Origin of the sequence: Nocardia sp. NPDC057227, assembly GCF_042669725.1 — a bacterium.
Taxonomy (GTDB): domain Bacteria; phylum Actinomycetota; class Actinomycetes; order Mycobacteriales; family Mycobacteriaceae; genus Nocardia; species Nocardia asteroides_A.
The window spans coordinates 54,871-110,002 of sequence record NZ_JBHUXA010000017.1; the positions used below are offsets into that span (position 1 = coordinate 54,871).

General features: G+C 72.0%; 57 protein-coding genes (2 of these 57 running past the window's edge). 38 read left to right on the forward strand and 19 right to left on the reverse strand.

Features of this window, described 5'->3' with window-relative positions; all coding sequences use genetic code 11:
- From ACFUJ1_RS22735 to ACFUJ1_RS22775, 9 genes are all read left to right on the forward strand, one after another.
- Positions 1–63 carry the final stretch of a coniferyl-alcohol dehydrogenase gene (locus ACFUJ1_RS22735; RefSeq protein ID WP_378648570.1) on the forward strand. Its footprint begins 729 nt before the window's first position, so 63 of the gene's 792 nt are visible here — the last part of the coding sequence; the start codon falls outside the window, past its left edge; the stop codon is at positions 61–63.
- A 22-nt stretch (positions 64–85) separates the two neighbouring features.
- Positions 86–1,075: a cyclase family protein gene (locus ACFUJ1_RS22740; RefSeq protein ID WP_378648572.1), complete on the forward strand. Its 990-nt coding sequence runs from the start codon at positions 86–88 to the stop codon at positions 1,073–1,075.
- Positions 1,076–1,093: 18 nt separating this feature from the next.
- The gene (locus ACFUJ1_RS22745) at positions 1,094–1,699 is read left to right on the forward strand and encodes an NADPH-dependent FMN reductase (RefSeq protein WP_378648574.1); all 606 of its coding nucleotides are present in this window, start codon (positions 1,094–1,096) and stop codon (positions 1,697–1,699) included.
- Positions 1,696–2,550 carry an alpha/beta fold hydrolase gene (locus ACFUJ1_RS22750; protein ID WP_378648576.1) on the forward strand — a complete coding sequence of 285 codons (855 nt, stop codon included), beginning with the start codon at positions 1,696–1,698 and terminating at the stop codon, positions 2,548–2,550. The genes ACFUJ1_RS22745 and ACFUJ1_RS22750 overlap by 4 nt, the downstream gene beginning before the upstream one ends.
- Positions 2,547–3,365: an SDR family NAD(P)-dependent oxidoreductase gene (locus ACFUJ1_RS22755; protein ID WP_378648579.1), complete on the forward strand. Its 819-nt coding sequence runs from the start codon at positions 2,547–2,549 to the stop codon at positions 3,363–3,365. Before ACFUJ1_RS22750 ends, ACFUJ1_RS22755 begins: the two co-directional genes overlap by 4 nt.
- 19 nt (positions 3,366–3,384) lie before the next feature.
- Positions 3,385–3,579 (forward strand): ferredoxin, encoded by a 195-nt coding sequence (locus tag ACFUJ1_RS22760; RefSeq protein ID WP_233017386.1) that lies wholly within the window; start codon positions 3,385–3,387, stop codon positions 3,577–3,579.
- Between the two features lie 26 nt (positions 3,580–3,605).
- Positions 3,606–4,838 (forward strand): cytochrome P450, encoded by a 1,233-nt coding sequence (locus ACFUJ1_RS22765; RefSeq protein WP_378648581.1) that lies wholly within the window; start codon positions 3,606–3,608, stop codon positions 4,836–4,838.
- Between the two features lie 81 nt (positions 4,839–4,919).
- Entirely contained in the window at positions 4,920–5,570 is a 651-nt protein-coding gene (locus ACFUJ1_RS22770) for a TetR/AcrR family transcriptional regulator (protein WP_378648583.1), read from the forward strand.
- Between the two features lie 135 nt (positions 5,571–5,705).
- Positions 5,706–6,908, forward strand: coding sequence for a cytochrome P450 (locus tag ACFUJ1_RS22775; RefSeq protein ID WP_378648585.1), 1,203 nt, complete (start codon positions 5,706–5,708; stop codon positions 6,906–6,908).
- Here the strand turns inward: ACFUJ1_RS22775 and ACFUJ1_RS22780 are convergent.
- Both ACFUJ1_RS22780 and ACFUJ1_RS22785 read right to left on the reverse strand, forming a co-directional pair.
- The gene (locus ACFUJ1_RS22780) at positions 6,898–8,430 is read right to left on the reverse strand and encodes an alpha/beta hydrolase (protein WP_378648587.1); all 1,533 of its coding nucleotides are present in this window, start codon (positions 8,428–8,430) and stop codon (positions 6,898–6,900) included. The two genes, ACFUJ1_RS22775 and ACFUJ1_RS22780, sit on opposite strands and share 11 nt — an antisense overlap.
- Positions 8,423–9,154: a MerR family transcriptional regulator gene (locus ACFUJ1_RS22785; RefSeq protein WP_378648589.1), complete on the reverse strand. Its 732-nt coding sequence runs from the start codon at positions 9,152–9,154 to the stop codon at positions 8,423–8,425. The genes ACFUJ1_RS22780 and ACFUJ1_RS22785 overlap by 8 nt, the downstream gene beginning before the upstream one ends.
- A gap of 152 nt (positions 9,155–9,306) precedes the next feature.
- On the opposite strand from ACFUJ1_RS22785, the gene ACFUJ1_RS22790 reads away from it, so the two are divergent.
- Both ACFUJ1_RS22790 and ACFUJ1_RS22795 read left to right on the forward strand, forming a co-directional pair.
- Entirely contained in the window at positions 9,307–11,181 is a 1,875-nt protein-coding gene (locus ACFUJ1_RS22790) for a S9 family peptidase (protein WP_378648591.1), read from the forward strand.
- A 261-nt stretch (positions 11,182–11,442) separates the two neighbouring features.
- On the forward strand, positions 11,443–12,345 hold the full coding sequence (locus ACFUJ1_RS22795) for a hypothetical protein (protein ID WP_378648593.1): 903 nt from the start codon (positions 11,443–11,445) through the stop codon (positions 12,343–12,345).
- A 3-nt stretch (positions 12,346–12,348) separates the two neighbouring features.
- On the opposite strand, the gene ACFUJ1_RS22800 is transcribed toward ACFUJ1_RS22795, so the two are convergent.
- From ACFUJ1_RS22800 to ACFUJ1_RS22820, 5 genes are all read right to left on the reverse strand, one after another.
- On the reverse strand, positions 12,349–14,754 hold the full coding sequence (locus ACFUJ1_RS22800; RefSeq protein WP_378648595.1) for a CoA transferase: 2,406 nt from the start codon (positions 14,752–14,754) through the stop codon (positions 12,349–12,351).
- An 8-nt stretch (positions 14,755–14,762) separates the two neighbouring features.
- Positions 14,763–15,713 carry an enoyl-CoA hydratase/isomerase family protein gene (locus ACFUJ1_RS22805; protein WP_378648596.1) on the reverse strand — a complete coding sequence of 317 codons (951 nt, stop codon included), beginning with the start codon at positions 15,711–15,713 and terminating at the stop codon, positions 14,763–14,765.
- A gap of 82 nt (positions 15,714–15,795) precedes the next feature.
- Positions 15,796–16,920 (reverse strand): M24 family metallopeptidase, encoded by a 1,125-nt coding sequence (locus ACFUJ1_RS22810; protein ID WP_378648598.1) that lies wholly within the window; start codon positions 16,918–16,920, stop codon positions 15,796–15,798.
- Positions 16,910–18,148, reverse strand: coding sequence for a M24 family metallopeptidase (locus ACFUJ1_RS22815; RefSeq protein ID WP_378648600.1), 1,239 nt, complete (start codon positions 18,146–18,148; stop codon positions 16,910–16,912). Before ACFUJ1_RS22815 ends, ACFUJ1_RS22810 begins: the two co-directional genes overlap by 11 nt.
- Entirely contained in the window at positions 18,145–19,320 is a 1,176-nt protein-coding gene (locus ACFUJ1_RS22820) for an amidohydrolase family protein (protein ID WP_378648602.1), read from the reverse strand. The genes ACFUJ1_RS22815 and ACFUJ1_RS22820 overlap by 4 nt, the downstream gene beginning before the upstream one ends.
- Positions 19,321–19,552: 232 nt before the next feature.
- Between ACFUJ1_RS22820 and ACFUJ1_RS22825 the strand changes: the two genes are divergently transcribed.
- From ACFUJ1_RS22825 to ACFUJ1_RS22875, 11 genes are all read left to right on the forward strand, one after another.
- Entirely contained in the window at positions 19,553–20,239 is a 687-nt protein-coding gene (locus tag ACFUJ1_RS22825) for a TetR/AcrR family transcriptional regulator (RefSeq protein WP_378648604.1), read from the forward strand.
- A gap of 23 nt (positions 20,240–20,262) precedes the next feature.
- Complete coding sequence (locus tag ACFUJ1_RS22830; RefSeq protein WP_378648606.1) at positions 20,263–20,658, forward strand: hypothetical protein; 396 nt, start codon at positions 20,263–20,265, stop codon at positions 20,656–20,658.
- 173 nt (positions 20,659–20,831) lie between these two features.
- A complete protein-coding gene (locus ACFUJ1_RS22835; protein ID WP_378648608.1) occupies positions 20,832–22,310 on the forward strand; it encodes an aldehyde dehydrogenase family protein in 1,479 nt (492 codons plus the stop codon).
- 50 nt (positions 22,311–22,360) lie between these two features.
- On the forward strand, positions 22,361–23,101 hold the full coding sequence (locus ACFUJ1_RS22840; protein WP_233021256.1) for an ABC transporter permease: 741 nt from the start codon (positions 22,361–22,363) through the stop codon (positions 23,099–23,101).
- A gap of 19 nt (positions 23,102–23,120) precedes the next feature.
- Positions 23,121–23,960, forward strand: coding sequence for an MlaE family ABC transporter permease (locus ACFUJ1_RS22845; RefSeq protein ID WP_378648720.1), 840 nt, complete (start codon positions 23,121–23,123; stop codon positions 23,958–23,960).
- 8 nt (positions 23,961–23,968) lie between these two features.
- Positions 23,969–25,153, forward strand: coding sequence for an MCE family protein (locus ACFUJ1_RS22850; protein WP_378648610.1), 1,185 nt, complete (start codon positions 23,969–23,971; stop codon positions 25,151–25,153).
- A complete protein-coding gene (locus ACFUJ1_RS22855) occupies positions 25,150–26,172 on the forward strand; it encodes an MCE family protein (RefSeq protein WP_378648612.1) in 1,023 nt (340 codons plus the stop codon). Before ACFUJ1_RS22850 ends, ACFUJ1_RS22855 begins: the two co-directional genes overlap by 4 nt.
- Complete coding sequence (locus ACFUJ1_RS22860) at positions 26,172–27,206, forward strand: MCE family protein (protein ID WP_378648613.1); 1,035 nt, start codon at positions 26,172–26,174, stop codon at positions 27,204–27,206. The genes ACFUJ1_RS22855 and ACFUJ1_RS22860 overlap by 1 nt, the downstream gene beginning before the upstream one ends.
- Positions 27,203–28,441, forward strand: a complete 1,239-nt coding sequence (locus ACFUJ1_RS22865) for an MCE family protein (RefSeq protein WP_378648614.1) — start codon at positions 27,203–27,205, stop codon at positions 28,439–28,441. Before ACFUJ1_RS22860 ends, ACFUJ1_RS22865 begins: the two co-directional genes overlap by 4 nt.
- 6 nt (positions 28,442–28,447) lie before the next feature.
- Entirely contained in the window at positions 28,448–29,602 is a 1,155-nt protein-coding gene (locus ACFUJ1_RS22870; RefSeq protein WP_378648615.1) for an MCE family protein, read from the forward strand.
- Positions 29,603–31,006 (forward strand): MCE family protein, encoded by a 1,404-nt coding sequence (locus tag ACFUJ1_RS22875; RefSeq protein ID WP_378648616.1) that lies wholly within the window; start codon positions 29,603–29,605, stop codon positions 31,004–31,006.
- 51 nt (positions 31,007–31,057) lie between these two features.
- Here ACFUJ1_RS22875 and mftC read toward each other — a convergent pair whose 3' ends face one another.
- The 3 genes from mftC to mftA are packed head-to-tail and all read right to left on the reverse strand — an operon-like array spanning position 31,058 to position 32,599.
- Positions 31,058–32,239: a mycofactocin radical SAM maturase gene (gene mftC, locus ACFUJ1_RS22880; RefSeq protein ID WP_378648617.1), complete on the reverse strand. Its 1,182-nt coding sequence runs from the start codon at positions 32,237–32,239 to the stop codon at positions 31,058–31,060.
- The gene (gene mftB, locus ACFUJ1_RS22885) at positions 32,236–32,532 is read right to left on the reverse strand and encodes a mycofactocin biosynthesis chaperone MftB (protein WP_378611983.1); all 297 of its coding nucleotides are present in this window, start codon (positions 32,530–32,532) and stop codon (positions 32,236–32,238) included. The genes mftC and mftB overlap by 4 nt, the downstream gene beginning before the upstream one ends.
- Complete coding sequence (mftA, locus tag ACFUJ1_RS22890) at positions 32,510–32,599, reverse strand: mycofactocin precursor MftA (RefSeq protein WP_233017410.1); 90 nt, start codon at positions 32,597–32,599, stop codon at positions 32,510–32,512. Before mftA ends, mftB begins: the two co-directional genes overlap by 23 nt.
- A gap of 127 nt (positions 32,600–32,726) precedes the next feature.
- On the opposite strand from mftA, the gene ACFUJ1_RS22895 reads away from it, so the two are divergent.
- Positions 32,727–33,581: an acyl-CoA thioesterase gene (locus ACFUJ1_RS22895; RefSeq protein WP_378648618.1), complete on the forward strand. Its 855-nt coding sequence runs from the start codon at positions 32,727–32,729 to the stop codon at positions 33,579–33,581.
- Positions 33,582–33,594: 13 nt separating this feature from the next.
- Entirely contained in the window at positions 33,595–33,990 is a 396-nt protein-coding gene (locus ACFUJ1_RS22900) for a DUF427 domain-containing protein (protein WP_378648620.1), read from the forward strand.
- Between the two features lie 2 nt (positions 33,991–33,992).
- Here the strand turns inward: ACFUJ1_RS22900 and ACFUJ1_RS22905 are convergent, their stop codons facing one another.
- Entirely contained in the window at positions 33,993–34,919 is a 927-nt protein-coding gene (locus ACFUJ1_RS22905) for an LLM class flavin-dependent oxidoreductase (protein ID WP_378648622.1), read from the reverse strand.
- A 144-nt stretch (positions 34,920–35,063) separates the two neighbouring features.
- Here ACFUJ1_RS22905 and ACFUJ1_RS22910 point away from each other — a divergent pair, with 144 nt between their 5' ends.
- Positions 35,064–37,118: a nitrate- and nitrite sensing domain-containing protein gene (locus ACFUJ1_RS22910; protein ID WP_378648624.1), complete on the forward strand. Its 2,055-nt coding sequence runs from the start codon at positions 35,064–35,066 to the stop codon at positions 37,116–37,118.
- The gene (locus ACFUJ1_RS22915) at positions 37,115–37,492 is read left to right on the forward strand and encodes a DUF742 domain-containing protein (RefSeq protein ID WP_378648626.1); all 378 of its coding nucleotides are present in this window, start codon (positions 37,115–37,117) and stop codon (positions 37,490–37,492) included. Before ACFUJ1_RS22910 ends, ACFUJ1_RS22915 begins: the two co-directional genes overlap by 4 nt.
- On the opposite strand, the gene ACFUJ1_RS22920 is transcribed toward ACFUJ1_RS22915, so the two are convergent.
- Together ACFUJ1_RS22920 and ACFUJ1_RS22925 are read right to left on the reverse strand one after the other, a co-directional pair.
- A complete protein-coding gene (locus ACFUJ1_RS22920; RefSeq protein ID WP_378648628.1) occupies positions 37,489–39,444 on the reverse strand; it encodes an FAD-dependent oxidoreductase in 1,956 nt (651 codons plus the stop codon). The two genes, ACFUJ1_RS22915 and ACFUJ1_RS22920, sit on opposite strands and share 4 nt — an antisense overlap.
- A gap of 119 nt (positions 39,445–39,563) precedes the next feature.
- Entirely contained in the window at positions 39,564–40,295 is a 732-nt protein-coding gene (locus ACFUJ1_RS22925; RefSeq protein ID WP_378648630.1) for a hypothetical protein, read from the reverse strand.
- A gap of 116 nt (positions 40,296–40,411) precedes the next feature.
- On the opposite strand from ACFUJ1_RS22925, the gene ACFUJ1_RS22930 reads away from it, so the two are divergent.
- Together ACFUJ1_RS22930 and ACFUJ1_RS22935 are read left to right on the forward strand one after the other, a co-directional pair.
- Positions 40,412–41,128, forward strand: a complete 717-nt coding sequence (locus ACFUJ1_RS22930) for a FadR/GntR family transcriptional regulator (RefSeq protein WP_378648631.1) — start codon at positions 40,412–40,414, stop codon at positions 41,126–41,128.
- 2 nt (positions 41,129–41,130) lie between these two features.
- A complete protein-coding gene (locus ACFUJ1_RS22935) occupies positions 41,131–41,961 on the forward strand; it encodes a sterol desaturase family protein (RefSeq protein ID WP_378648633.1) in 831 nt (276 codons plus the stop codon).
- Here the strand turns inward: ACFUJ1_RS22935 and pip are convergent.
- Positions 41,955–42,899 carry a prolyl aminopeptidase gene (gene pip, locus ACFUJ1_RS22940; RefSeq protein ID WP_378648635.1) on the reverse strand — a complete coding sequence of 315 codons (945 nt, stop codon included), beginning with the start codon at positions 42,897–42,899 and terminating at the stop codon, positions 41,955–41,957. The two genes, ACFUJ1_RS22935 and pip, sit on opposite strands and share 7 nt — an antisense overlap.
- Positions 42,900–42,938: 39 nt before the next feature.
- Positions 42,939–44,558 carry a S8 family serine peptidase gene (locus tag ACFUJ1_RS22945; RefSeq protein ID WP_378648637.1) on the reverse strand — a complete coding sequence of 540 codons (1,620 nt, stop codon included), beginning with the start codon at positions 44,556–44,558 and terminating at the stop codon, positions 42,939–42,941.
- Between the two features lie 160 nt (positions 44,559–44,718).
- Here ACFUJ1_RS22945 and ACFUJ1_RS22950 point away from each other — a divergent pair, with 160 nt between their 5' ends.
- Positions 44,719–45,876, forward strand: coding sequence for a nucleotide disphospho-sugar-binding domain-containing protein (locus ACFUJ1_RS22950; protein WP_378648639.1), 1,158 nt, complete (start codon positions 44,719–44,721; stop codon positions 45,874–45,876).
- Here the strand turns inward: ACFUJ1_RS22950 and ACFUJ1_RS22955 are convergent.
- The 4 genes from ACFUJ1_RS22955 to ACFUJ1_RS22970 all read right to left on the reverse strand — a co-directional run bounded on the left by ACFUJ1_RS22955 (position 45,863) and on the right by ACFUJ1_RS22970 (position 48,236).
- A complete protein-coding gene (locus tag ACFUJ1_RS22955; RefSeq protein ID WP_378648641.1) occupies positions 45,863–46,267 on the reverse strand; it encodes a hypothetical protein in 405 nt (134 codons plus the stop codon). The genes ACFUJ1_RS22950 and ACFUJ1_RS22955 overlap by 14 nt on opposite strands.
- Before the next feature lie 21 nt (positions 46,268–46,288).
- Positions 46,289–46,747, reverse strand: a complete 459-nt coding sequence (locus ACFUJ1_RS22960; RefSeq protein ID WP_378648643.1) for a hypothetical protein — start codon at positions 46,745–46,747, stop codon at positions 46,289–46,291.
- A gap of 143 nt (positions 46,748–46,890) precedes the next feature.
- Positions 46,891–47,793 carry a pyridoxamine 5'-phosphate oxidase family protein gene (locus tag ACFUJ1_RS22965; RefSeq protein ID WP_378648645.1) on the reverse strand — a complete coding sequence of 301 codons (903 nt, stop codon included), beginning with the start codon at positions 47,791–47,793 and terminating at the stop codon, positions 46,891–46,893.
- Positions 47,793–48,236 (reverse strand): VOC family protein, encoded by a 444-nt coding sequence (locus ACFUJ1_RS22970; RefSeq protein ID WP_378648646.1) that lies wholly within the window; start codon positions 48,234–48,236, stop codon positions 47,793–47,795. The genes ACFUJ1_RS22965 and ACFUJ1_RS22970 overlap by 1 nt, the downstream gene beginning before the upstream one ends.
- 110 nt (positions 48,237–48,346) lie before the next feature.
- Between ACFUJ1_RS22970 and ACFUJ1_RS22975 the strand changes: the two genes are divergently transcribed.
- The 9 genes from ACFUJ1_RS22975 to ACFUJ1_RS23015 all read left to right on the forward strand — a co-directional run.
- Positions 48,347–48,865, forward strand: coding sequence for a CGNR zinc finger domain-containing protein (locus tag ACFUJ1_RS22975; RefSeq protein WP_378648647.1), 519 nt, complete (start codon positions 48,347–48,349; stop codon positions 48,863–48,865).
- A gap of 50 nt (positions 48,866–48,915) precedes the next feature.
- Positions 48,916–49,500 carry a biotin transporter BioY gene (locus ACFUJ1_RS22980; protein WP_378648648.1) on the forward strand — a complete coding sequence of 195 codons (585 nt, stop codon included), beginning with the start codon at positions 48,916–48,918 and terminating at the stop codon, positions 49,498–49,500.
- Complete coding sequence (locus ACFUJ1_RS22985) at positions 49,493–50,827, forward strand: class I adenylate-forming enzyme family protein (RefSeq protein WP_378648649.1); 1,335 nt, start codon at positions 49,493–49,495, stop codon at positions 50,825–50,827. Before ACFUJ1_RS22980 ends, ACFUJ1_RS22985 begins: the two co-directional genes overlap by 8 nt.
- A complete protein-coding gene (locus ACFUJ1_RS22990) occupies positions 50,824–51,936 on the forward strand; it encodes a thiolase family protein (RefSeq protein ID WP_378648650.1) in 1,113 nt (370 codons plus the stop codon). The genes ACFUJ1_RS22985 and ACFUJ1_RS22990 overlap by 4 nt, the downstream gene beginning before the upstream one ends.
- Positions 51,937–51,952: 16 nt before the next feature.
- The gene (locus ACFUJ1_RS22995) at positions 51,953–52,633 is read left to right on the forward strand and encodes an energy-coupling factor ABC transporter ATP-binding protein (protein WP_378648651.1); all 681 of its coding nucleotides are present in this window, start codon (positions 51,953–51,955) and stop codon (positions 52,631–52,633) included.
- Complete coding sequence (locus ACFUJ1_RS23000; protein WP_378648652.1) at positions 52,630–53,232, forward strand: energy-coupling factor transporter transmembrane component T family protein; 603 nt, start codon at positions 52,630–52,632, stop codon at positions 53,230–53,232. The genes ACFUJ1_RS22995 and ACFUJ1_RS23000 overlap by 4 nt, the downstream gene beginning before the upstream one ends.
- Complete coding sequence (locus ACFUJ1_RS23005; protein WP_378648653.1) at positions 53,225–54,634, forward strand: AMP-binding protein; 1,410 nt, start codon at positions 53,225–53,227, stop codon at positions 54,632–54,634. The genes ACFUJ1_RS23000 and ACFUJ1_RS23005 overlap by 8 nt, the downstream gene beginning before the upstream one ends.
- A 53-nt stretch (positions 54,635–54,687) precedes the next feature.
- Positions 54,688–54,834 (forward strand): DUF1059 domain-containing protein, encoded by a 147-nt coding sequence (locus tag ACFUJ1_RS23010; protein WP_233017430.1) that lies wholly within the window; start codon positions 54,688–54,690, stop codon positions 54,832–54,834.
- A gap of 122 nt (positions 54,835–54,956) precedes the next feature.
- Positions 54,957–55,132 carry the 5' end (the start) of a hypothetical protein gene (locus tag ACFUJ1_RS23015; RefSeq protein WP_378648654.1) on the forward strand. It continues 331 nt past the right edge of the window, so the window shows 176 of its 507 coding nt (coding positions 1–176); its start codon is at positions 54,957–54,959; the stop codon falls past the right edge of the window.

Consider the following 55,132-nt stretch of genomic DNA (forward strand, 5'->3'; position numbering starts at 1 on the left):
AGCTACGTGACCGGCCAGGTGATCTGGGTGGACGGCGGCAATGTCGCGGGACGTCTTGCATGAAAACCTCGGAAGGACAACGACAGTGGCAAGCTTGACCGATTTCCGGAAACTCGGCGACGAGGTTCGCAACTGGGGCCGGTGGGGCGCCGCCGACGAACTCGGCACGCTCAACTTCATCACCCCGGAGAAGGTGGCCCAGGCCGCGGGGCTGGTGCGGCACGGGAAGGTGTTCCCGCTCGGCGTGGATTTCGGCTCCTCCGGCCCGCAGGGCGCCTTCAAGTTCCGGCACAACCCGGTGCACGTCATGACCGTGGACGGCGGCGACGTCACCACGCTCACCGAGTACGGCCCGAAGTGGCTGCGCAACAGCGTCGGCGCCGAGGTCGCGGGGTTCTTCGCGGACAACCCGTTCCGCTTCAACGACGACATGATCGTCATGCCGCTGCAGGCCGCCACCCAGTGGGACGCGCTCTCGCACGTCTACTACGACGAGAAGCTCTACAACGGCTTCCCGGCCGCCTCGGTGACCAGCTTCGGCGCCTTCCACTGCGGCATCGACAAGGTGGACAGCAAGGGCATCACCAGCCGCGGCGTCCTGCTCGACCTGGTGAAGCACCGCGGCGCGGACACCTGGCTGCCCGGCGGCGAGCCGATCACCCCGGACGAGCTGGACGAGGTCGCCAAGCGGCAGGGCGTCGAGGTCGGCCGCGGTGACATCGTGCTGGTGCGCACCGGCTGGTGGGCCCGGTTCGAGGAGGCGGGCGACGGCGCCGAGCCCTACTCCGGGCTGGACTGGCGCTGCGCCAAGTGGCTGCACGAGCGCGAGGTCGCCGCGGTGGCCGCGGACAACCTCATGGTCGAGGACCCGGTCTCCGGCGTCGATGGCACCTTCCTCCCCATGCACATGCTGTGCCTGCGCGACATGGGGCTGATGTTCGGCGAGTACTGGGACCTGACCGCGCTCGCCGCGGACTGCGCCGCCGACGGCGTCTACGAGTTCCAGCTGGTCGCCCCGCCGCTGCGGGTGGTCGGCGCGGTCGGCTCCCCGCTGAATCCCATCGCCATCAAGTAGATGAAGGAGGTAGCGGCCATGACCGCGAGCACCACCCCGGTGACCACCGGAGCGCACCGCGCCGGCGGCCGCCCCTTCGTGGTCGGGATCGGCGGCACGCTGCGCGCCGGGTCGTCGACCGAGCGCGCGCTGCGGCACTGCCTGGCCGCGGTCGAGCGCAACGGCGGCGAGACCGCGCTCTTCGCCGGCCCCGACATCGACCTGCCCATGTACAGCCCGCACGACCCCGCGCGCACCGCCGAGGCGGCCGCGCTGGTGACGGCGCTGCGCCGGGCCGACGCGGTGGTGATCGCCTCGCCCGGCTACCACGGTGGCGTCTCCGGCCTGGTCAAGAACGCGCTCGACTACATCGAGGACCTGCGCGGCGACCCGGTCGCCTACCTGGACAACAAGCCACTCGGCTGCATCACCTGCGCCTACGGCTGGCAGGCCGCGGTCGGCACGCTCGGGCAGCTGCGGGTGATCGGGCACGCGCTGCGCGCCTGGCCGACCCCGCTCGGCGTCGCCATCAACTCCGCCGAGCCGGTCTGGGATGCCGCGGGCGAGCTGGTCGACGAGACGGTGCGCGGCCAGCTCGAGCTGCTCGCCACCCAGGTGCTCGCCTTCGCGGGGAGCCGCGCGTGATCGCCGAGCGCAGGACCCTGCTGGTGGACGGCGCGCACACCAGCTACCTGGAGGCGGGCGCCGGTGAGCCGGTGGTGCTGCTGCACGGCGGCGAGTTCGGCGCGGGCGCCGAGGTGGGCTGGGAGTTCACCGTGAACGCGCTGGCCAGGCGGTACCGGGTGCTCGCCCCGGACATGCTCGGCTTCGGCGAGTCCGCCAAGGTGGTCGACTTCACCGACGGCCGCGGGCTGCGGATCCGGCACATCGCGCGCTTCCTCGCGCTGCTCGGCATCGAGTCGGCGCACTTCGTCGGCAACTCCATGGGCGCGATCAACCTGCTGGCCGACGCCACCGCGGAGCGGCCGAAGCTGCCGCTGCGCAGCCTGGTGGCGATCTGCGGCGGCGGCGAGATCCAGCGCAACGAACACATGGCGGCGCTCTACGACTACGACGGCTCGCTGCCTGGCATGCGCCGGATCGTGACGGCGCTCTTCCACGGCGGCTCCTGGCCCGCCGACGAGGGGTACGTGCGCCGCCGCTACGAGTCCAGCATCGCGCCCGGGGCGTGGGAGGCGCTGGCGGCGGCCCGGTTCCGGCGTCCGGGGCTGGAGCCGCCCGCCGCGCCGTCCACCGAGCGTGCCTACCACCGCATCGGGGTTCCGGTGCTCGTGGTCGAGGGCGGCGAGGACAAGCTGCTTCCCCCCGGCTGGGCGGCCGAGATCGCCGCGCTGCTCCCGGACGGCCGCTCCGCGGTGGTGCCCGGCGCCGGGCACTGTCCGCAGATCGAGCGGCCGGAGATCGTCAACGCGCTGCTCCTGGACTTCCTCGCGAACTGTGCGAAAACCGACTCCCGGAAGGAGATCTCGGCATGAGCGATCTGGCAGGGAAGGTTGCCGTCGTCACCGGGGGAGCGGCCGGGATCGGCCGGGCCGTGGTGGCGCGGTTCGTGGCCGAGGGCGCGCGGGTGGTGGTCGGCGACCTGGACCCCGAGCGCGGGGCCGAGTCGATCGCCGGGCTCGGCGCGGCCGCGGTGTTCCAGACCACCGACGTCTCCGACCCCGAGCAGATCGAGGCGCTGGTCCAGCGGGCGACAACCGATTTCGGCGGCCTGCACATCATGGTGAACAACGCGGGCATCTCCGGCCGGATGCACAAGAGCATCCTGCACGACGACCTGGCCGACTTCCACCGGGTGCTCGGCGTGAACCTGCTCGGCGTCATGGCAGGCACCAGGCACGCTGCGCGGCACATGGCCGAGCACGGCGGCGGCTCGATCATCAACCTCTCCTCGATCGGCGGCATCCAGGCGGGCGGCGGCGTGCAGACCTACCGCGCCTCCAAGGCCGCGGTGATCCACTACACCCACTCCGCCGCGATCGAGCTGGCGCAGTTCGACATCCGGGTGAACTGCCTGGCGCCGGGCAATATCCCGACCTCGCTGCTCTCCTCGTCCGGCAGCGGCATGTCCGACGCGGCACGGGAGAAATTCACCCGGCTGGCCCGCGAGGCCATGCAGAACGACCGTCCGCTGCGTCGCGACGGGACGCCGGAGGACGTGGCGGAGGCCGCCGTCTATCTGGCGAGCGAACGCGCGCGCTACGTCACCGGGACGGTGCTGCCGATCGACGGCGGCACCCGCGCGGGCAAGCCCCTTGCCAAGCAGTTCGACAGGGCAGCCGCGCGCTGACCCCCGAGAGGAAGAACAGATGAAAGTCACCGTCGATCAGATCAAGTGCGTCGCGGCCGGGCACTGCGTGATGCACGCGGAGGAGGTCTTCGACCAGCGCGACGACGACGGCATCGTCGAACTGCTCGATCCGAACCCGCCCGAAGAGCTCGCCGACGAGGTGCGCCAGGCGGCGGCGGTCTGCCCCGCCATGGCGATCCACGTCGAGGAATGAATTCCCCCACCCTCCAGGAGTGAACCGTGACCGAAACAGCCACCAGCAGCGTGACCGCGGAGGTGCCCGAGTACCCGATGGTGCGCTCCGCCGGCTGCCCCTTCGCACCGCCCGAGCAGGCCCTGAGCATGGGGCGGGCGCACCCGCTGAACCGGGTGCGGATCTGGGACGGCAGCACGCCGTGGCTGGTCACCGGCCACGCCGAGTTCAAGGAGCTGATGTCGGACCCGCGGGTCAGCGTGAACGACAAGGTGCCCGGCTTCCCGTACTGGAACGAGGGCATGAAGGCGATCAAGGACTCCAGGCCGAAATCGCTCTTCACCACCGACGGCGAGGAGCACCAGTTCTACCGCCGGATGCTCACCAAGCCGTTCACCTTCAAGCGGGTCAAGCAGCTCCGCGACGTGATCCAGCAGGTCACCGACGAGCACATCGACGCCCTCCTGGCCGGGCCGCAGCCCGCCGACCTGGTCGCGGCGCTGGCCCTGCCGGTGCCGACGCTGATGATCAGCGAGATGCTCGGCGTCCCCTACGCCGACCACGAGTTCTTCCAGCAGCACGCCAGCGCCAACGTGGACCGCTTCGCCACCAAGGAGCAGGCCGAGGCCGGGCGCAGCATCCTGGCCCGCTACCTGGTCGAGCTGGTGAAGCAGAAGCTGGAGGAGCCGGCCGAGGACGCGCTCTCCGACATCGCCGAACGGGTGCGGGCCGGCGAGATCGACATGCGCGAGGCCGCCCAGCTCGGCACCGGGCTGCTCATCGCCGGCCACGAGACCAGCGCGAACATGATCTCGCTCGGCGTCCTGGCGCTGCTGCACAATCCGGAGCAGTGGGAGCTGCTGCGCACGAGCGACGACCCCAAGCTGGTCGCGAGCGCGGTCGAGGAGCTGCTGCGCTACCTCAGCGTCATCCAGAACGGGCAGCGCCGGGTGGCGCTGGCGGATATCGAGATCGCGGGTGTCACGGTCCGGGCGGGCGAGGGGCTGATCTTCGACCTGGCCCCGGCGAACTGGGACGAGAAGGCATGGGAGCAGCCCGAGCGGCTCGATATCACCCGGCCCGCGCTGCAGCACGTCGGCTTCGGCTTCGGGCCGCACCAGTGCGTCGGGCAGCAGCTGGCCAGGGCCGAGCTGCAGATCGTCTTCGGCACGCTGGCGCGGCGGATTCCCACACTGCGCCTTGCGATTCCGTTCGAGGAGGTCGAGTTCAAGCACGACCGGCTCGCCTTCGGCGTCTACTCGCTCCCGGTCGCCTGGTAGTGGCCGGCCGCGCGGCGACACGTGTTGTGCGCCACTGCGCATCACCGTACAATGCGGCGCCGCGCCGAGTACTATGCCCTGATGCACACCAGTGAGGAGCAGCAGCCCGCTTGGAAGGCGCGTGCCGTGGAGCGGTCGCTGCGCACCGCGACGCAGCGGGCGGGCGACCGGGTGCAGAAGTTCCTGGACGCCGCGCAGGCCATCATCACCGAGAAGGGGAGCACCGATTTCACGGTGCAGGAGGTGGTCGACCGCTCCCGGCAGTCGCTGCGCAGCTTCTACCTGCAGTTCGACGGCAAGCACGAGCTGCTGCTCGCGCTCTACGAGGACGCGGTCGGCCGCACCGCCGCGCAGATCAGGGCCGCCACCGGCACCGCCGACGACCCGGTGGCGAAGCTGCGCACCGCCGTCGAGCTGCTGTTCCAGCTCTGCCGCCCGGACCCGGAGGCGCGGCGCCCGCTCTTCACCGAGTTCGCGCCGCAGCTGATCGGCTCGCATCCGAACGCCGTGCGCTCGGCGCACACAGCGCTGTTCACGCTCTTCGCCGACCTGCTCGTCGAGGTGCAGGAGGCGGGCGCGCTGGTGCCCGACGGCAACCCGCGCAGGCTGGCCGCGCTGACCATGCAGACGGTCATGTTCATCGCGCAGCCGTCGGACACCGACGGCGATCCCGACCCGATCACCGCCGACGAGGTCTGGCGCTTCTGCGCGCACGGTATCGCCGCCCGCTGATCTTCCCCGCTCCCCCGAGGCCCCGGTTCGCCGGGGCCTTTTCGTTTCTCTCCGAATCGCGAGAGAATGCGACTCTCGTCATTGGAGAAGGTAAGTTACACTGGCGTTCGCTGTTCTCCAGAGAGGCGAATCCCTGTGACCACCAGTGCGGCCAGCGACGTGTACTACGACCCGTACGACGTCGAGCTCAACGCGGACCCCTTCCCGATGTTCAAGCGGCTGCGCGACCAGCTGCCGCTCTACTACAACGAGAAGCACGATTTCTACGCCATCAGCCGGTGGGCGGACGTCAACGCGGCACTGATCGACCACGCCACCTACAGCTCCGCCAAGGGTGCGATCATCGAGTTGATCAAGGCCGACATCGAGATCCCGCCGGGCGTGGTGATCTTCGAGGATCCGCCGATCCACGACATCCACCGCGGGCTGCTCTCGCGGATGTTCACCCCGCGCAAGATCGCCGCGCTGGAGGCGCAGATCCGGCAGTACTGCGTGGACAGCCTGGAGCCGCACGTCGGCACCGGCAAACTCGACTTCATCGCCGACATCGGCGCGCAGATGCCCATGCGCACCATCGGCCTGCTGCTCGGCATCCCGGAGCAGGACCAGGAGGCCATCCGGGATTTCGCCAACGAGCAGATGCGCACCGAGGAGGGCAAGCCGATGAAGGCGGCCTCCGAGGGCATGGACACCGGCGACATCTTCTCCGCCTACATCGACTGGCGGGTGGAGAACCCCGCCGACGACATCATGACCGAGCTGCTCAACGTCGAGTTCGAGGACCACACCGGGGAGTGGCGCAAGCTCACCCGCGGCGAGCTGCTCACCTACGTGAACGTGGTCTCCGGTGCGGGCAACGAGACCACCACCCGGCTCATCGGCTGGGCCGGGCGGGTGCTCGCCGACCACCCGGACCAGCGCCGCAGGTTGGTGGAGAACCCGAAGCTCATTCCCAAGGCCGTCGAGGAGCTGCTGCGCTTCCAGCCGCCCGCCCCGCACGTCGCGCGCTACGTCACCCGCGACGTCGAGCTGCACGGGCAGACCGTGCCCGCCGGCAGCGCCATGATGATGCTCATCGGCGCCGCCAACCGCGACGAGCGGCAGTTCGCGCCGGACGGTGATGTCTTCGACATCGACCGGGATACCCGCGGGCACCTGTCGTTCAGCGTCGGCACGCACTTCTGCCTCGGGTCGGCGCTGGCGCGGTTGGAGGGGCGGATCGCGCTCGAGGAGATCCTGAAGCGCTTCCCGGAGTGGGAGGTCGACTCGAGCGCCGCCCGGCTCTCGCCCACCTCCACCGTGCGCGGGTGGGAAACGTTGCCCACCTTCACCCGCTGAGTACGCAGCGGGCGCCGGGCTCGGGGGTCCGCAGGTCGATCAGGTAGCGGGCGACAGCGTCGTTGACGCAGGGGCTCGCCCCGCCGAGCGCGACAGTGTGCTGCTCGGCCTCGACGGAGAGCAGCGCGCCGCCGAGCGTGTCGGCCAGGCTCACCCCACCCTCGTAGGGAGTGGTGGGGTCGCCGGTGATCGAGATGGTCAGGGTGGGCGGGAGGTTCTCGATGCCGGTGGCGTACGGGTAGCCGAGGGTGGGTTCGGCGGGCCAGGATTCGCAGGGGTCGCGGGCGCCCTCGGGGCCGAGGCCGGTGTCGAGGAACGGGGCGACCTGCTGGATGCGGCCCTTCAGCTCGACCTCCTGCTCGGGAGTGTGCCGCTCCTCGTCCAGGCAGTTGATGGCGAAGAGCGCCTCGGTGAAGTTGCCGTAGCGGCCATCGGCGCCGCGACCGCCGAACGCGTCGCCGAGCGCGGCCAGGGTGGTGCCCTCGCCGGCGCGGAGTTCGGTGAGCCCCTTCCAGATCACCGGCCAGGCCCTGGCGTCGTAGAGCCCGGCGATCACGCTGCCGACGGCGCCGTCGTACTCCATCGGGCGGCCGTCCGCCAGGATGATCGGGCGCTCGATGAGCGGCCGGGTCAGCGCCTGGAAGGCGGCGGTGGCCTGGGCCGGGTCGGGGCCGAGCGGGCAGTCCGGGGTGGCGGCGCAGGCGGCGGCCATCACGTCGAAGGAGCGCTGGAACCCGGCGTACTGGGTGAGCCTGCGCTCGTCGGTGCCCTTCAGCGGATCGATCGCGCTGTCCAGGACGAGCGCGCGCACCCGCTCCGGGAAGGTCTCGGCGTACACCGCGCCGAGCCGGGTGCCGTAACTCTGGCCCAGGAAGTTCAGCTTCTCGTCGCCGAGCGCCGCGCGCAGGATGTCCATGTCGCGCACGGCATCCCTGGTCCCGAGGTGCGCCAGGACGTCCTCGCCGCCGGAGCCGGCGGCGCAGCGCTCGACCACCCGGCGGGTGTCGTCCGCGGTGAGCGTCTTCGGGCCGATCAGCACCGAGGTGATCGCCTGCCCGGCGTCGATCTCGGCGTCGGTGAAGCAGTCCACCGCGGGGGTGGAGGCGCCGACGCCGCGCGGGTCGAAGCCGATGAGGTCGAAGCGCTCGGTGACCGGGCTCTGCGCGAGCGTCTGCGCGCCGACCGCGGCCATGCTCATGCCGGGGCCGCCCGGTCCGCCGGGGTTGAGCAGCAGCGAGCCGAGCCGCTCGCCGCGGGCGGGTGCCTTCAGCACCGCGATGCTCAGGGTGCGGCCGTCGGGGTCGGTGTGGTCGAGCGGCACCTCCAGCCGGGCGCATTGCAGCGCCGGGTCGCCGGTGAACGCCTGCTCGTCGGCGGCCGTGGTGGCGTACCCGGCGCACGGGCCGAAGGTGAGCTGCTGGTCGTAGAAGCGGTCCAGGTTCGGCGGGGCGGTGTCGGCGCCGCAGGCGGCGAGGCCGAGCAGCAGCGGTATCGCGGCGGCGAGCAGGGCGAACTTACGCATGGGTGTCCCCTCGGTCGGTCTTCATCGCGAGGCCGATCAGCCGCATGACGTCGAGCTGGGCCGGGTTGTAGAGGTCGCGCATGGCGACGCCGATGGTCTGGGCGGCGCGCTGCGGGGGCAGGTCGAGCTCGCGCATGCCGGGGTGCTCGGCGAGCAACTGCCGGATCCGCGGGACCATGCGCTCGGCCAGGTCGCGGCGGGTCTCGGGGTCGGCGTCGGCGGGCAGGTCGTCGAACTCGCGGTCGACCTCGGTCGGTTCGCCTGCGCGGATGAGGTCGGCGTAGGCGTCGAGCTGGTCGCCGGTGAGCAGCCTGCTCAGCACGGTCACCATCCCGCGGTCGGCGCCGGTGAGGTGGGCCTCCGCCGCGGCCAGCGCCAGCTCCGGCGGCAGGTCGGTCGGCGGCGCGTGCCGCAGCAGCAGCTGCAACTCGACCCTGGCCCGCTGCAGTCGCTCGATGGTGGCGGCCAGCTCGTTGTCCAGCGCGCGCAGCGCCGCCTCCGGATGCTCGTTCGCGTCGCCCATCTCGGCGATCTGCGGCAGCGAGAAGCCGAGGTCGGTGAGGCGCTTGATCTGCAGCAGCCGCACCAGGTGCGCGACCCCGTACTGCTTGTAGTTGTTGCTGCCGCGCTCGGGCTCGGGCAGCAGCCCGACGTCGTGGTAGTGCCGCACCGTGCGCAGGCTGGTCCCGGCGAGCTCGGCGAGCTGCCTGGTGCTCCACCCCATGCTGTCCTCCTCGGGTCGGTCGGTCCGGCCAGTCTCGGGTGTGCCGTAGCGGCACAGTCAAGGGTGATCCGGGTCATGCCCGGAATGTCTTGAGTATGCCGTTGCGGCCGGGTGTGTCATGGAGGTCGTCCCGCTCGACGGAAAGGAACGCCATGATCGGCGTCGAGGAATTCTTCGGCTCGCCCGCCTTCAGCGCACCCGTCATCTCCCCGGACGGCACCCGCATCGCCTACCTGGCCCCCCGGAAGAACCGGATGAACATCTGGGTCCGGGACGTGGCGGGCGGTGAGCCGCGCTGCGTCACCGCCGACGAGACCCGCAGCGTGCAGAACGTCTTCTGGTCCCGAGATTCCCGCTGGCTGCTCTATGCCCAGGACGAGGGCGGGAACGAGCTGTGGCACCTCTTCCGCGCCGACCCGGACGACCCCGAGGCGCCCGCGGTCGACCTCACCCCGTTCCCCGGCGTTGCCGCGCTGGCGCCGGAGCTGCCCGCGCACCGCCCCGGCATCGTGCAGGTGCAGCTGAACAAGCGCGACCCCGTCGCCTTCGACCTCTACGACCTGGACATCGAATCCGGCGAGCTCACCGAGGTGGTGCGGAACCCCGGCGGCATCGGCGCCTACCTGCGCGCCCCCGACGGCACCGTCTACGGCACCGGGCTCACCGACGCCGGCGACCTGGAGCTCAGCCGCATCACCCCGGACGGCTCGAGGCGCGTCGCCCGCTTCGCCGGCCGCGACTACCCCATGCAGATCGCGCCCTTCCGGCTCACCCCGGACGGCACCGGGGTCTGGATGGGCTCCAACCGGGGCACCGACCGCATGCGGCTGGTCCGGCTCGACCTGGCCACCGGATCCCAGACCGCGGTGGACAGCCACCCGTCCTTCGACCTGGACCCGCGCTCGACGGTCGACCCGGCGGCGCCGGACCCGCTCATCACCGACCGTGCCACCGGGGCCCTGCTCGGCGTGCGCTACCTGGACGAACGGCTGGAGATCCGGGCGCTCGACCCGGGCTTCGCCGAGATCCTGGTGCGCCTCACCGCGCTCTCCGACGGCGACATCGAGACGCTCTCCGTCGACGACTCCGGGCAGCGCTGGGTGGTGACCTTCGAGCACGACCGCGACCCCGGCGTCGCCTGGTTCTACGACCACGCCACCGGCGCGAGCAGGCTGCTCGGCCGCGCGCACCCGCACCTCGACCCCGCCGCGCTGGCCCCGATGCGCCCGGTCTCGATCACCTCGCGGGACGGGCTGCGGTTGCCCTCGCACCTGACGCTCCCGGTCGGGGTGGCGCCCGCCGGGCTGCCGTTGGTGGTGCTGCTGCACGGCGGCCCGTGGTTCCGGGACCACTGGGGTTACGCCCCGGCCGTGCAGTTCCTGGCCAACCGCGGGTACGCGGTGCTGCAGGTGAACTTCCGCGGCTCCACCGGCTACGGCAAGGCGTTCACCAGCGCCGCGATCGGCGAGTTCGCCGGCGCCATGCACGACGACGTGATCGACGCGGTCGAGTGGGCCGTCGGTCAGGGGTACGCCGACCCTTCCCGGATCGGGATCTTCGGCGGCTCCTACGGCGGCTACGCGACGCTGGTCGGCGTCACCTTCACCCCCGACGTCTTCGCCGCCGCCATCGACTACGTCGGCATCTCCAGCCTCCCGAACTTCCTGCGCACCCTGCCCGCCTTCACCAAGCCGTACCTCGCCAACAACTGGCACCTCTTCGTCGGCGACCCCGACGACCCGGAGCAGGAAGCGGACATGCTCGCCCGCTCGCCGATCACCCACGCCGACCGCATCCGCACCCCGCTGCTGGTGCTGCAGGGTGCCAACGACCCGCGCGTGGTGCGCGCCGAGTCCGACAATCTCGTTGCCGCGCTGCGGGATCGGGGGGTTCGGGTGGAGTACATCGTCAAGGACGACGAGGGCCACGGGTTCGTGAACCCGGAAAATCAGATCGACATGTTCCGGGCGGTCGAGCGGTTCCTGGCACGGCATCTCGGCGAAAAGGCACCCGTGGGCTCGGAGTAGCCGGTGCTGGTGCCGGCCGGGTGGCGGCGCGGCCGAGACCGCGCGGCTACCCGTCCGACGGTGAACCGACCGCCGCCGCTCAGCAGCACCGCATCGACGACGTCGGCGGCACCGCCACACACGGCATTTCTCTCTTCGCTTGCGACACGCTGCGGCCGGGGCCGCCGGTTGAGCGAACTGCGGACCGAGTGCACCGCGCCGGGTGTCGTGCAGCGCGTCGACGCCGATGTGGCCTACCTACGAGCTCTCATGGGAGAGCGAATGCCCCTGGACCGCTATGTCCGGGCCACTCAGGGGTGTCCGGCGCGGGGCTGGGATGCCGACTACATCTCCGGGCGCGGCCGAGTTGCTCGGGAATGGTTGGATAGCGTCGGCATCGCGTGGGGGCCGGAGACCATGGCGGAATTGGCCGCCGCGGAGGGCGTGCTCGAGCCGGTCGATGTTCAGGACGCCATTCGCGCGGCTGTCGCGGAATATGAACCGGCGGTCCGGGACGCAACGGCATCCGAAGCCCCATATCGGCTGACCATCGAAACCGTTGACGTGGACGCGTACTGGGCCTACTGGCTCGACGGTGCCGGTGATCGGGTGCGGCTTCGGCTGAATTCGCGGAATGCCCAGTACACGGCGGTGCGTGCGCGCCAGTTCGCGCTGCACGAAGTCCTCGGCCACGGATTGCAGAGCGCGAGCATCGCGGCCCGCTGCGCCGAGGAGGAGGTGCCGTGGGTGCGCCTGCTGTCGGTACACGGCCCGCAGCAGGTCCTGTTGGAGGGGTGGGCGCAGGCCATGCCGCTGTTCATCGCGCCCGACGACCGGCAGCTCGGCACGCGGGTTCGGCTCGACCACTACACGCAGCTCGTACGCGCCGAGCTGCACCTGAGCCTCGAGCACGGCACCCCGATCGAGGACTGCGCGGACCTCGCGCGGCGACGCGTGCCCTGGTGGACCGATCGCTACATCGCCGACGCCCTCGCCGACCGGGGCGCCGATCCGCAGCTGCGAAGCTACCTGTGGGCGTACGCCGCGGGCATCGATTGGTTCGTGCACCTGGCCGAGGCGCCGGCGCCTACCGTCGACAGCCTTCTCCGCGCGGCCTACCGCGCCCCACTCACACCGGCTGAGCTGCAGGAGCTCTGGCCGGAGGGGCCGAGCATCGGCGGCTGAGGTTCAGGGCGTTCCGCCGACGACCCCGTCCGCGAACAACTCCGCGATCTCCGCGTCCCCCAGACCCAGCTCCCGCAGGATCTCCTCCGTGTGCTCGCCGAGCAGGGGCGCGGGCCGGGTGTGGAGTTGCGCGGGCCCGTCCGAGAGCGAGAACGGCAGGGTGCTGTGGCGAGCGGTGCCGAAGACCGGGTGCTCGACCGGCTCGAAGAAGCCGCGGGAAACGAGCGGCGGGAGTTCGGCCTGGTGGTGGGGTTGCAGCACCTTCGCCACCGGAACGTCGGCTGCCCAGACGAGCGAGACGATCTCGTCGGGGGAGCGCTCGGCGCACCAGTCGGCGAGGTGCCGATCCAGCAGGTCGTGCTGGCGGCGGCGCCCGGCGGCGGTGCAGAGTTCGGGGTCGAGGGACCAGACGGGGGTGCCGAGCGCCGCGCGCAGGCGACGCCACTGCGCGTCGTCGGCTACGGCGATGGCGACCCAGAGGTCCTCGCGGCCGAACTCGTCGGTTCCGGCGGCGCGGTACAGGTTCTGCGGGGCGGCGGCGGGGCCGCGGTTCCCGTCGCGGGCCAGCAGCGCGCCGTAGGCGGAGTACTCGATGACCTGCTCGGCGGCGACGTTCATGGCCGCCTCGACCATGGCCGCCTCGATCACGACACCCTGCCCCGTGCGGCGCCGGTGCTCGAGCGCCAGCAGCAGCGCGTTGAGCGCGTGTACCCCGGCATTGGGGTCGCCGATGCAGTAGGGCTCGATGGGGTTGGTGTCGGGATAGCCGGTCAGCGCGGTGATCCCGGACGTGTCCTCGATGACGTAGGCGAAGGCGGGGTTGTCCCGCCACGGCCCGTCCAGCCCGAACCCGGGCATGCGCACCATGACGATGTCCGGGCGCAGCGCGCGCACGCTGGCCGCGTCCAGCCCGATCTGCTCGAGCACGCGGGGGGTGTAGTTCTCCACGACCACATCGCAGGTGGCGACCAGCTTCTTCAGCAGCGCCTGCCCGCGCTCGGTGCGGAAATCGACGGTGAGCCCGCGCTTCCCGGTGTTCAGCCCGGAGAAGATGGGGGAGCGCTCCCACCACTGCGGTTCCGAAGCGGGGACGCCGGCGATGAGCCGGGTGCCGTCCGGCCGTCCGGCCGACTCCACGTGGATCACGTCGGCGCCGAGCAGGGCCAGGTAGTGGGTGACGGACGGCCCGGCCCAGAAGGTGGTCAGGTCGAGCACCCGCAGCCCGCGGAAGGGAAGCGGATCACTCGGTGCGCCGCCGGTGTCCTTGGCGCCCGGCAAAGCACCGCTCTTCGGCACCAGCTCCGCTGACCGGTAGCGGTCGGTGTGCTCGCCGAGCCGCGGCGCGGCGGTGGGCTCGCGGAGCAGATCCGGGGAGGTGCGGTAGGGCGGGCCGGGCTGGGTGAACCCGTCGCGCGGGTTGGTGGTGAAGAACTTCCGGGCTACGTGGTGGTCCATCCCGGCCACCGTGGCCCCGTCCGCCAGCGGGCCGTTCGGGATGCGGAAGGCGGTGGCGAGATCCCGCACCACATCGACCGGCTGCTCCGCCATCCACGCCTGGATCTCGGCCGCCTTCGCACCGGCCCGCTGGGTGATGGAGAGCTCGGTGTCCTCGTCGATCCACTCCGCGTGCCCGACCATCGCGCACAGGTCGAACCACTGCTGCGCGGTGCCGCACCCCACCGCCACCAGCCCGTCCGCGGCGGTCGCCACGCCGGGCACGCTGAGCCTGCGCTCGGTCCGGAACGGCCTGCCCAGCCCGTCGTGGAACGACACCGGGAAGTAGGTGAGCCCGAGGATCTGCGTCTCCAGCACGGAGAGGTCGACCAGCGCGCCACCGCCGCGCAACCGCGCGACCTGCGTCGCCACCGCCGCGTGCGCACCGGCGAACCATTCCCCGATCCGCCCGCCGACGTGCACCGGGGCCCGATCCGGCGCCCCGCGCCCGAGCCCGACGATCCCGCCGGACCACGCCTGCAGCGTGAATTCGGTGGCGGCATGCGAACTCCACGGCCCGGTCAGTCCGAACGGCGTGATCGCGGTGACCACGAGGTGCGGATACCGCCGCCGCAGCACCGAGGGGGCGAAGTGCTCGGCGAGCCGCGAGCCGGCGGACCAGAGCACCACGTCGGCGGCGGCCAGCAGCTTCTCGACCAGGTCCGGACCTGTCTCGGGATCGGCGACCACGCTCTCGGTCGAGCAGGCAAGGAAGGAGAACAGCGCCCCGTCCGCGCCGGGCGGAATCGATGCCCCCGACGCGGACCACCCGCGCAGCGGATCACCCTCCGGCGGCTCCACCCGCACCACCCGGGCACCCCCGTCGGCGAGCAACTTGGCGCAGTACCCGCCGGAGATACCGGTGGCCAGATCGACCACCAGCCAGTCCCGCAGCGGCGGTTCGGCGTGCGTCACGACAACCCCTACGGCTTGTTCCGGCCCGACCTGCTGAGCCGGAAGTCGGGCGGGAACCGGTCGTCGTTGTCCTTGACCGAGTTGTTCAGCCCGCCCTCGAAGGCGTTGTCCAGCATGAGGTCGTCCTCGTCGGCGGCGATGTGCCCGCCCATGGACTCGAAGAAGCCGCTGAGCAGGCTGCCCATGTACTCGCCCTGCTGCTGCTTCATGATCTCGAAGAAAACCTTCTGCATGAAGACCGTATCGGTGGGGCGGTTGCGCGAGCAGGCGAGCGCGTACTTGGCGGTCTCGGCCTCCAGCTCGGCGCGCGGGACCACCTTGTTCAGGAAGTTGCAGTCGTACATCTCGGCGGCGGAGAAGGCGCGGCCGGTGAAGACCATCTCCTGGAAGCGGCGCAGCCCCATGGTCTGCGCCCAGGTCCACATGCGCGGGCCCCAGCCGTAGTAGCGGAAGGAGGGGTGGCCGAAGAGCGCGTCGTCCGAGGAGATCACCAGGTCGGCGTCGGCGGCCTGGTAGAAGTGCCAGCCGTAGCAGTAGCCCTTGACCTCCAGGATGGAGATCTTCTTGAACTCCTGCAGGCTGCGGCAGCCGGCCGAGGCGTTGGCGTACCACTGGCTCACCGAGGCGCCGTGCCGGAACGAGCCGCGCGGGGGGTAGCGCACCTCGTCCGGGCCGATCCGGAACTCGGCCAGCCGCGGGCCCTGGTCCTCGGATTCCTGCATCGCCATGAACTCGGGCAGGTCGGCGCCGGTGCCGAGATCCCGGCCCTCGCCGCGGACCACGAGCACCTTGACCTCGTCGTCGACGCTGGCCCGGTGGATGAGGTCGGCGTAGCGGAGCCGGGCCGCCGCGGTCGGCGCGTTCAGCGCCTCCGGGCGGTCGAAGGTGATGGTGGCGATCCGGGTCTTCGGATCCTTCTCGTAGCGGATGATCTCTTCCGCGGACGGTTGGTCGGGCATGGGGACGGCTCCTTCGCCGAAGGGGTGGGGCTGCGGCGGACGGGCCGGGTGCGCGCCGGCCCGCCCGGCGGGAGAGAGGGGCTCAGGCCGCGTTGTGCGGCGCGTCCGTGAGCAGTTCGGCTCCGTCATCGGTGATCAGCACGGCGTCGCGGGTGAATACCGCGCCGACGCCCGACTCCCACACGTACCCGGTGAGCGCGAGCACCATGCCCGGCTCCAGCCGTTCCGCGGCAGCGGTGGCGGGCAACTGCGGCGAGACCACCGGCGGGTCGAACCCCATCCCGAGCCCGCGCGCCACCGGCATCGGCGGCAGCGGCTCACCGGCCGCCTCGTACGCCGCGAGCAGCCCGCCGGCCGCCTCACCGGCCCGGCTCGCAGCGAGCAGCCGCTCGCGCACCACCTCGCTGCGCCGGAACAGCGCGGCTACCGCGGCATCGTCCCCACCGGGCACCGCGACGGTCCGCCCGACCTCGCCGATGTACCCGTCACCGAGCACCCCGGCGGAGATCGCCACGAGATCGCCGGGGCGCACGGTCCGGTCCGCGTCGGCGCGCCGCCACGGATGCTCGCGCGAGGTGACCCACACCGAATCCTGCTGCGCGGGCGTACTGATCCCACCGGCCGCCATCGCCTCCAGCAGCACGCCGGTCAGCGCCTGCTCGGTGCGCCCCGGCGCCAGCTCGGCGGTGGCCGCCGCGAGCCCGGCCTGCGCCACCCGCAGCGCGCCGCGCAGCACGGTGACCTCCGGCTCGGTCTTGATCCGCCGGGCCGCCCGCATGGCCAGCTCGCCGTCGACGAACTCGGCGTTCGGGAAGGCCATCGGCAGCAGCTGCGCGAAGGTGGGGGAGAGGCAGTCGGTGCCGACCCGCGCCGCCGTCGAGGCACCGGCGATGTCGCGGAGCACCGCCATGGTGTTCAGCGGATTCCAGACCAGCCCGTACAGGTGGTCGTGCGGGATGTCGTCCGGGATGCCCTCGTCCCAGGTGCTCAGCAGGTGCACCTCCCCGGTCTCCCTGATCACGGTCGCGACCGGGCCGAAGGGCCTGGTCCCGGCCACCCAGAGCTGCGGGGCGCCGGAGACGTAGCGGGCGTTGGCCTGCCTGCCGAGCACGAGGACGTCCAGGTCATGGGCTTGCATCTGTGCCAGTGCGCGAGCGCGCCGCCCATGCCGCAGGGCGCGATCGTCCGGCAGGATCTCAATTCCCATAGGGGGCGTACGGGTAGTCGGTGAGAGGGGTCCACCCCTCCTCGGTGATCACGATGATCTCCTCGCTTCGGTATCCGCCGGTGCCGTCCTCCCAGACGACCGGCTCCAGCACCAGCACCATGCCCGGCTCGAAGACGAAGTTCTCGTCGTACTCCGCGCCGAGATCGGTGCCGATCATGGGCATCTCGGCCGCGCTGACCCCGATGCTGTGTCCCAGGTAGAAGTGCGGCAGCCAGGGTTTGGTGCCGCCGTTGGCGGCGATCGCCGCGCGGGCGAGGTCGGCCGCGGTCGCGCCCGCCTTCGTCACGTCGAGCACGGCGGTCAGGATGGTCCGCCACTGGTCGAACTGCCGCTGCTGCGCGGCGTTCGGCCGGCCGCCGACCAGCCAGGTGCGGCCGAAGTCGGAGCAGTAGCCGCCGTAGGTGATGCTGACGTCGGTCCAGAGCACGTCGCCCGCCTCGAGCTCGCGCTCGGTGGTGAGCAGCGGAAGCGCCAGGTCGCCGTGTGTGGTCCAGACGCCGTCGGCCTTGGTGTCCGGCATGACCTGCCAGATGGCGTCGAGCATGTTCGCGGTGGCGCCGTACTCGAAGGCGCGGCGCACGAAACCGGCCGAGAGGTCGATCTGCCGCCTGCCCGGCGCCAGCGCAGCCTGCACCTCGGTGACGGCCCGCTCGGTGATCCGGCACGCGGTGCGGATGCAGGAGATCTCGTCCGGGGTCTTGATCAGCTTGGCCGGCCCGACCACCAGCGCCGCGTCCGACGGCGCGCCGCCGGGGAAGATCTGCTTGCCCGCGCGCAGCATGGCGCCGGTGTGCTCGTCCACCGCGACGCTCGACCCGGCCGGGATCAGCTCGGCCAGCAGCCGCGCGAAATTCTCCACGCCCTCGTCGAATTCGAGGTAGACCGGGCCGTGCAGGTGGTCGGCTGGCAGGTCGCGCTCGGCCGAGGCGCCCTCGCGGAACGGCATGAACAGGTGCGGTGTCGGGTCGTCGCGCAGCACCACCGCGACCGGGCGCTCGACGTGCGAGAGCCCGGCGTCGCCGAGCGGCCAGTTGGCCCCGGTGGCGTAGACGACATTGCTGTTGTTCAGCAGCACCAGCGCGTCGACGCCCTTGGCCGCCATGCTCGCGCGCAGCCTGGCCCCGGTCTCCCGCCGCATCCGGTCCCGGTCGGGGACGTCCGGGATCGGGAAGGTGACGCTGCCACGCCTGGTGGCGAAGGCGGTCATCCGGCCAGCCCGAGGAAGTCGAGGATGTTGCCGCTCACGATGCGCGCCGCGTCCTCCGGGCCGACCGCGTCGACCACGGCGGCGATGGACTTCTCCGAGTAGCCGAAGGTGCTCTCGTTGTGCGGGTAGTCCGAGGACCACATGACCTTGTCGCGGCCGATCAGGTCGACCATGGAGAGCCCGAGCGGGTCGACCATGAACGAGGCCCGCATGTGGTTCTCCCAGTAGTAGCGGACGTCGTGCTCCACCGGCCGGTCCAGCATGTGCTGGAAGGAGGCGAGCATGTGCTCGGCGTCCTGGATCGCCGACGGCACCCAGTTGATGCCGCCCTCGAACCAGCCGATGCTCAGCCCGGGGTGCCGGTCCAGGATGCCGCTGAAGATGTACTTGGAGAACAGCTCCCGGAAGGGCGCGACATTGTGCATCATGCCGACGGCGACGCTGTTCACCTCGCAGGGCGCCGAGAGCGGCGACTCGCCGATGTGGTGCGAGACCGGGACGCCGGACTCCTCGATCGCCTCCCAGACCGGCCGCATGGCGGTGGAGGCGTAGTCGATGACCTTGCCCTCCTCGTCCTTGCCCGCGGAGAGCGGGAGCAGGAAGGTGCGCAGCCCCAGTGATTTCAGCTCGGTCAGGGTGCGCCGCGCGCCCTCGCCGTCCCACCAGTTGATCAGCCCGACGCCGTAGAAGCTGCCGTTGGACAGCGCCTGCAGCTCGGCGATGTAGGCGTTGTAGGTGCGGAAGCAGAGCTCGCGGATCGCCCGGTCCGGGTAGAAGAGCAGCGCGAGCAGGGCGTTCGGGAACGCGAGCTCCTTGGCGATGCCGTCGGCGCGCAGGTCCGAGATCCTGGCCGCCAGATTGCCGCTGCCCGACCCCTCCAGCGGGTCGTACTGCATCAGCACGTGGCTGAAATCGCCGGGCAGGAAGGACTTCCCCTTGCGGCCGAGCTGGAAGGCGCCGTCCTCGTACCAGACCCGCGGCGCCTTGTCCTTCAGCTCCTCCGGAAAGCGCTCGAAGAAGATGTCGTGCGCGAGCGAGATGTGGTTGTCCGCCGAGAACACCTCGGTGCCGACCGGCAGGCCCAACGCACCCGCCGCGTGCCCGCGGCGATCCTTCGGTGGCCCGAAGCCACCGGGCGGATACAGCGAGACGCTGCTGGTGGGAACCGACATCGTGACCCTCCCATGGGTTCGAATCGTGGTGGGAATGACGTTATCACAATCGGAGAGAATGGATTCGGGAGATTGCCGAAATCTGTGCTCAAATACGGCTCTGTACTGCGAGAATAACGTTATCACTCGTTGTCGAGCGAACTGCTTGAAGAAACTTCCCCTGAGACCCTTGTCACACCGCCCAAACCAACCTACTGTGTGTTCACTAGGTTTTGTCGGACAGGAACTCTTCGTGACCACTCCTCGCCCCTACGCCACCCTCCTCGCCAAAGGTGAGGACCGCAGGCAGCGGATTCTGGGTGTCGCCCAGCGGCTGCTCACCCGGTACGGGTGGCGCAGCACCAGCCTGGCCCAGATCGCCCGCGAAGCGGGGGTCACCCCGGCCGGGCTGCTGCACCACTTCACCTCCAAGGAGCAGCTGCTGCACGCCGTGCTCGACGCCCGCGACGCGGACGACGCGCGCGACGCCGACCTGACCAACGACCTGATCGCCGAGATCCGCCGGGTGCCGGATCGCATGGCCCGCTCCCCGGAGCTGGTCGGCACCTTCGTCGTCCTGCTGGTGGAGAACCTGCTGCCCGAGGCTCCGCTGCACGATCGGCTGCTCGACCGCTGGAAGGTGGCGGTCGACATCGTCGCCGAGACCATCCGGCACAACCAGGAGATCGGACGGTATCGGCCCGACCTCGACCCAGTACTCCGGGCTATGGAAATCGTCGCCTTCATCAACGGAATGGAGATCTCATGGCTACTCGATCGTTCGATCCCGCTGACCGAAGTGTTCAGCGAGTACACCAGGTCACTGGCTCGCGACTTCGGTTCAAGTGGGGAACCATCCGCTACCGGCTCGACATCGTCGGGGCCGACGTCGTCGACGTCGTCCAGCACGCCGGCGGCTGGCTCTTCGACCGCGCCGTAGCGGGCTGGGACGTCACCGTCCTGGTGGCGGATCTCGGCGACGCCCGCCCGCTGCGGATCCTCGGCGCCGAGGTGCTGGAGCTGGAGGCGGTGCTCGCCGGCGACGGCAAGGGCAGGCAGCCGCACGCGCTCGCCATCGCCTCCGAGGTACTGGCCAACGACACCAGGACGCACCGCGGGCTGGTCAAGGCGCTGGACGACGGCGGCATGGAGGTGGTGGTCTGGGGCGAGAGCTGGCCGACCCCGCCCGAGCACCGCATCGAGCCGGTGGTGCACCGGCTCAGCGTGGCCGCGCAGGCGTTCAAGGCGCAGGCGCTGGCCGCCGCCGGGGTTCCGGTCGTCCCCGGCGACGTCGAGGTCTTCCGCAGCGGGCTCTCCGCCTTCCCCCCGGTCGGCGCCGACCTCAGCCCCGTGGGCTGACTCCGGGCCACCCCTCCCTTCCGACGCCGCGGCGCGTACGGGTTCTGTCTCCGAACCCGTACGCGCCGTTGTGTTTTGGCGCCTCCGGCAAACTTTGAGTATTGAATTCTTGTGTCGAGTATGTAACCTTGTTCACAAGTGAGAATGCCATTTTCCACCGGTTCGGGAGAGACATGACCGTCGAAGCAACCACCGCCGCGCCGGCGCTGAACACCGACCGGCGGCTGCTGATCGACGGCGAGCTCGTCGGCGCCGAGCGGACCTACCCCACGAGCAACCCCGCCACCGGCGCGGTGCTCGGGCAGGCACCGGACGCCGGGGTCGCCGAGACCGAGCGGGCGATCGCCGCCGCGCGCCGCGCCTTCGACGAGACCACCTGGGCCACCGACCCCGGCTTCCGGGCGGACTGCCTCGACCAGCTGTACCGCGCGCTCGTCGAGAACGTCGAGGAGCTGCGCGAACTCACCATCGCGGAGGCGGGCGCGGCCCGGCTGCTCACCGAGCGGGCCCAGGTCGACGCGCCGCTGGAGATCGTGAAGCACTACGCCGAGCTGCTGCGCGGCTACTCGTTCCGCGAGGAGCTCGGTGAGCTGGAGTCGCGCGGCGCCAAGCACCGGCGCTGGGTGGAGAAGGAGGCCGCGGGCGTCGTCGCCGCGATCATCGCCTACAACTACCCGAACCAGCTGGCGCTGGCGAAGCTCGCCCCCGCGCTGGCCGCGGGCTGCACCGTCGTGCTCAAGGCCGCCCCGGACACCCCGCTGATCACCCTCGCGCTCGGTGAGCTGATCGCGAACCACACCGATATCCCCGCCGGCGTGGTCAACGTGCTGAGCAGCGACGACCCCGAGGTGGGGCCGCTGCTCACCACGCACCCGGACGTCGACATGGTCACCTTCACCGGCTCCACCGCCACCGGCCGCCGGATCATGGCCGCCGCGAGCGAGACGGTGAAGAAGGTCTTCCTCGAACTCGGCGGCAAGTCCGCCATGGTGCTGCTGGACGACGCCGATTTCGCCATGCCCGCGATGATGGCGGCCTTCATGATCTGCTCGCACGCCGGGCAGGGCTGTGCCATCACCACCCGGCTGGTGGTGCCGCGGGCGAAGCACGACGAGATCGTCGCGGCGGTCGCGCAGAGTATGGCGAACATCAAGCCCGGCGATCCCGCGCACCCGCACACCTACCTGGGCCCGCTGATCAGCGAGCGGCAGCGGGACAAGGTGCACGCCATGGTGCAGCGCGCCGTCGCGGACGGCGCCACGCTGGTGACCGGTGGCGAGAAGGTCGACCCCGGCTGGTTCTACACCCCGACGCTGCTCACGAACGTCGACCCGGACAGCGAGATCGCCCAGGAGGAGGTCTTCGGCCCGGTGCTCGTCGTGCTGCCGCACGACGGCGACGACGACGCGGTACGGATCGCCAACAACTCCATCTACGGGCTGGCCGGCGCGGTGTACAGCGCCGACGAGGAGCGGGCGGTCGCGGTGGCGCGGCGGATCCGGGCGGGCGCCTTCAGCGTGAACGGCGGGCTGTACTTCGCGCCGGACACACCGTTCGGCGGGTTCAAGCAGTCCGGCATCGGGCGGGAGATGGGCACCGCCGGGCTGGAGGAGTTCCTGGAGAGCAAGACCTTCGCCACGGTGCTGCCGTGACATCGGCACCGGGCCGGTTGCGCGCTGTGGTCCGGGCGGGGTCCCGGCCCATGCAGGCCGTCGGCGGCCTCTTCGCCATGTCCGCCGACGCGGTCCGGTTCCTGTTCAAGCGGCCGTTCCAGACCCGCGAGTTCCTGGAGCAGTCCTGGTTCATCGTGCGCGTCTCGCTGGTGCCGACGCTGCTGGTGGCGATCCCGTTCACCGTGCTGGTCAGCTTCACCATCAACATCCTGCTGCGCGAGCTCGGCGCCGCCGACCTGAGCGGCGCGGGCGCCGCCTTCGGCGCGGTCACCCAGGTGGGGCCGATGGTCACCGTGCTCATCGTGGCCGGGGCGGGAGCCACCGCCATGTGCGCCGACCTGGGCTCGCGCACCATCCGCGAGGAGATCGCGGCCATGCAGGTGCTCGGCATCGACCCGGTGCAGCGCCTGGTGACGCCGCGCATGCTCGCCTCCGGGCTCGTCGCCTTCCTGCTCAACAACCTGGTCTGCATCATCGGCATCCTGGGCGGCTACGTCTTCTCGGTGTACGTGCAGGACGTGAACCCGGGCGCCTTCGCCGCCGGGCTCACCCTGCTCACCGGGATCGACGAGGTGATCATCTCCTCGATCAAGGCGCTGCTCTTCGGGCTGGTGGCCGGGCTGGTCGCCTGCTACCGCGGGCTGGTCGTGACCGGCGGCGCGAAGGCGGTCGGCAACGCGGTGAACGAGACGGTGGTCTACGCCTTCATGGCGCTGTTCGTGATCAATGTCGTTGCCACCGCGATCGGCATCCAGCTGACGGTTCGCTGAGAGGAGGCCGGTCGTGACGATCGCCGCGCGCTACCCCAAGTACATCCGCCGCATCCGGCGGCCCTACCTGGCCATCGGCCGGGTCGGTGACCACGCGCTCTTCTACCTGCGCGCGCTCACCTCCGCGCCCTACGCCGCCTGGCACTACCGCCGCGAGACGATCCGGCTGATCGCCGAGATCAGCATGGGCTCGGGCGCGCTCGCGGTCTTCGGCGGCACCGTCGTGATCGTCGGGTTCCTCACCCTCGCCACCGGCGGCACGCTGGCCGTGCAGGGCTACAGCTCGCTCGGCAACATCGGCATCGAGGCGCTCACCGGCTTCCTCTCCGCCTTCATCAACGTGCGCATCTCGGCGCCGGTGGTGGCGGGCATCGGGCTGGCCGCGACCTTCGGGGCGGGCGCGACCGCGCAGCTCGGCGCGATGCGGATCAACGAGGAGATCGACGCGCTGGAGTCGTTGGCGGTGGAGCCGGTGGCCTACCTGGTCGGCACCAGGCTGGTGGCCGGGATGATCGCGATCACCCCGCTCTACGCGCTGGCGGTGATCGCCTCGTTCATCGCCAGCCGGGTGATGACGGTGTTCCTGCTCGGCCAGTCCGCCGGTCTCTACGACCACTACTTCGGCACCTTCCTGAACCCGATCGACCTGCTCTGGTCGTTCCTGCAGGCGATGCTGATGGCGCTGGTGATCCTGCTGATCCACACCTACTTCGGCTTCTTCGCCTCCGGCGGCCCGTCCGGGGTCGGGATCGCGGTCGGCAATGCCGTGCGCACCTCGCTGATCGCGGTCGTCTCGGTGACGCTGCTGGTCTCGCTGGCGGTCTACGGCTCCAACGGCAACTTCGACCTCTCCGGATGAGGAACCCGATGCCCCTGCTCTCCCACCTGCGGCCGACGCCGGACGCGAAACGCGCACTGGCCGGGCTGATCTCGATCGGCCTCGGCGTGGCGATCGTCGCCGTCGCGCTGCGGCTTTTCGACGGTGGCTTCACCGAGACCGTCCCGGTGACGGTGCTCTCGCCGCGCGCCGGTCTGGTGATGAACCCGGACGCCGACGTCAAGCTGCGCGGGGTCACCGTCGGCACGGTGGAGTCCATCGAGACCAGGGCCGACGGGCTGGCCGAGCTGCGGCTCGCCATCCGCACCGGGGAGCTGAGCCACATCCCCGCCGACGTCACCGTCGACATCGCCTCCACCACCGTCTTCGGCGCCAAGTTCGTGCAGCTGATCCCGCCGGCCCGGCCGGGCGCCGCGCACCTGGCCGCCGGGCAGGTGCTGGACGCGCGGCACGTCACGGTGGAGATCAACACCGTCTTCCAGCAGCTCACCACGGTGCTCGGCAAGATCGAGCCGGAGAAGCTGAACGAGACGCTCGGCGCCATCGCGACCGCCACCAGCGGCCGCGGCGACCGGGTCGGGCAGATGCTCGCCGACCTGGAATCGTTCCTGGCGCAGCTGGATCCGGCGCTGCCCGCGCTCTCCGCCGACCTCGCCGCCGCGCCCGTCGTGCTGAACACCTACGCCGACGCCGCGCAGCCGCTGCTCGACACCGCCGCCGACGTGAGCACCATCAGCCGCACCCTGGTGGACGAGCAGCAGAACCTGGACGCCTTCCTGGTCGGGCTGATCGGGCTCGCCGACACCGGGACGGCGGTGCTCGCCGAGAATCACGCCGTGCTCGACAGCACGCTCGCCGCCCTGGTCCCGACCACCACCCTGACCAGGGACTACCGGGCAGCGCTCACCTGCTCGCTGGAGGGGTTCGGCGATCTTTCCCGCTCCCCGCCGGTGGACGTGCCCGGCCTCGGGCTCTCGGCCAACTTCATGCTCGGCATCGAGCCCTACATGTACCCGCAGCACCTGCCCAAGGTCGCGGCGTCCGGCGGGCCGCAGTGCTCGGTGCTGCCGGTGCCGTACGAGGGCAGGCCGCCGTACGTGGTCGCCGACACCGGCGCCAACCCCTTCGAAAGTGGCAGGCAGACCGTGGAACTGAACTCGGCCAGTATCCAGCAGCTGCTGTTCGGCCCGCTGCTGACGGGGGCGCCGCGATGAACCGGCGCAACGGCCCGCTGCTCAAGTTCGGCGCCTTCGCGGTGGTCATGCTGCTGCTCTCCGGGCTGCTCCTCATGGTGTTCGGCGACTACCGCTCCGGCGCGCGCGCGGAGTACACGGCGATCTTCGCCGACTCCTCCGGGCTGCGCCCCGGCGACACCGTGCGCGTCGCGGGCGTCGAGGTCGGCAGCGTGCGGGAGGTGACGCTGCGCGCCGACCACTCGGTGCGGGTCGGCTTCGACGCCGAGCGCACGCTGGCGCTGACCGAGGGCACCGCGCTCGCGGTGCGCTACCTGAACCTGGTCGGCGACCGGTACCTGGAGCTCACCGACCCACCCGGCACGCCGGGTGTGCTGGCGGAGGGCGCGGAGATCCCGCAGCAGCGCACCTCGCCCGCCCTGGATCTGGATCTGCTGCTCGGCGGGTTGAAACCGGTGATCCAGGGGCTGGATTCGCGCCAGGTGAACGCGCTCACCTGGTCGCTGCTGGAGATCGTGCAGGGCAGGGAGGGCACCGTCGAATCGCTGATGGCGCGCACCGCATCCTTCACCGGCACGCTCGCCGCCGACGGCCAGGTGATCCAGCAGCTCATCGACCACCTGAACACCGTCATGCAGACCCTCGCCAGGGACGGTGACCGCTTCTCCGCCACCATCGACCGGCTGGACCGGCTCGTCGCCGAGCTGGCCGCGGAGCGGGACCCGATCGGCGACGCCATCACCGCGCTCGACACCGGCACCGCGACCATCGCCGGCCTGCTCACCCAGGCCAACCCCCCGCTGGCGGGCACCGTCGACCAGCTCAACCGGCTCGCACCGCTGATCGACGACGACAAGCAGATACTCGACGACGCGCTCGGCCGGGCGCCGGGGAACTTCCGCAAGCTGGTGCGGGCGGGCACCTACGGCAACTTCATCCAGTACTACATCTGCTCGATCATCGTGCGGGTCAACGACCCGGCCGGAAACGTGGTGGTGCTGCCCGCGATCGAGCAGACGACCGGAAGGTGCAGCAGGTAATGCTGGAGTACCGCGGAACCCACCTCGCCAGGCACGGCACCGTCGGTGTCGTCCTGATGCTGTGCGTCATCCTGCTCGGGCTGCAGGCGCAGCAGTTCATCACCTGGGTCAGCACCGTGCGCTACCACGCGGTCTTCACCGAGGCTGGCGGGCTCTCGGTCGGCGACGACGTGGTGGTCTCCGGGACGAAGGTGGGCCGGGTGTCGCGGGTCGAGCTGGTGGACGGCGACGCGCGCGTCACCTTCGCCATCGACGAGACCGTCGTGCTCGGCGACGCCAGCACCGCCAGGATCAAGACCGGCTCGCTGCTCGGCCAGCGGGTGCTCACCCTGGTCTCCGAGTACTCGGCGGGCTCGCGCCCGCTGCGCCCCTTCGACACCATCCCGGCCGAGCGCACCGGCTCGCCGTACTCGCTCACCGACGCGGTCGGCGAGCTGACCACCAATGTCACCGAGACCGACACGGAGTCGCTGAACCGGTCGCTGGACATGCTCTCGGTCACCATGGACCGGATCGCGCCGCAGATCGGCCCGGCCTTCGACGGCCTCACCGAGCTCTCCCGCTCGCTGAACGGCCGCAACACCGCGCTGCGCGACCTGCTCGCCGCCACCGCCGACGTCACCGGCATCCTCGCCGAGCGCGGCGCCCAGGTGAACAGCCTGATCCTGAACGCGAACGATCTGCTCGGCGTGCTCGCCGCGCGCAGGCAGGCGATCGTGGAGCTGCTGGCCAACACCACCGCTGTCGCCGAGCAGCTCAGCCTGCTGGTGGCGAACAACGAGGCCGAGCTGGCCCCCACCCTCGACCGGCTGAACTCGATCGCCGCCATGCTGCAGCAGAACCGGGACAATATCGCCGAGGCGCTGCCCGGGCTGGCCAAGGTCGCCATGACCCAGGGCGAGGCCGTCTCCGGCGGGCCGTTCTACAACGCCTACGTCGCGAACCTGATCCCGGCGCAGGTGATCCAGCCCTTCATCGATCAGGCGTTCGGCATCCAGCCGCAGCCAGCACCCACTCCGGAGCCGCCCCGATGACCCGAAGAATCCTGCTCGCCACCGGCGCCGTGCTTGTCGTCGCGGCGCTCGCCGTCGCGGGGACCTACGGGTACCGCGCGGTCTTCGGGCCGCGCACCATCACGGCGGTGTTCAGCACCGCCACCGCCATCTACCGGGGCGACGACGTGCGGGTGGCCGGGGTGAAGGTCGGGCGGATCGCCGACATCCGGCCCACCGGCACCAGCATCGAGATGGAGCTGGAGGTGGAGCGCGGCGTCGACATCCCGGCGGACGCCAGGGCCGTCGTGGTAGCGCAGAGCCTGGTGGACGCCCGCTACGTGCAGCTCACCCCGTCCCACCGCGGCGCGGGGCCGACGCTGGCCGACGGCGCGGTGATCCCGCTGGAGCGCACCGCCGTCCCGGTGGAGTGGGACGAGGTGAAGACCCAGCTCACCCGGCTCGCCACCGAGCTCGGGCCCGGCGCCGACCTGGCCTCCAGCTCCACCGGGCGCTTCATCGACAGCGCGGCGCGGGCCATGGACGGCAACGGCGCGAAGCTGCGCAGCACGCTGCTCGAGCTCTCCGCGGTGGGCCGGGTGCTCGCCGACGGCAGCGGCGACATCGCGAGCACGCTGCGCAACCTGCAGACCTTCGTGACTGCGCTGCGCGACAGCGATGTGCAGATCGTGGAGTTCCAGGACCGGCTGGCCACGCTCTCCAGCGTGCTGAACGACAGCCGCTCCGACCTGGACGCGGCGCTGGCGAGCCTCTCGGTCGCGGTCGGGGAGGTGCAGCGGTTCGTCACCGCGAACCGGGACCGGGCCACCGAGCAGGTGCAGCGGCTCACCGACGTGACACAGAACCTGGTGGACAACCGGGACGACCTGGAGCAGCTGCTGCACGTCTTCCCGACGAGCATCGCCAACTTCTACAACATCTACAACCCGGACACCGCCACCGAGGCGGGCGTCTTCGTGCTGAACAACTTCAGCGACCCGATCCAGTTCGTCTGCTCGGCCATCGCCAGCCTGGAGAACGGCACCTCCGAGGAGGGGGCGCGGAAGTGCCGCGACTACCTCGGCCCGGTCCTCGGGCTGCTCAACTTCAACTACCTCCCGGTCCCGGTGAACCCCGCGCTCGGGCCGACCGCGCGCCCGGAGAGCCTCATCTACACCGAGCAGGATCTGATTCCCCAGGTGGTGGATACCACCTCCCCGCCCCCGCCCCCGCCGCCCCTCCCCGATCTCGGGGCCATCCTCTTCCCCGGAAGGTAGTGAGCCGTGTTCACCTCCGGCAACCGTGAGCCGATCGGCCGACCCCGGAAAGAAGCGCGGCAAGCGCTGCGCGCGGTCGGGATCGCGCTGTGCGCCGCGGCGGCGGTATCGAGCTGCGCGTGGAGGGGCGTGGAGACCCTGCCCCTGCCCGGCGCGCCGGGGCAGGGGAGCGATGCGGTCACCATCGACGTGGAGATGGCGAATATCGGCACCCTGGTGCAGAATTCGCCGGTCATGGTGGACGACGTCGTGGTCGGCAGCGTCAGCGGCATCCGGCTGGACGGCTGGCACGCCGTCGTGCAGGCCTCGATCCGCCCGGACGCCGCCGTCCCGGCGAACGTCGTCGCCACCGTCGGCCAGACCAGCCTGCTCGGCTCCAGCCACCTCGCGCTGAACACCCCCGCCGGTCAGCCTCCCGCCGGGGCCATCTCCTCCGGCGTCCGCATCCCGCTGAATGCCTCCTCCACCTACCCCTCCACCGAGCAGACCCTTGCCTCGCTCTCGGTGGTGGTGAACGGCGGCGGCCTCGGCCAGCTCGGCGACATCATCCACAGCCTGAACGACGCCTTCGACGGCAGGCAGGAGCAGGTCGGCGCGCTGCTGGACCGGCTGGACACCGTCCTCGGCACCCTGGACGGCCAGCGCGCCGACATCCTCGCCTCGATCGACGCGCTGAACCGCCTCGGCGGCCGCTTCGCCGAGCAGCGCGACACCGTCAGCCGGACCCTGAACGAGCTGCCCCCCGCCCTCGACGTGCTGCTCGCCGAGCGCCCCGCCATCACCGACGCGCTGAATCGGCTGCGCGTCTTCAGCGACACCAGCACCGCGGTGGTCCGCGACGTGCAGGCCGACCTGGTCACGAACCTGCGCAACCTGGAGCCGACGCTCTCCGCGCTGGCCGACGTCGGCCCGCAGATCGACGCCGCGCTCGCCTACGCGACCGTCTACCCGTACGGGCAGAAGACGATCGACGGCGCGGCGCGCGGCGACTACCTCAACCTGTTCGCCACCGTCGACCTCACCATTCCCCGGCTGCAACGGGAGCTGCTGCTCGGCACCCCCTACGGCGACCCGACCGCCGTGGTGCAGGCCGCCGTCGGCGATCCGGGCTACGCGCAGCAGATCACCGATCCACTCCGCGTCGGCATCGGAGGCCGCTGAATGCTGCTGTCCCGCTTCGTCAAGTTCCAGCTGGTGATCTTCGCGGTGCTCTCGGTGATCGGGCTGACCGTGATGGCGACGGTCTACATGAAGCTGCCGACGCTCGCCGGGATCGGCACCATGCGGGTGACGGTCGAGCTGCCCGCCACCGGCGGGCTCTACCGCTTCGGCAACGTCACCTACCGTGGCGTCGAGATCGGCAAGGTGACCTCGGTCGAGCTCACCGACGACGGGGTGCTCGCGCACCTCGCGATCGACTCCGGCCGCGACATCCCGGCCGACCTGGAGGCGCAGGTGCGCAGCGTCTCCGCGGTCGGCGAGCAGTACCTGGAGCTGCGCCCGCGCACCGACGCGGCGCCGTTCCTGCGCGACGGTTCGGTGGTGGCGCTGCGCGACGCCACCATCCCGCAGCCGGTCGGCCCGATGCTCGACTCGCTGAGCGCGCTGGTCGGCACCATCCCCACCGACGAGCTGCACAACCTGCTCGGCGAGCTCTTCACCGGCCTGCACGGCGCCCAGTACGACCTGGAGACGCTGCTCACCTCGGGGCAGACCATCGCCACCGAGCTGAACGGTGTGGCGCCGCAGACCCGCACCCTGATCGAGGACGCCCGGCCGCTGCTCGACTCCCAGGTGCGCTCCGCCGACGCCATCCGGATCTGGACCCGCAGCCTCTCCGGTGTCACCGCCCAGCTGGTCGCCAACGACCCCCAGCTGCGCGAACTCCTGCACTCCGGGCCGGGGTTCAGCGCCGAACTGGAGCAGCTGCTCGGCCAGGTGCGGCCCACGCTGCCGATCCTGCTCGGCAACCTGACCAGCGTCGGCCAGCTCGCGGTCACCTACAACGCCGGGCTGGAGCAGCTGCTGGTGCTGCTGCCGCCCTCGATCTCGATGATCCAGGCGGTGCAGCCGAACCGGAACGCCTCCGGGCTGGGGCTCGGTGACTTCCGGATCAGCGGCGTCTCCGATCCGCCCGCCTGTACGGTCGGCTTCCTGCCGCCGTCGGAGTGGCGTTCACCGGAGGACACCACGGTCATCGACACCCCCGAGGACCTGTACTGCAAGCTGCCGCAGAACTCGGATATCGCGGTGCGCGGCGTGCGCAACATCCCGTGCGCGGAGAACCCGGCCAAGCGCGCCCCGACCGCCGCGCTCTGCCACAGCCCGGAGGGTTTCGTCCCGCTCGCCAACGAGCAGCCGCTGCTCGGCCCCTACCCCCGCGACCCGAGCCTCGAGGGGCAGGGGATCCCGCCGGACTCGCGCTACGGAACCGCGCCCGCCTCGTTCGGGACGGCGCAGTACGACCCGCACACCGGCAACTACCTCGGCCCCGACGGAAAGCTCTACCAGCAAACGGATCTCGCCGACAAAGCCGCCGTCTGGACCGACATGCTCCCGCACTGAGCAACGCGCAGGGCGCCCCGCATGAAATGCGGGGCGCCCAGTGCTATGTCGTCAGCGGCCGAGGCCGGCCAGGGGGCTGGTGTCGCAGGCCTTGCCCGCGACCGTCGCCGCCGGCCGCTGGATCGTCGGCAGGCCGAGCCCGACCGACGCCTTGCGCCCACGCCGCGAGTGATCCTTGTCCGGCTTGGGCAAGGCCCCCGCCATCTCGAGCTCCGCGTTCCCGCGCACGCACTCCGGATCCGGCCCGTCCAGCGGCAGCCCGGTGAAGAACTTCGCCGCCATGCACCCGCCCTTGCAGGAGTCGTAGGCCGAGCAGGAGACGCAGGCCCCGCCGGTCTGCGGCTCGCGCAGCCGGGTGAAGAGCTCGGAGCGGCGCCAGACGGATTCGAACCCGCCCGGGTCGCGCACGTTCCCGGCGAGGAATTCGTCGTGGATGGCGAACGGGCAGGCGTACACGTCGCCGACCGGGTCGATCAAGCACACCACGCGGCCCGCGCCGCAGAGGTTCAGCCCGGGCAGCGGGGTGGAGCCGAGCGCGTTCAGGTGGAAGAACGAGTCGCCGGTGAGCACCTTCTCGCCATTGGCGATCAGCCAGTCGTAGATCGCCAGCTGCTGGTCGGTGGTCGGGTGCAGCTCCGGCCAGACGTCCGCGCCGCGCCCGGAGGGCCGCAACCGGGTGATCCGCAGCTGCGCGCCGAACCGGTCGGCGATGGCCTTGAAGTCGTCGAGCTGCCCGACGTTGTGCCGCGTCATCACGACCGAGATCTTGAAGTTCTCGAACCCGGCGTCGGCCAGGTTCCCCATGGCCCGGTAGGCCATGTCGAACGAGCCGGGCCCGCGCACCGCGTCGTTGACCTCGGCGGTCGCGCCGTCCATGGAGATCTGCACGTCGACGTAGTCGCTCGCCGCGAGCTGCTTGGCCCGCGCCGCGTTCAGCCGGACCCCGTTGGTGGAGAACTTCACGCCGACCCCGTGGTCGGTGGAGTAGTCGAGCAGCTCCCAGAAGTCGGGCCGCACGGTGGGCTCGCCACCGCCCATGTTGACGTAGAAGACCTGCATGCGCTGCAGCTCGTCGATCACGGCCTTGCACTCGGCGGTGCTCAGCTCGCGCGGATCGCGCCTGCCGGAGGAGGAGAGGCAGTGCTCGCAGGCGAGGTTGCAGGCGTAGGTGAGCTCCCAGGTGAGGCAGATGGGGGCGTCCAGGCCGTGTTCGAAGTGCTCGACGAGTTTCATGGTCGCTCCTGGATGGTCCCGGCGTCGGCGAGGCCCGCGAGCGCTCGCAAGTAGTGGTCGTGCGAGGGGGCGGGCACGCCCGCCGCGGTGAGCGCGCTGTTCGCGTCGGGCTGCTCGGCGAGCGCGCGCACCACCGCCACCAGCAGCGGCGTCTTCAGGAACGAGAGCCTGCGGGTGCCGTAGTCGTAGAGCAGTGCCCCGAACGGCTCGGGCCGCACCGACACCGAGGGTGCCAGTGCGTAGGCCCGGGCCGGATCGAACGGCGGACGGTCAGTAGACACCGCACATGCCATCGATCGAGACCTCCTCGACCAGCACGTCCTCCTCGACGAGGGATTCGGTCTTCGTGTCCTCGGTCATCTGCGTCACCTTCCTGTATGGCTGTGGCACCGATCATAATGTCAGTTCGTGTCGAAAAGGAAGAAATGGCACGAGAATGTAATTTCCGAAGTTGCATTACACTGCTCTCGAACCGAGGAGGTGCGCGATGACGGAGTCGTCGGTGCGGCGCATGCTGGCCATCTTCGACGTCGAGCCCGCAGGCCCCGGCCGCTTCGCCGGGACCAGCGACGGCGGCTCGCGGCGCGTGGTCGACGGCACCCAGCTGCTCGCGCAATCGCTGGTCGCTGCCGCGAAGACGTTCGAGGACAAGGTGATCCGCTCCGCGCACGCCACCTTCTCGCGCGCGGTCGATCCGGAGCGGCCGGTGGAGTTCGTGGTCGAGCAGACGCACCGCGGCCGCTCGATGGCGAGCGCGGTGGTCGGGGTGGAGCAGGGCGGGCGGCGCTGCGCCACGGTCTCGGTACTGGCCGACACCCCGACGGACGACGTCGTCCGGCACCACGTGCCGCGCCCCGAGGTACCGGGCCCGGAGGCCGCGGTCTCCGTCGACATGCCGCTGGCCGGCCGCGACCTGCGGATCGTCGGGGTGGCCGACGTCAACGACCCGGACGAGGTCGGCCCGCCGGAGCTGCACGCCTGGCTGCGCTACGACCCGATCCCGGACCGCGACGACCTGGCCAAGGCGCTGCTCGCGCACTTCACCGGGCACCTCTCGGTCTCCGCCACGCTGCGCGCGCACCCCGGCGTCGGCACCGCCCAGGCGCACCACACGATCTCCACCGCGCCGATGACGGTGGCGGTGCGCTTCCACGAGCCGGCCGGGTGGGACGGGTGGCTACTGTATTCGCACGAGAGCATCCAGGTCGGCGCCGGCATGTCCTGCGTGCGCGGGCTGGTGCACACCGAGGACGGGCGGCTGATCGCCTCCTTCACCCAGGAGGCGATGATCCGTCCGCTGCGCGGGGACGACACCGCCATCCCGGCGGAAGCCCGGCTGTGAGAAGGGATTTCCGGTGACCGATCACCCCGGCTTTCTGACCCGCCCCGACTACCGGGTCGACATCCACCTCCGGCGCAACCTGATCACCGTGCACCACGGCGAGTTGCTGGTCGCCGAGAGCATCCGCGCGCTGCTGGTGGACGAGCAGGACCACGGTCTGGTCTTCTACCTGCCGCGCGCCGACGTCCGGGTGCAGCTGGCGCCCGACGAGTCGCGCGCGAGCACCTGCCCCTTCAAGGGCGCCGCGACCTACTGGCGCTTCGACGGCGACGGCGGCGAGGCGGTGGTCTGGAGCTACGAGGACCCGGCGCCGCAGGTGGCGCGGCTGCGCGGGCACGTCGCCTTCTATCAGGACCGGGTGACGCTTCGGGTCGGGGTGGCGACCCCGGCGGTGAGCGGCAGGGACTGAGCTCAGCGCTCGAGCCGGGGCAGCACCTCGGCGGCGAAGAGCTCCATCGTCGCCTCGGCCTCCCGCGGCGAGACCAGGAAGACGACCGCATCGATGCCGTGCGCGGCCCGCTGGGCGAGCTGCTCGGCGACCATGGCCGGGGTGCCGACGTAGCCGTCGTCCAGGCCGTAGGCCGCGGCGCCGTACCGGCGTTCGGCCCGCTCCCGCACCGCGGGCAGCGCGGCCTCGTCCGGGGCCAGCGCGAGCACCGCCTGGTGCGAGCGCGCGATGGTGGCCGGATCCCGCTGCACGGCAGCGCATTCGCGCTCCAGCGCGGCGGTGAGCGCGGCCCGGTCGCGCAGGCCGTAGGTGGGGATGTTCCAGACGTCGGCATACCGGGCGACCAGCGGCAGCGTGTACTTCGGGCCAGCCCCGCCCAGGTGGATCGGCGGCCGCGGCCGCTGCACCGGGCCCGGCACGTTCGGCAGCTCGGTGACCCGGTAGTGCGCGCCGGCGAAGGTGGTCGGCTCGCCGGTGAACATCCGGGTGACGATCTCCAGCGTCTCGCCGAGCCGCGCGGAGCGCTCGGCGGCGCTGCCCCACGGCAGCCCGGCGCGGCGGTGCTCCTCCTCGACCGACCCGCTGCCGATGCCGAACTCCAGCCTGCCGCCGGAGATGACGTCCAGCGTGCTGGCCATCCGGCCGAGCAGCGCCGGGTGCCGGAAGCCGTTGCACAGGACGAGGGCGCCGACCCGGAGCGTCTCGGTGCCGCAGAGCAGCGCGGTCGCGGTGGTCCACGCCTCCAGCGCGGGCTGCTCGGGCAGGCCGGGCGCGTAGAGGTGGTCGAAGACCCAGAACGTGTCGAAGCCGGTGCGCTCGGCGGTGCGCGCGAGGTCGAGCAGCGCGACGGCGTCGGCGACCAGCTGGGGTACGAAGATCCCGAACCGCATCTCCCGACGGTAGCCGAAACCCCCGGTCGCGCAGCGAAAACGAGAGCCGGATTTCCATAGAGCAAGTTATTGCGTGACGGGTGTCACTGTGGCTAGGGTGATGCGTCGTCCCAGTTCCGCCCGTTCGAGAAGTAGGCACAATCGGTGATCGATCGCGATTTTCGCCGCTCGCTACGCAGATATCTGCGCCTGCCCCGCGGCGTCCGTGCCAAGCTGCTCACCATCGTGCTGATCCCGAGCGTCGCGCTGCTCGGCATCGGCGTCGGCGCGGCGGTCTACCTGGTGCGTGACGCGCAGGAGGCCCAGGACTGGGCGGATCTGGCCGGCGCCACCTGCGCCCCCGCGATCAACCTGGTCCGCACCTTCCAGGTGGAACGCCAGGCTTCGCTGCTGCACCTGGCGGGCGACCCGGTCGGCACCCAGAACCTGCCAGCGGCCCGGCTGGGCTCGGACGCGGCGATGAAGCAGATCGTCGACATGGGCAATGCCGCGGCCGAGCTGCGCCCCGACCTGGCCGGTGACATCGCCGGCTTCCAGGCGCTCTACGCCGAGATGCCGCGGCTGCGCCAGGGCGTGGACGTGCGCGCGCTGCCGACCGCGCAGGCGTTCGAGGCGTACAGCCTCGTCATCGACACCATCGTGGCCGCGACGCTGCTCGCCGCCGACGTGGCGCCCGGCGGCGACATCGCGGTCGAGCTGTACAAGTCGGTGCACCCGCTGCGCGCGGCGGAGGCGCTGGCCAAGGCGACCGCGCTCGGCGTCACCGCCGAGCTGACCGGCACGCTGAGCGCCGCGGAGCTGGCGAAGTTCGCCGAGTACCTCGGCGACGCGCGCGGCGAACTCGGCTACGGGCGCACTGTTCTGAAGGGCGACGAGCAGGCGGTGCTGCAGCGGTTGCTGGACGGCCCGGAGTGGCAGCGGCTCGTCGAGGTGCAGAACGCGGTACTGGAGCGCGGCCCGGTGCGCAACGGCCGGAGCCGGGAGGAGCTGCCGGTCGGCACCGTGGAGTGGCAGCAGGCCTCGGTCGCGGTGACCACCGGGCTGCTCGCGCTGTGGGAGCAGCAGGCCACCTCGGCGCAGCACCTCGCCAAGGCCGACGGCGACGAGACCAGCCGCAATGCCCTGCTCGGCGGGGCCGGCGTGCTGCTCGTCGCGGTGCTCGCCTTCGGCGCGGCCGCGCTGCTGGCCCGGCGCTTCGTGCAGCGTATGCGGCGGCTGCGCGGCGACACCCTCGAGCTCGCCGACGTGAAGCTGCCCGAGATCATGAAGGCCATCGGCAGCGGCGCCCCGTTCGACCCGGAGACCCGGGTGCAGCGGCTGGAGTACGGCCTGGACGAGGTCGGCCAGGTCGCCGACGCCTTCAACCGGGCGCACCGGGCCGCGGTGGACGCCGCGGTCGCCGAGTCCAAGACCAGGTCCGGCGTGAGCGCGGTCTTCCTCAAGATGGCGCACCGCAGCCAGGCGATGGTGCACCAGCAGCTGGTGCTGCTGGACCGCGCCGAGCGCGACGAGGAGAGCCCGGACCGCCTCGAAACGCTGTTCACCCTCGACCATCTCGCCACCCGGGTGCGCCGCAACGCGGAGAACCTGGTGATCCTCGGCGGCGAGCAGCCGGGCAGGCGCTGGCGCAACCCGGTGCCGCTGGTCGAGCTGGTCCGCGGCGCGGTCGCGGAGAGCGCCGACTACCAGCGCATCCACACCGCCAAGCTGCCGGACGTGCGGATCATCGGCGCCGCGGTGGCCGACCTCATCCACCTGCTGGCCGAGCTCACCGACAACGCCACCGCCTTCTCGCCGACCGAGACCAGGGTGGACATCTCCGCGGCGCTGGTCGGGCGCGGGATCGCGCTGGAGATCAGGGACCAGGGCATCGGCCTCTCCGACGCCGCGCTCGCCGAACGCAATGCCACCCTGGCGAACCCGCCGGACTTCAGCGTCGCCGAGCTCTCCGGCGATGCCAGGCTCGGGCTCTTCGTGGTCGGCAGGCTGGCGACCAGGCACCGGATCTCGGTGCGGCTGGCGCACTCCGACTACGGCGGGATCAAGGCCATCGTGATCGTGCCGTCCTCGCTGATCGCGACCGGCTGGGAGCCACCGACCGGGGCGCAGGAGCTGGTCGGGGTCGGGCCGAACGGTGACGCCGCCCGTCGCCCGCTGCACCGATTGCGCCCGGACGACTTCGACCCGCCGCGACCGTGAACGACCAGGGGGAGGCATGGTTCGACGAGGACGCGGGCCCGATCGGCCGGCTGTACGCGGTGACCCGCGGCCGGACCGGTCGCGGCCGCCCCGAGCTGGACATGCTCACCCTGGTGGCGGCGAACCGGTTCGGCGGGCTGCGCCGCACCGAGCCGGAGTACGCCGAGATCCTGCGGCTCGGCCGGGAGCCGCAGTCGATCGCCGAACTCGCCGCACTGCTCGGGCTTCCGCTCACCTCGACCAAGGTGCTGGTCGGCGACCTGGTGGACGACGGCCTGCTGGAGTTCCGCGAGCCGGTGCTGCTCGACCAGGACACCGATGCCGCCGACATCGGTGTCCTGCGCGCGCTGCTGAAGGGAATCCAGGCGCTCTAGGCGAGCGTCGCGGCCAGCCTGCCCGCGTTCATCCAGCCGATCGCCTCGATCGAGACCATCGGGTTCACCCCGGACGCGGTGGGGAAGCAGGAGGCGTCCGCGACGACCAGGTTCGGCACCTCCCAGGTGGCGCCGTCCGGGTTCAGCGCGGAGTGCTCGGCGCTGCCGCCCATCCGGGCCGAGCCCATGATGTGCAGCGCCGCCATGGCGCACTGGCCCGGCCCGTACCCGGCGCTCGCGCAGCGGGCCGCGAAGGCCGCGTGGTCGCCGCGGCGCCCCGGCTCGTAGGAGGCGCCGGACTGGTGCCCGGAGGCGATCGCCCGCGCCCCCGCCGCCTCCAGGATCTCGGCGGCACCGGTGATCCCGCGGTGCAGGTGCGCGCGGTCCCGCGCCGACAGCGTGTAGTGCACGATCGGCTCGCCCGCTTTGTCCACGGTCACTTTGCCGTGGTCGCGGTCCCTGGTGATCACGCCGATGGCGACGGTGTTGCCCAGGTTCAGCATGGCGGCGCGGTGCGCGTCGGCGCCGAGCCAGTTCATGAAGCCGACCAGCATGCCGGGGTGCATCGGGCCGGTCTCGTAGATGACGCCGTAGCCGTCGCCGTCCAGATCCGCGTGCTGCCGGGAGATCCGGGTCTGCAGCCCGCCCTCCCAGGGCCGGATCTCCTCGTCGAAGGTGCCGAAGACCGCGGAGGCCGGGTGCAGCCGCAGGTGGTCGCCGATGTTCTTGTTCCGCAATCCGGAGCGGCGCAGCAGCGCCGGGGTCTGGATGGCGCCCGCGGCGACCACCACCGCACCGGCCCGCACGGTGAACTCGACGCCGTCGGCGGTGCGCGCGGTGACGCCGGTCGCCCGGCCCGCGGTGACCTCGACCCGGCGCACGTCGGCGCCGACCACCAGCCGGGCGCCGCGCTCGGCGGCATCGCGCAGCCAGGTCTTGGTCGCCGACTGCTTGGCGCCGATCCGGCAGCCGTAGCCGCAGCGGCCGCACTCGGTGCCCGCGTCGCAGGCGTCGGTGACGTTGCGCGGCAGGGTGTCCAGCTCCCAGCCGAGCGCGGTGACGCCGCGCTCGAGTACGCCGTCGCGGGCGGAGAGCGGGGAGCGCTCCGAGGTCACCGCGATCCGGCGCACCACCTCGTCCATGGCGGCGCCGTACTCGTCGCCTGCGAACTGCTCCGCGCCGAGCGCCGCCCACTCCGCGCGCACCGCGTCCGGGGTGCGCAGCGAGGTGCTCCAGTTGACGACGGTGCCGCCGCCGAGGCAGCTCCCGGCCACCAGGGTCAGCTGCCCCTCGGCGGTGGCCTGCGGGCCGGGGGAGTAGAGCGTGGTGAGGGCGTCGAGCTCGCCGTTCCCGAAGTCGGCGTCGTCGTAGTACTCGCCGCGCTCCAGCACCACCACGTCCAGCCCGGCCGCGGCGAGCCTGGCCGCGGCCGCGCCACCGCCCGCTCCGGAGCCGACCACGACGACGTCGCAGTCGAGCGTTTCGGAGCCGTTCGGGCGCAGCGGTTTCAGCGCGGGCTCGGGTGCCGTGGCCAGCGGGCCCGGCGCGGCCGGGTACCCCATCTCCTTCCACAGCGGGTTGTCACCGTGCGGGCCGGGAGTCGTGTAGTACGAGAGCAGCGCCGCCTGCTTGAGTGCCTGGAAGATCGCGCGCTTGGGGGCGAGCCGCGAATTACCGAGGCCGAGCAGCAGCCGCTCCCGCTCGGCCTGCGTGCGGGCCGAGAAGCGGCCGGGGGCGCCGCCGGTGAGCAGCGCGAGCAGCGGGGAGTCCCAGATCCCGAGCAGGGTGGCGAGCTGCCTGCCCTCCGCGGCGCGCGGATTGCGGGCAAGCAGCCGCAGCACGACGTCGGGAACGCCGAGCTCGGCGGCGGAGGGCAGGGCGTTGCCGTCACCCGGTGCGAACGTGTCGCAGATCAGCGTGAGGGCTGCGCGCTGACGTGCGGTGAGGTCCATGCGAACTCCCGGCGGTATGTGAATCGTGACTCACATGAATAGGCTGTCGCGGAACCATAGCCTGCACGACAGCCGGGAGTAAAGCAGCGAAGACCAGGAAGTTCTTCCGGAATCCCGGATTACTTCGGTGCGTCGCCGGGGGTCGCGCGGTCGCGCCAGACGTCCAGGATCTCGGTGGCGAAGGTGCTGGTCGGCAGCGGCGGGCGCTGGCCGGTCGCGACGTGCGCGGCGAGCGCGGCCAGCCGGGTCGCTGCCCGCGCGGGCCAGCCGTTGGCCAGGGTCCAGGCGTAGACGTCGTCGCCGGTGAAGGAGTGGCCGTTCTCGTGCGCGATGCTCAGCACCGCGGCGGCGTCCCTGCGGTCCTGTGCCGCAGTGAGATTCGAGGCCGGGTCGACCAGCCCGGAGAGCGTCGTCAGCGCCTCGGCCACCACCGGGTCCAGCCGGGCCGCGCCGGGGGGCGGCACCGCGGGGCCGAGCAGCCGGGGCTGCGCTGCCTGCGCCCAGGCGGCGACCTCGTCCAGGCTGTTCGGCACCACGCAGAGCGCGGTGGTGCGGCGGTCGTCGGCGATCCGGGTGAGCTCCTCCGGGGTCGGCCAGGCCGCGAGCACCGGGCCGCCGCGCCAGGTCGTGGCCGGCCTGCGCCAGGTCGCCACCAGCGCCCTTGCCTCGTCGACGAACTCGCGCAGCCACGGGTTGTCGTCGACATTCGACCGCCCCGGCGCGTAGACCAGCGGCGTCCCGCCGAAACGGCGGGATCTGCGGGCGACCCAGGCAATTCCGTCGGACAGCCCGGGGTCGTCACCGACAGCGGTCAGTGCAGTCGGGTAACGCCATCGGCCCGCGGCAGACATGGGCACCATCCTCGCATTACTGCGAGCGTCGGGTGGCGAGTGTCCGGTTCGAATGTTTCGGCGCTCAACTGGTCCAACCAGTTGACCAGAGCGGCGCCATGCGGGATGGTGGGGGAGTGGACATCACCCCGGTCGCCCGCGCCTCGGTCTCCGACGAGGTCTTCGGGCAGCTCGTCACCGAGATCCTCGCCGGGCGGCTGGCGCCCGGCGCGGCGCTGCCCGGCGAGCGGGAGCTGGCCGAGCGCTTCGGCGTGAACCGGCACGCGGTGCGCGAGGCGCTGAAGGGGGTCAGGCAGGCCGGGCTGGTCCGGATCGCGCAGGGCGGCAAGACCAGGGTGCTGGACTGGCGGGCCAGCGCCGGGCTGGACGCGCTCTCCGCGCTGGCCGAGACCGGCGCGCTGCCGCCGGTGCGGATGCTGCGCGATATCGCCGAGATGCGCCGCAGCGTCGCGGCGGACGCCGCCCGGCTCTGCGCCGAGCGCGCCACCCCCGAGCAGCGGGCCGCCGTCACCGCGGCCGCCGAGCGCTACCCGGCCGCCACCGACCGGCCGGTCGACGCCACCGCGGCCGACCTGGACTTCTGGACCGCCGTGATCGACGGCTCCGGCAATATCGCCTACCGGCTCGGGCTGAACACCCTGGTCGCGGGGTTCGGCGCGATCGGCTGGCCGGTGATCGCCGACCTCGGGCTCTTCATGGAGTACGTGGACCGCGCTGCGCACGCCGAGCTGGCCCGCCGGATCGCGGCCGCCGACGCGGAGGGTGCGCACGCGCTCGCCACCGAGCTGCTCGGCCGGATGGTGGCGCTGCTCGCGGGCGGGGTCGAGGAGTAGCGATGTTCGACCTGATCCTGCACGCCATCCCGGTCTTCGTGCTCTGCCTCGCCCTGGAGGCCGCCTCGTTCCGCTTCCTGCCGGACGAGGAGACGCTCGGCTACGAATTCCGCGATGCCAGAACCAGTATCGGCATGGGGCTCGGCAGCGTGGTGGTGAACGCGGGCTGGAAGCTGGCGCTGGTCGCCGTGCTCGCCGCCGCGTACACGGTGTCGCCGCTGCACCTGCCCGCCGACACCTGGTGGTTCTGGGCGCTGCTCTTCCTCGCCGACGACCTCGCCTTCTACTGGTACCACCGCACGCACCACACCGTCCGCGTGCTCTGGGCCAGCCACGTCGTGCACCACTCCAGCCGGTTCTTCAACCTGTCGACCGCGCTGCGCCAGCCCTGGACGCCGTTCACCGCCATGCCCTTCTGGCTGCCTCTCGCGCTGCTCGGCTTCCCGCCGTGGGCCATCCTGCTGCAGCAGTCGGTGAGCCTGCTCTACCAGTTCTTCCTGCACACCGAGCGGGTCGGGAAGCTCTGGGCCCCGGTCGAGTTCGTCTGCAACACCCCCTCGCACCACCGGGTGCACCACGGCGCGAACCCGGAGTACCTGGACCGCAACTACGGCGGCATCCTCATCGTCTGGGACCGGCTCTTCGGCACCTTCGAGCCGGAGCTGGCCCGGGTGCGGTACGGGCTCACCACGAATATCGCCACCTTCAACCCGGTGCGGGTCGCCACCCACGAGTTCGCCGCCATCTGGCGGGATGTGCGCGGGGCGGCGTGCTGGCGGGATCGGTGGGGGTTCGTGGCGCGCGGGCCGGGGTGGCGGCCGGCGGGTCAGTAGGCGAAGCGGGCGACGGCGCGGCCGACGGCCGCGCCCATGGCGGGGCTGCCGGTGTGGCCGGAGTCGTCGATGACGTGCAGGCGGGCGTCGGGCCAGGCTCCGGCCAGTTCCCAGGCGGTATCCAGCGGGCCGGAGAGGTCGAGGCGGCCGTGCACCAGCTCGCCGGGGATGCCTGCGAGTTTTCCGGCTTCGCGCAGCAGTACTCCTTCGTCGAGCCAGGCGGCGTTGGCGAAGTAGTGCGTGCAGATGCGGACCATGGTGAGTTTGGCGGTCTCCGGCTTGGCGCTGTATTGGCCGGGGCTGCCGAGGGATTCGTGCGCGATGACGGCGTCCTCCCAGCGGCACCACTCGGTGGCGGCGCGGCGGCGGACGTCGGGGTCCGGGTGTTCCAGCAGCAGTCGGTAGCCCTCGACCGAGTCGTCCGCATCGGGGACGACGGCGCGGAAGCGCTCCCACTCGGCGGGGAGCAGGCGGGCGAGGCCCTTGTACAGCCAGTCGATCTCGTAGCGACGGGTGGTCGTCACCCCGACCAGCACGATGCCGGTGACCCGCTCCGGGAAGCGCTCGGCGTAGGCGAGGATCAGGGTCGAGCCCCAGGAGCCGCCGAAGAGCAGCCAGCGCTCGATGCCGAGGTGCTCGCGGAGCCGCTCCATGTCGGCGATCAGGTGCTCGGTGGTGTTCACCGCCATGTCGGTGGCGGGGTCGGCCGCGCTCGGCGTGCTCCGGCCGCAGCCGCGCTGGTCGAACTGGACGATGCGGAAGATGTTCGGGTCGAACGTCTTCCGCGGTCCGGGGCTGCTGCCGCTGCCGGGGCCGCCGTGTACCACCAGTGCCGCGCGGCCGTCCGGGTTGCCGCTGGTGCACCAGTAGACATGGTTGTCGTCGCCGACCTCCAGCAGGCCGTCGGCGTAGGGGTCGATCGGGGGGAAGGGGGTCACGGTGCTCGACGGTAGTCAACCGTCGGGTACGGCCTGGGTTCAGCCGCGCGCGGCGTCGACGGCGGCGCGGGCGTTCACCCGGCCGTGGCCGTACCAGGGGCTGTGGCCGGTGGCGTCGTAGTTCCCGTTCGCCTCGTCTATCCGGTCGGCGGTGCGCTGCAGGATGTCCCGCACCTGGGCGCGGGTGAGGCCGGGGTTCGCGGCCAGGACGAGGGCGGCGGTGCCCGCGACGCCGGGGGCGGCGCTGGAGGTGCCGCCGAACTCGGCGGTGTAGTCGCCCGCGGCGTCGCCGAGTGCCGGATTGCCGGGGTTGTAGCCGTTGCGGCCGCGGCGGTCGACGGTCCAGATGCCCGGGGTGAGCGGCGCCGGGTGGTGGAAGGGGGCGTGTTCGAAGTCGTTGCTGGGGAAGGCGACGGCCACCGCGGCGCCGGTGTCGCTGTACACGCTGCGGGTGCCGGTGTCGTTGCAGGCGGCCGCCGCTAGCACCGCCGGGTGGGCGGCGTAGCCGTCGTTGTCGGCGGGCTCGTTGCCGTTGCCCGCGGCGAACACGATCACGCAGCCTTTGCCGCCGCGGCCGCTGGTCGCCGCGTACTCCAGGGCCAGCCTGGTGCTCGCCGGGATCGGGACGACCCGCTGGTGCGCCGGGTCGGCGGGGCGGTACCAGGCGCCGTCCGCCGGGCCCCAGCTGCAGGAGATCACGTCGGCGCCGTGGTCGGCGGCCCACTGGAAGGCGCGGGCCTCCGCCTGCGAGCCGAGTCCGGAGGCGAGCCGGATCGGCAGTAGCGTGGCCTCCGGCGCCACCCCCGACGCGCCCGCGCTGCCCGCCGCGACGGCGACCCCGGCGCAGGCGGTGCCGTGGTTGTCGCCGTTGTCGGGGCCGGTGCCGTTCTGGTCCTTCGGGCGCGGGTCGTCGGTGCCCGCGGTGACGTCGCGCGGGGCGACCACCCGGCCCGCGAACTCCGGGTGATCGATGTCGATGCCGTCGTCGATCACCGCGACGGTGCTTCCGGCGCCGCGCGTGACTGCGTGCGCCGCCTCGACGTTCGCGTGCGCGTTCACCGGCGTCCCGCCGACGGTGGTGGCGCGCAGGTGCCACTGCTGCGGGGCGATGGTCTTGCGGGCGCGGCGCCGGATCAGCTCCGGGTGGCTGTACTCGACGTCGGGGCGGGCGAGGAGTTCGGCGGCGATCGTGAAAACGCGCTGACCGGTGCGTTCGGGAGCGGCGGTGAAGTAGGCGTTGGCGGCGTAGCCGACCTGTTCGCGAATGCTCAGCCCGGCGTCGGCGAGCACCGCGCGGCAGTGCGCGGGGTCGGCGTCGTCGGTGAACTTGACGAAGAGGTTCTCGGTGTAGAGGACCGGTTCGCCGGTGGCCGGGTCGGCCAGCACCCGCCCGGCGAACCGGATCTCGGGTGCGGCGTCCAGCGCCGGGATCCGCTCGGCGATCGATTGCCCGGGCGGTAGCCGGTACACCTCGACGCCCACCTCGGGATGGGCCTGCACGAGGACGGCGCCTGCGAGCAGGTCGCGCAGCGGCAGCGGGACCGAACCGCGCTGCCGCGGCACCGCGGGCCCGGCGGCCGCGCGCACCACGAGCAGGTCGTCGCTCGGCTCGAAGGTGCTGCCCGGCTCGTCTGCCCGGCCGAAATACGCAGTGGGCACCGTCTTCTCCTCCGTTCGGGGAACAGGATCTCGACGGTAGTGCCCGCGTTCGTTTTCCCCCACTGGAATGTATAGCGCGAGGTGGGGCTTGCGGCAAGGCCCCGGTGCGGGGTCAGAATCGCTCTCCGGCCGCCGGACGGCGGCCGGAGAGGAGGGCACGATGCGGGTTCTGATCTCGACGATCGGGTCGCGGGGCGAGGTGCAGCCGGTGGTGGCGCTGGCGCGGGAGCTCGCGGCGGGCGGGCACGAGGCGGTGGTGGTGGGGCCGCCCGACTTCCGCGGGTGGGCCGAGGGGCTCGGGGTCGACTATCGGCCGGTCGGGCCGGAGTTGCGCGGGACCGCGCGGCAGGGTTCCGGGCCGCCGCCGAGCGAGGAGCAGCGGCTGGCCATGATCGCGGGCACCGTCGACGCGCAGTTCGACGCGCTGCTGCCGGTGGCGCAGGGGTGCGGGGCCGTCGTCGGCGGTGGGGCGCTGGCCATCGCGGCGGGGTCGGTGGCGGAGTTCGTCGGCGCTTGCTACTCGTACGCGGCGTTCGCGCCGGTGACCCTGCCGTCCGCCCGGCACGCGCCGCCTGCGTTCCGCGGGGTCGAGGCGGGGACGTGGGAGCAGGATGCCGCGCGCTGGAACCTGCTCTGGGCCGCGCCGCTGAACGCCCGCCGGGCGGCGCTCGGACTCGCCCCGGTCGCGGAGGTCAGGGAGCACCTGTTCACCGCGAGCCCGCTGCTCGCCGCCGACCCGGTGCTGGCCCCGTGGCCGGAGCCGGGCGGTGCGGTCCGGCAGACCGGGGCCTGGCTGCTCTCGGATCCGCGGCCCCTGCCCGCCGCGGTGCTCGCCTTCCTCGACGCCGATGCGCCGCCGGTCTTCGCGGGGTTCGGCAGCATGCCCGAGCCGGGCGGTGCCGCCGCGGCCCTGCTCGCCGCCGCCCGCGCTCTCGGCAGGCGGCTGATCGTCTCGTCCGGCTGGTCCGGATTCACCGTCGACGCACCGGATTGCCTGGTCGTCGGCGAGCTCGACCTCCGGCAGTTGTTCCCCCGCGTGGCCGCCGTCGTGCACCACGGTGGCGCGGGCACCACGACCACCGCCGCCGCGGCCGGGGTCCCGCAGGTGGTGCTCCCGCAGATGTTCGACCAGTTCTACTTCGCCGACCGCGTCGCGGCGCTCGGCCTCGGTTCTTCGTACCGCGAACCCCCACAGCCCGATTCGCTCACCACCGCCCTGGCCGCCGCCCTCGACGCCACCACCCGCGCAGGGGACGTCGCCCGCGAGATCCGCCACGACGGCGTCCGGCTCGCGGCCGAACTGATCACCGCGAGCTGAACCGGCCCAACTGCCCGTAGGGCACCAGGTACTCCCGATCGACCCGGCTCCGCCACCCCGCGTCGGTCGGCTCCAGCGCTCCACCCGCGGGATCCTTCGGCCACGGCTCCCGCAGGTGGATCTGGATGTCGTCCTGCAGAATCCGCACCAGCTCCATCGCGAACTCCGCGGCCGTGTCGCTGCCCGGCTCGGTCGGGTCGAGCGCCGCGCTGGTACCCACCTCCCGCACGGTGATGCTCACCCACCCGTCCGGCTCCGGCCGCCCGGTCTGCTCCCCGAATCTCCGCCACTCCGCGTCGTACGCAGAGCCGACCTCGGTCGGAAATCCCGTCGAGTGCTCGATATCGGCGGCAACCAGCCGCGCCCCGCGAACGGCTTCGTCTATGTCCACGGCCTCATCCTTCCAGGACGGTCACGGGACCGAACATTCGTTGAGCGGGGTGATATAGATCGTGCCGTCCGGTGCCGTGTGCAAGGCGTCGACATGAAGAACATCCCCGCGATTCCACCAGTACTTGCCGCTGGAGTAGCGGGGCTGACCGAAATGCAGCATGTCGTCCTTCGTGGCGCTCTGCAACTTCGTGATCGGTTTGCCGTTCACGAACAACTGCCACTCGTACTTGCCCGGGCGATGGCTGAGGTCCGTGATGAACCACCACCAGGTGTAGTAGCCGATGGGGTCACCATCAGCCGGTCTGATTTCGGATTTGATCGAGCCGTACTGCGTTCCCGCCTGGTAGTCGATGCATGGTGGCGGTGCCGCGGTCGCTGGCGCCGCCACGGCAAACTGTCCCATTGTGCCGAGTGCCGCGACGGCTATCGTCAAGATCATGCGCTTGCCGTACGTGAGCGACCTCTGATAAGTGGTCATACCGTTTCCCTCCCCTGGGATCACACGATCGCTGCAACTCCCCCCGGTGCCACTGAGCATCCCGGTCATTGCCGATCACTTGGTTGGACGCACTCATCCGAGGTTCGGTTCCCGTCATCGAGCGGTGTACGAACGGCGCTGCTTCACTGCGTGTTTGCGGTGGCGGATGGCGGGTTGGCGGGGGAGGGTTCCGGGGGACCCCAGCGGAGGGGGCCTTCGGGGCGGGTGACGACTTCGGTGACGGTGAAGTCGATCGAGGACTGGGCGCCGGGGGCGAAGGTGGCGGGGTCGGTGTTGATGGTGGCGGTGCCGGTGAGCTGGAGGGTGCCGCCGGTGGTCCAGTCGGGGATGAGGAGGCCGCAGCGGGGCTGGGTGACCAGGTTGCCGAGGGTCATGAACATGGAGTTGCCGCTGTAGTCGGGCCAGCGGAGCAGGGTGCGGGAGATGGCCTGCAGGAAGCCGGGGTTGCCGCCGCGGTGGGAGGCGTCGGCGCGGCCGGCGGGGTCGGTGCTGGCGATGAAGAAGGTGTCGGCGGCGGTGATGGTGGCGAGCACGGCGGGGTCGAGGTCGGGGCGGCGGTGGGCCGGGGGCGGCGGGGTGGGGTGGTGGGCGATCGGGTCGCGGCGGGCGATGTATTTGGGGCAGTTGCTGTAGACCTGCTCGGTCGTGATCCGCAGGCCGGGGCCGTGCGGCTCGGCGATGCCGTTGACGCGCATGCGCCTGCGGCGCTGCGGTTGCAGGGCGATCAGCCCGATCGGGGCCGCGGTGGTGAGCGCGGCCGCGATCGGGTCGTCCGGGTCCGGGCGGGTGTCGATCAGGAGGGTGCGCTCGTCGGCGGCGTGTGCGAAGCCGGGTGGGCCGGTGAGCATGCTCGCCCACACGGCGCCGTCCGGGGCGGTGGCGGCGAGGACGAGGAAACGCTGCGCCGCCAGGAAATCGGCGGCTACGGCGGGGAGGTCGGTGCGGACGGAGCGGCCGACGTGCTCGGCCGTCTCCGCCTGGCCCATGGCCCGCTGGACGGCCAGCTCGCCGGGGTGGAAGAGCATCAGAAGAACCCGCAGGTGGGGGCGGAACCGGCGGGCGCGGGGGCATTTTCGGCGCCGGTGGGCGCGTACACCTCCAACCGGATGCCGTCGGGGTCGGTGAAGAACAGCCCGCCCGAGGCGGTGCCCTCCCCGTGCGCGACGACCCCGTCGTGCACCCAGCGGACCCCGAGCTCGCGCAGCGCCGACTCCACCGTGCGCACCTCGTCGATATCGGCGACCTGGAAGGAGAGGTGGTGCAGCCCCGGCGTCGCCGTGGAGAACTCGCCGTCCGACTGCTGCCACAGGGTCAGCACCAGTTTTCCGTCGGCGCCGAGGAAGGCCCAGCGCTGGGCGCCGTCGGTCTCGGCCGAGAGCTGCTCGAAACCGAGTGCGTGGCGGTAGAAGTCGACCGAGCGGGCCAGGTCCGAGACGTTCAGGCCGACGTGGCCGGTGGCGAGCTGCATGAGTCCTCCTGCGTTGCGTAACCGTCTATTGCAATTACGACGGTAGACCGGGCGGCCTCCGCCCGTCAACCGTTGAAACTGGTTTAGCAGGTTAGGAGATACCATCGGGTGTGCCCGATCCGCGCCCGCACCTCGGCGAACCCCTCGCGCTCGACCTGCTGAACACCAGGTGGAACGGTGCGGGCGGCCCGCAGGACCTGCTCGCCGACGTCGACGGGCTGGCCATCTGGCTCGGTGCCGCCGGACTGGCCGAGCGGGTCGCCGCCGACCCCGCGACGCTCGCCGCGCTGCGCCGCGCGCGGGACGCCGTCCACGACACCGTCACCACCGGCGGCCGGGACGCGCTCAACGCCGTGCTGGCGCACGGGCGGATTCGGCGTTCGCTCACCGCGGCGGGGCCGGTGGCCGAGCCCGACATCGCCGACCCGGCCGAACTCCCCGGCTGGCTCGCCGCCGCCGACCTGCTCGACCTGCTCGACCGCGGCGCCGACCGCATCCGGCAGTGCGCGCACCCGGACTGCGTCCTGTTCTTCTACGACACCTCCCGCAACGGCACCAGGCGCTGGCACTCCATGGCCGCCTGCGGCAACCGCACCAAGGCCGCCCGGCACTACGCCCGCCGCAGCTGAACTGCTACCTTGAACGTCGTTCAAGTCAGGGTGTGAAGGGTGTGTGCGCCGTGGAGGGTGTCGAGGAATCCCGCAGGCCGAGGTTTCGGGTGCCGGCTCGGGACATGGCGCGGATCGCGGTGTTCGCGGCGCTCATCGCCGCGCTCGGGCTGCCGGGGGCGATCACGGTCGGGTTCAGCGGGGTGCCGATCACGCTGCAGACGCTGGGCGTGATCCTGGCCGGGGCGGTGCTCGGGTGGCGCAACGGCACCGCGGCGGTGCTGGTGTTCCTCGCGCTGACCATGATCGGGTTGCCGCTGCTCTCCGGGGGGCGCACCGGGCTCACCGCGCTGGCCGGGCCGAGCGCGGGGTACCTGATCGGGTGGGTGCCGGGAGTGTTCGTGATCGGGCTGCTCACCGCGCGGATCCTGCCCAGGTACCCGATCGCGCTGGGGTTGCTGATCAACGCGCTCGGCGGGATCGGGGTCATCTACCTGTTCGGCACGCTCGGGTTGCTGGTGCGGACCGATCTCGGGGTGTGGGCGGCGATCACCAGCAACGGGCCGTTCCTGCCCGGTGACATCGCCAAGGTCGTGGTGGCGGCGGTGGTGGCGAAGGGTGTGCATCGGGCTTATCCCGGGTTGATCCGTGGGTGAGGTCGGCGCGGTGGCTCCTGGTGTGCTCGGTGGCGCTCCGGACGATCCGGCCGTGCGGGTGGGCGGGCAGCGGTGGAGTTACCGCGATCTGGAGCGCGCGATCGGCGAGTGGAACGCGCGGTATCGCGAAGTGGACTGCTACGACGCTTCGGAGCTGGGGTCGGCGGAGGCGCTGATCGCGGTCTGCGCGGCGGCGCGGCGCGGGATTCCGGTGCGGGTGGAGAATCCCGATGCCCGTCCGGAGCGTGCCGAGATTCCGCCCGGTGCGTTTCTGTTGGTCGCGACTTCCGGCTCGACCGGACGCCCGCGCCCGCTGGCCCGGACCGCCGCCTCCTGGTACGACAGCTTCCCGGACTTCTCCGCGCTCACCGGGATCACCGCGGCCGACCGGGTGCTGCTCACCGGGCCGCCGCACGCCACCATGCACCTCTTCGGCGCGCTGCACGCGCTGTGGGCGGGGGCCTGCGTCACCGACGAGCCCGGCGACGCGACCGTGGTGCACGCGGTGCCCGCGGTGCTGCGCGAGGTCGTGCGCGCGGCGCCGGAGCTCCGCACCGCGGTGCTCGCCGGGATCGCGCCCGACCCCGGTGCGCTGGCGGTGGCCGGGCACCTCGCCGTGGTCGAGTACTACGGCTCCGCCGAGATCTCGCTCGTCGCGGCGCGGCGGATCGACGTCGCTGCCGCCGAGACGTCGCCGATTATCGAGGGCCCTGCCGGGGGGCCGCCGACGATCGGGCCCGCTGCCGGGCCGTCGCCGACGATCGAGCGCCTTGCCGGGGCGTCGCCGACCGTCGGGCGCCCTGCGGGGGCGTCGCCGGACGCGTGGGGGCGACGTGACGACGCGGGCGGGGGACCGGCGGGGCCAACCGGACCTCTGCGGTTGTTCCCCGGGGTCGAGGCGGAGATCAGGGATGGACTGCTGTTCGTCCGGACCCCGTACGCGGTGCTGGGGGCACCGGAGTGGTCCGGCGTCGGCGACCTGGCCGAGCTGGGGGCGGACGGTCAGCTCAGGGTGCGGGGGCGCGGGGACTGCGCGATCAATGTGGGCGGCACGCTCGTGGTGGCCGAGGATGTGGAGCAGGCGCTCGCCGCGGTGCCGGGGGTGCGGGCGGTGGCGGTCGTCGGCGCCCCGCATTCGGTGTTCGGCTCCATCGTGACGGCGGCGGTCGAGCTGCACCCGGACACCGAGCTGGCCGCGGTGCGGGCGCGCGCCCGCCTGGTGCTGAGCCGGGAGGCGGTCCCGCGCCGCTGGGTGCCGATGCCGCGGCTGCCGCGCACCGCCGCGGGCAAGGTGGCGCGGGGCGCGCTGAGAGACTTGCTGGTATGAGCGCTGTCCTGGTCGCGCCGCGGCGCACCCCGATCGGCAATGCCGGGCACGGGTTCGCCGGGCACACCGTCACCGAGCTGGCCGCGCCGGTGCTGCGCGAGGTCGCGGCGGCGGTGCGCGGGGCGGGGATCACCGCCGAGATCGACGACGTGGTGCTCGGTAACTGCCTCGGCCCCGGCGGCGACCCGGCGCGGATCGCGGCGCTCGCGGCCGGGCTCGGCACCGCCGTCCCCGGCGTCACCGTCGACCGGCAGTGCGGCTCCGGGCTGGATGCCGTCATGCAGGCCGCGCTGCGCGTCGAGTCCGGCGCGGACACGCTGATCCTGGCCGGTGGGGTCGAGTCTGCGAGCACCGCGCCGCTGCGGTTCTGGCCGGGAGCGGAGCCGGTCCGCTACACCCGCGCCCCGTTCGCCCCGCCCGGCTTCCCCGACCCCGACATGGGCCCGGCCGCCGACGCGCTCGCCGCGGCCCGCGGCATCTCCCGCGACCGGCAGGACGCCTACGCCCTGCGCTCGCACACCCGCGCCGCCGCCGCCGACTTCACGGCCGAGATCGTCCCGGTGGACGGCGTCGAGCGGGACGAGCGCATCCGCGCCGGGCTCACCGCGGCCAGATTGGCCCGGCTGCGGCCGAGCTTCGGCGTCGGCGGCACCGCGACAGCGGGCAACTCCTGCGGCATCTCCGACGGTGCCGCCGCGCTCGCCGTGCTGGACGAGGCGGACGCCGCGGGGCTGCCCGCGCTCCGGGTGCGCGGCGCCGCGGTCGCCGGCTCGGACCCGGCGCTGCCCGGGCTCGGCCCGGTCCCCGCGATCAGGAAGCTGCTGCGCCGCACCGGTGTCGGAGTCGGGGAGATCGGCATCGTGGAGATCACCGAGGCGTTCGCGTCGGTGGTGCTCGCGGTCGCCGACGAGCTCGGGCTGGACGAGGAGCGGATCTGTCCGGAGGGCGGCGCCATCGCCATGGGCCACCCGTGGGGCGCCTCCGGTGCGGTGCTGCTGGTCCGGCTGGCGAGCCAGATGCTCCGCCCGGGCGGCCCCGCGCTCGGCCTCGCCGCCTGCGCCATCGGCGGGGGGCAGGGGATCGCGCTGCTGGTGGAGCGGGTGGCATGAGCGCAGGGGGCGCAGCGTGAGCGAGATCGTTTTCAGCGGGGTGCGGCACGGGTACGGCGAGCGCGCCGTGCTGCGCGGTATCGATCTGCGGCTCACCGAGCGGCGGATCGGGGTGATCGGCGCGAACGGGTCGGGCAAGTCGACGCTGGCCAGGATGATCAACGGGCTGCTCACCCCGGACGCGGGCACCGTCACCGTCGACGGGCTGGACGTGGCGCGCAAGGGCGGGCAGGTGCGGCGCCGGGTCGGCTTCGTCTTCACCGACCCGGACACCCAGATCATCATGCCGACGGTCGCCGAGGACCTCGCCTTCTCGCTGCGCCGCAGCGGGCTCGGCAAGGCGGAGATCGCCGAGCGGGTGCGCGAGATCCTGGTCCGGTTCGGCCTGCACGAGCACGGCGACCACCCCTCGCACCTGCTCTCCGGCGGGCAGAAGCAGCTGCTCGCGCTCGGCGCGGTGCTCATCCGCCGCCCGGAGGTGATCGTCGCCGACGAGCCGACCACCCTGCTCGACCTGCGCAACACCGGGATCGTCGCCGCCGCCCTCGATGCGGTGGACCAGCAGGTCATCGTGGTGACCCACCAGCTCTCGCTGCTCACCGGCTTCGACCGGGTGGTGGTGATCGACGAGGGCGCGGTGGCGTTCGACGGCCCGCCGGCGGCCGCGATCCCGGCCTATCGGGAGCTGATCGGATGATCGGGCTCTACCGGCCGGGCACCTCCCCGCTGCACCGGCTGCCCGCCGGGGTGAAGCTGGTGCTGCTGCTGGTGAGCATCGTCGCGGCCACCGTTCTCGTGCGGACGCCCGCGCAGGTCGCCATTGCCGGTGCGGTGGTGGTGGCGCTGTACGCGGTGGCCCGGATTCCGGTGCGGGTGGCGCTGGCGCAGCTGCGGCCGGTGTTCTGGATGCTGCTGCTGATCGCGGTGTTCCAGGTGCTCATCACCTCGCCCGCGCGGGCCGCTGTCGTGTGCGGGGTGCTGCTCGTTTCGGTGGCGCTGGCCGCGCTGGTCACGCTGACCACGCGGGTGACCGCCGTGCTGGACGCGGTGACCAGCGGGCTCGCGCCCCTGCACCGGGTCGGGGTGGACACCGAGCGGCTCGGGCTGCTGCTCGCGCTGGCCATCCGGTGCGTGCCGCTGCTCGCCGGGATCGTGCACGACGTCGCCGAGGCGCGGCGGGCGCGCGGGCTGGAGTGGTCGATGACCGCGCTGGTGACGCCGGTGCTGGTGCGCGCGCTGCGCACCGCCGACGCCATGGGGGAGGCGCTCGTTGCGCGCGGGGTCGACGATGACTGAGCTGCTCGCCGCGCGGATCTTCCTGGCGGGGGCGGTGCGGCCGGACGCGGTGGCGGTGCGGGGCGCGGGGGAGGAGGTGGTGTTCCGCGAATTCTTGCACCGGGTGCGGAGTTTTTCGAACGCACTCTCCGGAATGCGGCGGGTGGCGGTGCTGCCCACCTCGGATGTGGAGTCGCTGGTCGCCGTCGTCGGCGCGATGCACGCGGGCGTGAGCGTCGTCCTCCTGCACCGCCACCTCCCCCCGGCCCACCTCGCCCACGCCCTCGCCCTCACCGGCCCCGGCGCCCTCGTCGCCGCGGCATCCCAGCACCGCCGCCTCCGGCGCATGGGCTACGAGGGACAAATCCACACCGCCGCCTCGCTACCCGAGCAGACCTCGCCCCCCGCCGCCCCGCTACCCGAACAGACCTCGCCCCCCGCCCCGGAGACCGAACTCCTCGTCGGCCTCACCTCCGGCACCACCGGCACCCCCAAACTCTTCGTCCGCGACCAGCGCTCCTGGTCCACCACCCTCGACCGCTCCGACAGCACCTTCCCCATCGCCCCCGGCGACACCGTTTCCACCCCGGGCACCCTCGACCACACCCACTTCCTCTACGGCGCCCTGCACGCCCTCACCCGCGGCGCCACCGCCGACCTCCGCCCGGCGCTCACCGCGCTGGAAGCGGGCGCGACCCACCTGTACACCGTCCCCGCCATCGCCGTGGACATCGTGCGCTCCGGCAGCGGCCCCTTCCCGGCCGTCCGCCAGGTCCTCTCCTCGGCCGCCCGCTGGCCCCGCACCGCCCGCGCGGCCCTGCGGAGTGTCCTCCCGAACGCCGAGATCACCCACTTCTACGGCGCCTCCGAACTCAGCTTCGTCGCCGCCGACCACGGCCTCGGCGCCCCGGACGACACCGCCGCGGGCGAACTCTTCGACGGCGTCGACGCCGAGATCCGCGACGGCCTCGTGCACATCCGCAGCGACATGCTCTTCACCGGCTACCTCACCGAGCACGGCATCACCGGCGGGCCGGACGACGGCTGGTGCACCGTCGGCGACCGCGGCGCGCTGCACAGCCGTCACCTGCACCTGCACGGCCGCGCGAGCGAGATGCTGATCCGCGGCGGCCTCAATGTCGAACCGGCCGAGGTCGAGTCGGCGCTCACCGCGCTGCCCGGCGTCCTCGAGGCCGCCTGCGTCGCCCTGCCCGACCCGCGCATGGGCGAGGTCCCCGCCGCCGCGATCGTGGTCACCGCGGACGCCCCCGCCGCGGCCGAGCTCCGCGCCCGCCTCCGCGAAACCCTCCCGGCCCCGGCCGTTCCGGTCCGCATCCTGCGCCTGCCCGCCCTCCCGCGCACCCCGCGCGGCAAGGTCGACCGCGCCGCCGTCCGCGTCCTGCTGGCCGCCGCGCTCGATTGAACGCGGCACGCGGTAGTTTCGTTCTCGGGAACCGTCACGAGAAGGAGACGACAGTGAAAACCAGACTCAACTGCCCCTGCGGCGAGACCATCGCGGGAACCGACGAGGACGAGCTGGTGACCAAGACCCAGGTGCACCTGAAGGAGAACCACCCCGGCCACGAGTACTCCAGGGAAGAGATCCTCTTCATCGCGTACTGACCGGGGCCGCCGCGTGCCCCGCTCCGCCGCGCATTCCGCCGCACCGAAAGGTGGTACCGCCGTACTATGACGCGGCACCCGGCCGCGGTCCGGTGGGGTGTGCGGCGGAGAGGGGTATGTGCGTGAGGTCGAGACTGTTGGCGATCGCGGCGGGCGCGGCCGTTCTGCTGACCGGCTGCGGCAGCTCCGCATCCGACCCGGCGCTGGTGAGTTCGCCGACCCCCGCGCTCGGCGGCGGCTTCGGCGGGATCCCGGCCGCGGGCACGCACGACCCGGGGGACGTGGTCACCGATCCGGC

Coding starts and splice junctions, on each gene's coding strand:
- ACFUJ1_RS22745 (WP_378648574.1), top strand. CDS start 1,094: ATGACCGCGAGCACCACCCCGGTGACCACCGGAGCGCACCGCGCCGGC.
- ACFUJ1_RS22755 (WP_378648579.1), top strand. CDS start 2,547: ATGAGCGATCTGGCAGGGAAGGTTGCCGTCGTCACCGGGGGAGCGGCC.
- ACFUJ1_RS22760 (WP_233017386.1), top strand. CDS start 3,385: ATGAAAGTCACCGTCGATCAGATCAAGTGCGTCGCGGCCGGGCACTGC.
- ACFUJ1_RS22770 (WP_378648583.1), top strand. CDS start 4,920: ATGCACACCAGTGAGGAGCAGCAGCCCGCTTGGAAGGCGCGTGCCGTG.
- ACFUJ1_RS22780 (WP_378648587.1), bottom strand. CDS start 8,430: ATGCGTAAGTTCGCCCTGCTCGCCGCCGCGATACCGCTGCTGCTCGGC.
- ACFUJ1_RS22785 (WP_378648589.1), bottom strand. CDS start 9,154: ATGGGGTGGAGCACCAGGCAGCTCGCCGAGCTCGCCGGGACCAGCCTG.
- ACFUJ1_RS22790 (WP_378648591.1), top strand. CDS start 9,307: ATGATCGGCGTCGAGGAATTCTTCGGCTCGCCCGCCTTCAGCGCACCC.
- ACFUJ1_RS22795 (WP_378648593.1), top strand. CDS start 11,443: ATGCCCCTGGACCGCTATGTCCGGGCCACTCAGGGGTGTCCGGCGCGG.
- ACFUJ1_RS22805 (WP_378648596.1), bottom strand. CDS start 15,713: ATGCCCGACCAACCGTCCGCGGAAGAGATCATCCGCTACGAGAAGGAT.
- ACFUJ1_RS22810 (WP_378648598.1), bottom strand. CDS start 16,920: ATGGGAATTGAGATCCTGCCGGACGATCGCGCCCTGCGGCATGGGCGG.
- ACFUJ1_RS22815 (WP_378648600.1), bottom strand. CDS start 18,148: ATGACCGCCTTCGCCACCAGGCGTGGCAGCGTCACCTTCCCGATCCCG.
- ACFUJ1_RS22820 (WP_378648602.1), bottom strand. CDS start 19,320: ATGTCGGTTCCCACCAGCAGCGTCTCGCTGTATCCGCCCGGTGGCTTC.
- ACFUJ1_RS22835 (WP_378648608.1), top strand. CDS start 20,832: ATGACCGTCGAAGCAACCACCGCCGCGCCGGCGCTGAACACCGACCGG.
- ACFUJ1_RS22840 (WP_233021256.1), top strand. CDS start 22,361: ATGCAGGCCGTCGGCGGCCTCTTCGCCATGTCCGCCGACGCGGTCCGG.
- ACFUJ1_RS22850 (WP_378648610.1), top strand. CDS start 23,969: ATGCCCCTGCTCTCCCACCTGCGGCCGACGCCGGACGCGAAACGCGCA.
- ACFUJ1_RS22855 (WP_378648612.1), top strand. CDS start 25,150: ATGAACCGGCGCAACGGCCCGCTGCTCAAGTTCGGCGCCTTCGCGGTG.
- ACFUJ1_RS22860 (WP_378648613.1), top strand. CDS start 26,172: ATGCTGGAGTACCGCGGAACCCACCTCGCCAGGCACGGCACCGTCGGT.
- ACFUJ1_RS22865 (WP_378648614.1), top strand. CDS start 27,203: ATGACCCGAAGAATCCTGCTCGCCACCGGCGCCGTGCTTGTCGTCGCG.
- ACFUJ1_RS22875 (WP_378648616.1), top strand. CDS start 29,603: ATGCTGCTGTCCCGCTTCGTCAAGTTCCAGCTGGTGATCTTCGCGGTG.
- mftC (WP_378648617.1), bottom strand. CDS start 32,239: ATGAAACTCGTCGAGCACTTCGAACACGGCCTGGACGCCCCCATCTGC.
- mftB (WP_378611983.1), bottom strand. CDS start 32,532: ATGGCATGTGCGGTGTCTACTGACCGTCCGCCGTTCGATCCGGCCCGG.
- mftA (WP_233017410.1), bottom strand. CDS start 32,599: ATGACCGAGGACACGAAGACCGAATCCCTCGTCGAGGAGGACGTGCTG.
- ACFUJ1_RS22895 (WP_378648618.1), top strand. CDS start 32,727: ATGACGGAGTCGTCGGTGCGGCGCATGCTGGCCATCTTCGACGTCGAG.
- ACFUJ1_RS22905 (WP_378648622.1), bottom strand. CDS start 34,919: ATGCGGTTCGGGATCTTCGTACCCCAGCTGGTCGCCGACGCCGTCGCG.
- ACFUJ1_RS22920 (WP_378648628.1), bottom strand. CDS start 39,444: ATGGACCTCACCGCACGTCAGCGCGCAGCCCTCACGCTGATCTGCGAC.
- ACFUJ1_RS22925 (WP_378648630.1), bottom strand. CDS start 40,295: ATGTCTGCCGCGGGCCGATGGCGTTACCCGACTGCACTGACCGCTGTC.
- ACFUJ1_RS22935 (WP_378648633.1), top strand. CDS start 41,131: ATGTTCGACCTGATCCTGCACGCCATCCCGGTCTTCGTGCTCTGCCTC.
- ACFUJ1_RS22950 (WP_378648639.1), top strand. CDS start 44,719: ATGCGGGTTCTGATCTCGACGATCGGGTCGCGGGGCGAGGTGCAGCCG.
- ACFUJ1_RS22960 (WP_378648643.1), bottom strand. CDS start 46,747: ATGACCACTTATCAGAGGTCGCTCACGTACGGCAAGCGCATGATCTTG.
- ACFUJ1_RS22965 (WP_378648645.1), bottom strand. CDS start 47,793: ATGCTCTTCCACCCCGGCGAGCTGGCCGTCCAGCGGGCCATGGGCCAG.
- ACFUJ1_RS22970 (WP_378648646.1), bottom strand. CDS start 48,236: ATGCAGCTCGCCACCGGCCACGTCGGCCTGAACGTCTCGGACCTGGCC.
- ACFUJ1_RS22990 (WP_378648650.1), top strand. CDS start 50,824: ATGAGCGCTGTCCTGGTCGCGCCGCGGCGCACCCCGATCGGCAATGCC.
- ACFUJ1_RS23000 (WP_378648652.1), top strand. CDS start 52,630: ATGATCGGGCTCTACCGGCCGGGCACCTCCCCGCTGCACCGGCTGCCC.
- ACFUJ1_RS23005 (WP_378648653.1), top strand. CDS start 53,225: ATGACTGAGCTGCTCGCCGCGCGGATCTTCCTGGCGGGGGCGGTGCGG.